Genomic DNA, 57,671 nt, shown 5'->3' on the forward strand with positions numbered 1-57,671 from the left:
ATTTTTTCAGGACGTTACATTATTCAAAAAATGCTCTCTTTCTCATAAATAAAATTTATTATCTGACGATTATTCATTAGATTTGAGCAATACAATACTAAAAACTAAAACACCTGAATAATGGTAATTATTAATAATTTCGATGAATACAAAGCTTTCGAAGGTAAAGAAATCGGTAAATCTGACTGGCATATAATAAATCAAGAACAAATCAATCGCTTTGCTGATGCAACTTTAGATCATCAATGGATTCATACAGATCCTGAAAAAGCAGCTAACGAAGGACCTTTCAAAAAAACAATAGCGCATGGTTATTTAACGCTATCTTTAATTCCACATTTGTGGGATCAAATTGCGGAAGTGCGCAACATCAAAATGTTAATCAATTATGGAATTGAAAATTTGAGATTTGGACAAGCTGTTTTGGTTGATAGTGAGGTAAGATTAACTGCAAAATTGAAATCTATTACTAATTTGAGAGGAATTGCAAAAGTTGTCATCGAAGCAAATTTAGAAATTAAAGATAATCCGAAACCTGCTTATACGGCGGATGTGGTTTTCCTTTACCACTTTAATGATTAATTAAAGATCAATATAATTTACAAAGCTTCTATTTTTTATAGAAGCTTTTTCTTTTCATAAAATATCGAAGTATCTTGCGCTCGATTTCATATAACATGCAAAAAATTCAAAATAATAAAACCTTAATTTCTATTGTTGGACCAACTGCAATTGGTAAAACCAATTTGGCAATAGAAGTTGCAAAACATTTTCAATCCGAAATTATTTCTTGTGATAGTCGTCAATTTTTCAAAGAAATGAAGATAGGAACTGCTGTTCCTTCTGAGGAAGAATTGACTGAAGTGAAGCATCATTTTATTCAAAATATTTCTATTCACGAAAAATATTCGGTTGGTGATTTTGAGCGTGATGGCTTAGCTTTTTTGAATAATTATTTCAAAACAAATGACATTTGCGTCATGGTTGGTGGATCTGGTTTATATGAAAAAGCGATCACAGTTGGCTTTGACGAATTTCCTGATGTTAATCCTAAAATTAGAGAAGATTTGAATAATGAGCTTGCTGAATTTGGAATTGAAAAATTGCAAAAAGAATTGCAAGAAGTCGATCCAAAGTATTTTGAAGAAGTTGATATTTTCAATAAACAGCGTGTAACACGTGCTTTAGAAATTTTTAGATCTTCGGGTTTACCTTTCTCTAACTTCAGAAATCAAGATTTGAACAAACATCCATTTAACATAATTAAAATCGGTTTAGAACTTCCTCGCGAAGAAATGTACGACCGAATCAATCGTCGAGTTGATATTATGATGAACGAAGGTTTATTAAATGAAGCAAAAAATTTATTTCCTTTAAAAGATTTGAATGCTTTGCAAACTGTTGGTTATCGAGAATTGTTCGACTTTTTTGAAGAGAAAATTACATTGGATTTTGCGATAGAAGAAATCAAAAAGAATACAAGACGTTTTGCAAAACGTCAAATGACATGGTTCAAAAAAGATGAAACTGTCAATTGGTTTTCTCCTTTCGAACAAGAAAATATCATTAATTTTATATCGAACAAAATATAAATTATGGAAAATTTTGTTGCCATCGATTTCGAAACTGCAAACAATTATCGTAATTCTGCTTGCGCGGTTGGAATTGTAACTGTGACAGATAATGTGATTACAGACGAGTATTACACGTTAATTCAACCACCACAAAATCAATATAATTATCATAATATTTTGGTTCATGGAATTCGTCCCGAAGACACAATTGATGCACCAAGTTTTGAAGACGTCTATTTTGAAATCAAACATCGTTTACAAAATCAGCTTGTTGTTGCACATAACGAATCGTTTGATCGTTCTGTTTTGAAGAATACAATGGAGTTTTATAGCCTCAATTACTCTCAACTTAACCTTGCCGAAAAGTGGGAATGTACATACAGAATTTTCAAACAGAAAGGAATTGTTCCTACAAAATTATCCGATTGTGCTCGCCGATTTAATCTTCAACTCAACCATCATGAAGCTTTATCTGATGCAAAAGTTTGTGCTCAATTATACTTATTAAAATAGTTTTACTAAAAATTTATCTGATTAAACATTTAAAAAACAATTCTACATTAATTATAATAAATTTATATTCAGCAATATATCCATTTACAAATATTTGTAAGTATTTACAAGTATTTAAAATTGATTAATAATAACTTTAATAACTCACTATTTCTAAGAAAATTTAATAAAGCAAAAATTCTATTCTAAATAAGTTGATTTTATGAAATGAATTGAGAATGCAAAATTTTGAAAATTAACTTTCAAAATTTTATAAAATGAAGTATAAACTAAAATTTAGTTCCGATAAATCTTTGCAAGTTGAAAAAAATAATAATTTAAAAAATTGATTTCAATTGTTTTTATCGAAGAAGTAAAATAATCACATTATGTATTTAACATAATAAAGAGGGTTACTCTGGGAACATTAATTTCATAATTGAAAAATTGATACCTCCCTACTCTTTTTAAAAAGATAAAAAAAGGTTGCATTTGCAACCTTTTTTATAACATTATAACGCCTTCTATCTTCGAAACTTCTTTGTAATAATTGATTACTGTATCCGCATCAATCACATAAAGTTTAATCGAAATAGATGTATATTTTCTATTTTTTGAAGCTTTGTAATCAAATTCAGCATTCGTTCCTGCAAAAATATCTTTGATTTTTTCCATCGTTTCTTCACTTGAAGGATAAATGAATTTGAACAAATAATCAGCTGGAAATTTTTGTACATCATCTAATCTTTCTTTGAATTTTGCATAAAAATCTTGCTCATTGTGAGAGCTATCTGGTATTTCTTCGAATGTATAATCTCTATTTGTGTCCATATCTATTATTTTTTTGTTACAATGTCAAAAACAATACCACTTCACATTATTGATAAAATATAGAATTAATAAGACATTTTGACATATTATAAATCTTATAATTTTAATCTCATTAAATAATCTATTTGTTCATCATCACCAAGTCTGAAAATATGTTGATCGAATTTTTCGAAACCATTCTTTAAATAGAAATTAATCGCAGAAATATTCTTTTCCCAAACTCCTAACCAAATTGTATGCAAGTTGAGGTTTTTAGTTATTTCTACAGCTTTATTAAAAAGAATTTGTCCAATTTTCTTTCCTTGAAACAATTCTAACACATAAATTCTTTCAATTTCCAAAGAATTCATATCATAAACTTCTGTTTGAGCATCACCAATATTTAATTTCAGATAACCGACAATTTTTTGGTTAATCATTGCAAAAAAGAACAACGAATTTTGATTCTTCAATTCTTTTAATAATTGATCTTCTGAAAAACTTTCGTTCAAATATTTTTGCATATCCTCTTCTGTGTTAGAAGAAGAAAATGTATCTGCAAATGTCTTTTTAGAGATTTCTTGAAGTTCTGTAATGTGTTTTTCTTCAACTCTTTTTATTGTAATTTCTTCGTTCATTAATGCGAAACAAATTTTAATCCTACAATTGAACTAATTAATGTAAAAATAAAGAATATTCTCCAAAAATTAGCTGGTTCTTTGAATACAAAAATTCCGATTAAAACTGTTCCAACAGCGCCAATTCCAGTCCAAACAGCATAAGCAGTTCCCAAAGGTAAAGTTTGTGTTGCTTTGATTAATAACGTCATACTTGCAACCAAACATATTGCAAAAGCGCCATACCAAATGTACATTTCTGAGCCTGTTGTTTCTTTGGCTTTCCCTAAAGATGATGTAAATCCAATCTCGAATAATCCTCCTAAAATCAATAAAATCCAATTCATTTTGTTAATATTTTGATGCAAAGATGAATTAGAAAAAAATAGATTTTTTTTACATTTGTAAAAAAATTATTCGCTTAAATTTCTGTGCGAATCCTACTTAATGTCACTTGAGAAATTCCTAAATAAGACGCGATATAACCTAATTGCACACGATTAATCAAACTTGGATTTTCTTCTAACAATTTTTTATAACGATCAATCGCCGTTCCTAGTTGCCTAGAAATAAAACGCTCTTCAGTTTTTATCAATTCAATTTCAGCAAGTTTTCTTCCCCAATTTGCAATTTCTAAATTTGTCGCATAAAACAATTGTATGTCTGAAGATTTAATTTCATATAACTCACAATCTTCCATTAATTCGATTGTTTCGTAACTAATTTTATTTTCGACATAACTTCGCATCGATAAAATCAAATCGCCTTCTTTCCCAAACCAAAACGTAATTTCTTTTCCATCGTCTATCGTATACGCGCGAACAATTCCTTTTTTGATGAAATATAACTTTTTCTCAACTTTATCAGCATCAATAAGCGTGGTGTTTTTTGGTAATCGAATCAATTGAATTTTATCTGCTATCAATTGAATAGACTGTGATGAAAGTGGCGAAATTTGATTTAAGATTTGTTCTATTTCCATTATTGAAACTTATCTAGTAAAAGTAAACAAAAAACTCAACCTAAAATAGGCTGAGTCATTCAAATTAAATTAACACCTGAAGTCTACTTTGCATGTAGACCGCATTCTTTTTTACTATTGTCTTCCCACCACCATCTTCCGGCACGAAAATCTTCACCTTCGTTTATAGCACGTGTGCAAGGAGCACAACCAATACTTATAAAACCCTTGTCGTGTAACGGGTTGTAAGGAACTCTATTTTCTTTCAAATATTCGAAACAATCCCCTGTTGTAAAATCAATCAATGGATTGAATTTGAATAATTGTTTTTCTTCGTCAAACTCTATTTCGTGCATATCATGTCGATTATTCGATTGCTCCGCACGCAAACCTGTAATCCAAACTGATGCTTCTTTTAATGCACGATTCAAAGGAATTACTTTTCTGATATAGCAACATTGTTTTCTTAAATCAACCGAATCGTAAAAAGGATTAATTCCATTTTCTTCAACAAAATTTTCTAACTCCTCTGTTGGTGGATAAAATGGTTTAATCTTCGCTTGATATTTAAATTCTGTTTTGTTCCACGTATTGTACGTTTCCTGAAAAACACGACCTGTATCTAAAGTAAAAATCTTAATATTGTCTAATTTTTGACTTAAAATAACATGAGAAATAACTTGATCTTCGAAACCAAAACTTGTCGAAAAAACTATTTTTTCTTTAACGTTGTTATTCAAAAAAAATAATTTTTCTTCTAAACTTACTTGTCCTGTAACTTTTTCTAATATCTCTTTTAGTTGATTCATTTTCTTATATAATATCTATAGTTTTTATAGAGTATTTATTTTAACAAATGTATTAATTCCAATTTTCTAAAACAACACTAATCTCGACTAATTTTATAGATATAATATAATATAATATAGAATCAATAAATTATACAAGCAAATTTTGTTTATACTTAAATCATCTTCGAGAGTGAATTTTCATATTCGTAAAATAGAAGAAAATCAGTCCAAATTGGCATTAAATAAAGGTTTTCATAGAGTATGGATTGCTAATTAATTCGAAAATCAATATAATTATTAAGATAAAAACATTTAAAATGTCTTAAGAATAAATTCTATCTAATCATCTTCGAGAACGAATTATGAATATCACAAAACTAAAAAGTCAAACTTTACAATGTTTGACTTTTTAATTTATATTTTTTGTAATGATAAATTAGGACAAAAATGGATGAAAATAACCAAATCCAATAACCAAAATGTGGTAAATCATATTCATGTATTTGTAAAATATCTAATCTTGTTAAATGATTAATTTCGTATAATGACATTTGAATAACAGCGATAATACCTAATATTCATCCTATTTTTATCTTATAAAAAATCCAAGAAAATAATAATGTAAAGTTCCCTAACCAACAGATAAAATCAATTGGCAACTCTGATATCGTTATATATCCTAATATTAGATATGTAATTCAAATATTCTGTTCTAGAATCTCCAGAATAATATTCAATAAAATCAATACTTAATAAGTGAACAGGCAAAATTAAACTCACCAAATAAGTTAAAATACTTACAAATAAAAACAGATTATTTTTCCAATTTAGCTTCAAACTCTTCTATTTGCTTTTCCAATTTTTTATTCTCTTTTTCCAATTTGTTTTGAGGACTAAACATTGCATAAACCAGCAAGCCTACTCCTACTCCAACAACAGCTCCAATTTTTTCGTTCTTATTAATTGCTTTCGAAATTGCAATTCCTGCTGCTGCTCCAGTTGTTACGATAGAAACTGTATTTTCAAAACCTTTTGATTTTGTGTCCAAAACTTCTAATAAATTATTCATAGTTGATTATTTTTCAATAAACGTTGCAATAAATATTCCTAAATATAAATCATTCCAAATTATTTTAAAAATTGTTCGTATTAATTCAAGTGTTTATCTTTGTTCGGTAACATTTTTAGAATGGAAATACAAGACAAAATTTTAGCGCTTCGAGAAGAGCTTACTCAGCATAATTATAATTATTACGTTTTAGATAATCCGACAATTTCTGATTTCGAATTTGATTTGAAATTGAAAGAATTAAAACGATTAGAAGACGAAAATCCTATCTTTTTTGATGTTAATTCCCCTACACAACGCGTTGGTGGAATGGTTACAAAAAATTTTCCGACGATTACACACGAATTTAGAATGTATTCGTTAGACAATTCATATTCAATTGAAGATTTACAAGATTGGGAAAAACGAATTGAGAAAACGTTAGGTGAAAAAGTAGAATTTGTTTGCGAATTGAAATATGATGGCGCTTCGATTTCTATTTTGTATGAAAATGGAGAATTGACGCAGGCTGTAACGCGTGGAGATGGAACACAAGGTGATGAAATCACGAATAATATACGTACTATACAATCTGTTCCATTGAAATTGAAAGGAAATTATCCTGAACGTTTTTATATGCGTGGCGAAATTACAATTCCGCTCAATAAATTCGCTTCAATTAATGAAGAACGCGCTAATAATGGTTTAGAATTGTATGCAAATCCTCGAAATACCGCTTCTGGATCATTAAAATTACAAGATAATACAGAAGTTGCGAAACGCGGTTTACAATGTTTCCCATATTATTTTATCGGAAATAATTTACCTTATTCTACACAATGGGAAATGCTACAAGCCGCTGATGAATTAGGTTTTAAGATTCCGCATACATCAAAATTATGTACTTCTTTGGAAGAAGTTTTAGCTTTTGTAGATCATTGGGATATCGAACGTAAAAATTTACCTTACGAAACGGACGGAATTGTGATCAAAGTAAATTCTTTTTCGCAACAAGATGAATTAGGTTATACTGCGAAATCTCCACGTTGGGCAATGGCGTATAAATTTAAAGCTGAAGCTGCCGAAACCGAATTATTGAGCATCGATTATCAAGTTGGTCGTACTGGAGCGATTACGCCTGTTGCAAATCTTGCACCTATTTCTTTGGCTGGAACAATCGTAAAACGTGCTTCTGTCCACAACGAAGATATTATTAAAAAGTTGGATATCCGCATTGGTGATATGGTTTATGTGGAAAAAGGCGGCGAAATTATTCCGAAAATTGTTGGTGTTAATACTGATGTTCGCAAACCTGGAACGGAAGAAATCGAATTTATTAAAAATTGTCCTTCTTGCGGAACAGAATTAATTCGTAACGATGGCGAAGCACAGCATTATTGTCCAAATGAAAATGGTTGCGAACCTCAAATAATTGGAAAATTAGAGCATTTTGTTTCTCGAAAAGCAATGGATATTGAGAGTATTGGTGGTGAAACAGCTGTTTTGCTACACAAAGCAAATTTGCTTAATAACATTGCTGATTTTTATACTTTACAAAAAGAAGATATTTTGCCTCTGGAAAGAATGGCTGAAAAATCTGCTCAAAATATTATTAATTCTGTCGAAAAATCTAAAGAGCAACCTTTCGAAAAGGTGTTGTACGCAATTGGAATTCGTCATGTAGGTGAAACGGTTGCAAAAAAATTGGTTAAACATTTTCAAACTATTGATCGTTTGATGAATGCAACAATGGAAGAATTAGTTTCTGTAACGGATGTTGGAGAAAAAATTGCAATTTCGATTAAGGAATATTTTAAAGAAGAACAGCATCAAATTTTGATTCAACGTTTACGTGATTACGGGTTGAATTTCGAGATTGGTGAAGAAGCAAAACCTTTGTCAGATTCTTTGGAAGGCAAAACGTTTTTGTTTACAGGAACTTTGACTAAATTCAATCGAACTGATGCACAAAAAATGGTGGAAGATCATGGTGGAAAAAATATTTCTGCAGTTTCTAAAAACTTAAATTTTTTGGTTGCTGGCGATAAAGCTGGAAGTAAATTGAAAAAAGCAGAAGAAATTGGAACAGTTGTCGTGTTGACCGAGGACGAATTTTTAAATATGATTAACGGCTAATGGAATCAGGATTAATTGCTGTCATTATATTCGGAATTGTATTATTGATTTTGATTCCATTTATATATTATGGATTGAGAATGGCAGGCTACAACAAAGCTGCAATGATAGTTTCGCTTGCGATATTTTTTATTGTGATGATTCCGATGGTGAAATATGGTTACAGAAGTCAAATGTATTCTAATGATGATTTGAAAACCGATTTACACCAAGCTGGAATTGGGTTTAAAGGAAATTTAAAAATTGTTTCGACAGTTATTTCTGGAATTAAAAACATGAAACAAGAAACAGTTTTGATTATGGATTCTGCCGATGTCAATACCATTATTAATCGAATAGAAACTGATCCTCGATTCAAAATTTCTCCAGTAATATTGAGTTTGAAAGAAGAATTAGGTTCAAATGCAAAACATAAAACCAATAGAAATTATCGTTTTAAGGATAATTTTATTTTAGAAACTTACGGAATGTCTGATGATTACACGATTCGATATTCAGAACTGAAATTTAGAAAAGGAAACGACACGGTTTTCTTCAAAAAAGAAGAAGTGTATTAAAAAAATCCGTCAATTGACGGATTTTTTATTAATCTAAAACTTCAAGATTTGCAATATTGATTGGATTTCCTTCAATATAATTCACAACATTTTCAAAAGCTTTTGAGAAATATAATTCGTAACTATTTTCTTCAACGTAACCCAAATGCGGCGTACAAATTACATTCGGATTCGTTAGAAATTCATTATTTTTATCATAAATTGGTTCAGAGTTATATACATCTAAAGCAGCATAAGTTGGTGTATTTTGACTTAAAGCTTTACTTAAATCATTTTTCTTAATTAGTTCAGCTCTAGAAGTATTTACAATAATTGCATCATGTTTCATTAATTTCAAATCTTCAAATTTCACAATACCTTTTGTTTGCTCATTTAATCGAATATGAAGTGTAACAACATCGCTTGTAGAGAAAAAATCTTCTTTAGAATTACTTGCTTGAAAACCATCCTCCAATGCTTTTTGACGAGAATTTTCACTTCCCCAAACTTGCACTTTCGTTCCAAAAGCTTTTGCATATTGTGCAATCATCTGTCCTATTTTTCCATATCCCCAAATTCCAATTGTTTTACCATTTATTGTAGAACCAATATTAGTCTGCCACTCGCCTTTTTTCATCGCTTCGATAGCTTGAGGTATTTTTCGAGTTGCATTCATTATCAACATCCAAGTTAATTCGGCTGGAGCAATAGGAGAACCAATTCCTTCTGACACAGCAACTCCACTACTTGTACAAGCGGCTAAATCTAAATGATTTGAAATTTTGCCTGTTTGACTAATTAATTTCAAATTTGGTAAAAGGGATAATAATTCTTCATTTATTTTCGTACGTTCTCTTATCAAAACTAAAATTTGAACATCCTCAATTTCTTTTGCTAAATCCTTTGTATTTGTATATGAACGATTTAAAACCTTAACATCATAATCTTTTATTAAATCAAAACATTTCAAATACGGTACAGCATTTTGATAATCATCTAATATGGCAATTTTCATTGTTTAATTTTTAATAAATGTAGTTATTTTGATTTATCTAATTACTTTTCTCTTTCTTAATTATCTCATCAAATTCGTCCAAAGTATCTTTACTTTCAGTTTTGTAATTTTTAGATTTTCCTATAAAATGAATCAATTTTCTATCTTCAAAATAATAACGAAATTCTTCAATTTTCGATTTTTTATCATCAAATCCTTTCCAATATAAAGGAAAATTATAAGTTGTACCTTGTTCAAAAACAAAAGACAATTTATCATTTAACAAATAATATTCGGCTAAATATTGACCTGATTTTCCAAATTTTCGAACCACAATTTTTTCTAATTTATCGTTCAAAAAATAATAATTAATAAAACCACCTTCGGTAGAATCATCAGTTTCAATTTCTTTTATTTTTGTCCAAATTTTAATCGAATTAATTCGATTAAAATTTGATTTAATTGGATCTAATTTATTTTTAAAATCTTTTGAAATAATAACTTCAGAACTTTTAGAATCTTTTTGTTTTTGAGCAAATACATTAAATAAACTAAAAATAATAAACGAAATTAATAAAAGAGTTTTCTTCATTGTACTAAAATTATTTCCATAAAATTCAATAAAATAAACTAATTTTCAATCAATAATAATAGTGAATTTTATGCAATTTTGAGTCGCTCGTCATACCAATCAAATCAACTAAATAAAAAAATTCTATACTAAAGTTTTAAATTTTGAAATTCTTGGAGAGTTTCAAAATCATAATGGATATGATGGTATTTTTATTGGAAAACCAGATTTAAACTGGCATCTAAAATTTACAACAACTCACGAAAATATAAATCATCACTTTGATGAAGACAATTGTTTGGTATTTTATCCAACAACACAACAAGAATATGAAAAAATTATTGAGCGTTTATAATTTCATCATATCAAACCAATAAAATCTAAAAATCCATATTGGAATGATAACGGAATTTCTTTCTTAGATCCTGATGGATTTGCTGTCATTGTTTCACCTTTGAGAATTAAATAATTTGAAAAAATTCAAATTCTTAATAATCCGATGAATAAAAAATTAAATCCTTGGTATAAATTACAACAAGGTAAAATTAAAACTCCAAAATGGTTGTTTACAAGTGATGATTGGAAAACGTGGGATTAAACGTCTTTTTAATACAATATTTAGTCTTAATTTTACACCAAATTAATCGCCGTGAATCGAGAAGAAATAGGAAATCAACTGCTAAATGAAGTTTTACAAATTCAACTTGCCAATAAACCAATCAATTTTAAATATTTAGATTTAAAACGTTTGGTTGAAAATATTGCATTTGAGTTGACAAAAAACGAAGCTTTACAGTTTTCTAACTTTTTCTCGAAGCTATCTTTTATCTGTAATCAATACCAAGTTTCCACTAAAATTCATTCCTTTCGTAAAACGGCTCAACGAATTCTGAGCGAGAAATACGAACCGACAGAACACGAATATTTTACACATTATAAATATGTTGCAGATTTTATTTCTTCGATTTATGAAGTAATGATTCCAGCAGAAATTATCTACTATTTTCCTGAAAAAGAATTTTATACAAACAAAATTCTTACTCGAAATCGGGTTAAAAAATTGCGTGTTCAAGTGATTGAAATCAAACGAGATTGTTTGATTTGCGATCATGAAGATAATGAAACAGAAGAAAATATTACAGTTCAAATTGATGAGGATGGCGTAAATGAAAACTTTACTTCTGTTGAGGATTTTTGGGTTGGTGCACAATTAAATTTAGTCAATTCGACGATTGATGAAGAAGGAATTTATCATCCACGTTTTATCATTCTCGAACCAGATTATTTGGTTGATATTTCGGCAATTGCTGAATGTTTTCAGGATTATGGAACTTCTGAATTGCATTATATTCAGAAAAAATTTGAAGAATCGCCAAATAGTAAACACATTCGTTTAGGAAATTTTGCCAATTCAGTAGTCGATCATTTTTCAACAGAAAACATTGAAAACACAGATTTTAATGAGATTTTCAAGAATGATTTCAAAAATTATCCATTAGAATATACGGCTTGCAACGATTTGACGAATCCACAAGACTTGAAAGATTATTATCTGGAAGCAAAAGGTCATTTTGACCGTATTCAAAAAGTGTTGACCGAGGATTTTCCTCAATATGATATTTCGTTGGATCGTGCATTAATAGAGCCTTCATTTTTGTGCGAACAATATGGTATTCAGGGTCGTTTAGATTTATTAGACATTAATCCCGAAGGAAAAAATAAAATTATCGAGCTGAAATCTGGTGGTGCACCTTTTCCTGATGATGGAAAAAGTGTCAAGCCAAATCATGCGACGCAGCTCTTTTTATATTACCAAATTATTGGTGTTTTATATGATTTAGAGTTTAAAGATGTCACAAAAAACACCGAAGGTTATATCTTCTATTCGAAAGTATATCAAGGAAATTTACGTTTTGATGTGCCAACTTTAGCGCGAGTTCAACGTATTTTTGATTTACGAAATCGAATAATTATCAATGAAAATCGGTTAGCAAATCATGCATTAACCGATATTGAATCAACTATTTATTCGATTAAACCTGCCAATTTTATCAAACGAAAAATTAATCCTCGTTTCAAAGAAATTTTAGAAGAACAGTTGGATAAATTTATCTATCCGATCAAAAATAGTTCACCGTTAGAAAAAGCTTATTTTTATTCGTTTACGAATTTCATTGCGAAAGAGCAATATATGGCGAAACTTGGTTTGGGACAATCAACTTCTAACAACGGTTTGGCGAGTTTGTGGCTGAATACTTTCGAAGAAAAAAATAATAATTTCGAGATTATTTATGATTTAGAAATTGTAGAAAATCATATTTCTGATCCAAAACGTGAAATCAAGTTAAAAAGAACTAATCCTGCGAATGATTTTATTTCGATTCGCGAAGGTGATATTTGCATTCTTTATCCAAGAAATAATTTCAAAGATTCGGTTTTAACAAATCAGGTTTTTAAATGTACCATCAAAAGTATTTCGAGAGAATTTATTGTGTTGCGTTTTCGTTATCAGCAGCCCAACACACGCTTTTTTGATTCGTTTGATTCATCAGGAAAATGGGCTTTGGAACGCGATTTTATGGATTCTTCTTTTGTTTCGATGTACCGAAATCTGTATGGATTAATTCATTCTTCTAAAGCAAAAAAAGATTTGATTTTAACGCAATCTATTCCAAGAAATCAAATGGATTATGCGTATTTTAACTCAAATCTTTCGGATGAACAAAATCGAATCTTGAAAAAAGCGCTTTCTTCTAAAGATTATTTCTTGTTGAATGGACCTCCAGGAACAGGAAAAACATCGATTATCATCAAAGAATTGGTGAAAGAAATCTACGAGAAACAAGATTGTAATATTTTGCTTTTGGCGTATACAAATCGTGCGGTTGATGAATTATGTGAATCGATAAATTCGGCTATTTCTGATCAAATTGAACAAAAGTTCATCAGAATTGGGAATGAATTATCTACTTCTCCTGAATTTCATCCTAATTTATTGAATAAAATTATCGAGCAAAAAGATGTTGATTTAGAGCAAAAAGGAGAAAAATTTTCGAGAAAAACAATTCAAGATATTATTCGTAAACAACGCATTTTTGTTTCGACGGTTGCTTCAATTTCGAGTAAAAATGATATTCTGAAATTAAAGAAATTTGATACAATTATTATTGATGAAGCTTCACAAATTTTAGAACCACAAATTGTTGGAATTCTACCAAAAGCAGAACGTTTTATCATGATTGGTGATCACAAACAGTTGCCTGCAATTGTTTTGCAAAATCCTGAATTAGCAAAAACGAACAACGAATTATTAGAAAATATTGGTTTAATCAATCGTAAAAACTCAATTTTCGAACGTTTGTATGAATTTTGTGAGCGTAATAATAACGAAAATTCATTTGACCAATTGACTTATCAAGGAAGAATGCATGCTGAAATTGCAGATTTTCCGAACAATTATTTTTATGATGGAAAATTAAATGTTGCCTATGATATTCCAAATTTGAATGAAGAGATTAAGCAAAGTTTACATCGCCAACGTGCAGATTTACATTTTGAAAATCATAATCAATCAAATGATTTACAAAACTTTATTACGAATCATCGTTTTGCGTTTATCAATGTGGACGAAAATCCTTATTTGCCTTCAACGAATGAGCAAGAAGCCGATTTGATTGTGAAATTTGTACAAGAAATTATTCATTTATACGAAATCAATAAAAAAGAATTTGATGCAAAGAAAACAATTGGAATTATTGCGCCTTTCCGTAATCAAATTGCCTTGATTAAACAAAAATTAGAATTAGCAAATATTCCTAATTACGAGCAAATAACGGTTGATACAGTTGAGCGTTATCAAGGAAGTCAGCGCGATATTATTTTGTATAGTTTTGCGGTAACATATTATTCACAATTGAATGCGTTGGTGAATATGAATGACCAAGGAAATGTTGACCGAAAACTAAATGTGGCGTTAACACGTGCAAAAGAGCAATTATTTTTGATTGGAAATCAAACGATTTTGAAAGAAAATCAATTGATTAAAACATTAATTGAGTATTTAGAAAATAAATCTTCACATAAACTTATAATCTAATCAAAATCACTTCATAATTCATTTAAGATTCAGTAAATTTGTGCAACTATTTTTGTAAAATTATGTTGTATCAAAGAAGTAGCGCATTATTCAAAGACGCGCAAGAATATATTCCAGGAGGTGTAAATTCTCCTGTTCGTGCATTTAAATCTGTTGGAGGAACGCCAATTTTTATCAAAAAAGCCGAAGGTGCTTATATTTATGATGAAGATGGACGTGCTTACGTAGATTACATCAATTCTTGGGGACCAATGATTATTGGACACACAGATCCGCGTGTTTTGAATGCGACTGTTGAGCAGATGAAAAATGGTTTTTCTTTTGGTACACCAACTGAATTGGAAACTGAAATTGCAAAATTAATTACTTCTGTAGTTCCAAACATCGATATGGTTCGTATGGTGAACTCAGGTACAGAAGCTTGTATGTCGTCAATTCGTTTGGCAAGAGGTTATACAAATCGTGATAAAATTGTAAAGTTTGAAGGTTGTTACCATGGACATTCAGATTCATTTTTGATTAAAGCTGGTTCTGGTGCTGCAACTTTCGGAAATCCAAATTCTCCGGGTGTAACACAAGGAACTGCAAAAGATACGTTGTTGGCAGAATACAATAATTTGGAAGATGTAAAAGCTTTATTCGAACAAAATAAAGACGAAATTGCAGCTATTATTGTTGAGCCAATTGCAGGAAACATGGGATGTATTGTTCCAGAAAAAGGTTTCTTAGAAGGATTAAGACAAATTTGTGATGAAAATGGAGCTTTATTAATTTTTGATGAAGTAATGACAGGTTTCCGTCAAGCGATGGGAGGTTCTCAAGAACGTTTAAACATCAATGCAGATATTGTAACATTTGGTAAAGTAATTGGCGGAGGTTTCCCTGTTGGTGCTTTTGCTGCTCGTCGCGAAATCATGAATCACCTTGCTCCTCTTGGCCCTGTTTATCAAGCGGGAACATTATCAGGAAATCCAATTGCTATGCGTGCTGGTATCACAACATTGAATATTATCAATAATGATAGAGCATTATTCAATAGAATTGATAACGCTACAGAAACTTTAGATGTTGAAATTTCTAAAATCTTTGCAGAAAAAGGAATTCCAAATCATATCAATCGTTTAGGGTCGATGATGTCTGTTTTCTTTACAGAGCAAACGGAAATTAAAAACTTTACAGATGTGACCAAATGTAACCACGAAAGATTCAACAAATTTTTCCATCATTTATTAACGAACGAAGTTTACATTGCTCCTTCTGGATACGAAACTTGGTTTATTTCTGATGCAATTAAAGATGCTGAAATTAATAAAACATTAGACGCTGTAAGAAGCTTCGAAGGTTAAACATAAACAAAAAATGCAGTAGAAAAACTACTGCATTTTTTTATTCTATTTTGGAACTACATTTTTGCGTCCATCAATTTTTCTGTTTTATCAGGTGATTTGCCCATTTTAATAACAAACGCTTTGTTTGAATTATAATTTTTCGGAAGTAAAATATCGTAATAGGTATTTTTATCTAAATCGAAACCAATTCTGAAATAATTCAACTAAAGTCAAAAAAACATAAATCAAAAATTGATAACTATACAAATCAATGAAATTATTATATTTACTAAAATTCATAATGATATGATTACAAATTACTTTAAACTACTACTTGCATCTAGTATAATTCTTATTAATTTTGGATGTAAAGATGATGATGGTTTTTCGGAAGAAGATGTAGTTGAGACTTATAATATTGTGTCCTATAAAGCTAATATCCCAGTTGATTTAAACAATGATAAAAAAACATCAACTAATTTGTTGGATGAAATTGAAATTCTTAATAAACAAGAGAACTTTTTAGAAGTTAGACCTAAAGTAAAATTAATCTCCTTTAATTTTCCTCTAACATTAATAAATTATGATTATCCAAGTATACCAAGCGGTTATGCAGATTTTGTAAAATATGGATTTGTAACATCTACAACATTATCGGATAAAGTAATGGTTATAAAAGATAGTAGTTATACAGAAAGCAACTATACTGGTAACAAGGAAAATAAAAAAAATGTTTCTATTGAAAATTTAAAAATTATAGACTACAATCGTCTATCTACAAATATTACAAAGTCATATTATGATTTTAGCACCAAACAATGGATTGAATTGAATATTGAAGTTATTTTTCAAAAAAGAATATAAAAAAAGCTCGAGAATTTTCTCGAGCTTTTGTTTAATTATAATCCCCTATATGTTCCATTTCACTTTCGAAACTTAGTACTTTAGTCGCGTATTTTTGCAAACTTTTTTGTTTAATTTCTGATAAAAAATTATTCTTGAATTTATCTAAAGTCAATTCATCATTCACAAATAATTGCAAAGAATAAGAAACCGCCCCAGGTTCTATATGAGAAGTTATTTTTCCTAAACGAGCACCGATAAAACAATTTGATTTCAAATAATCATTAATATGCTCTTTCTGAATCCACGCAAACCAATCATCATGCACTTCTTGTTCAACAATAAAAGTTGTATTATATAATATCATTCTCTAATTTTTTGCAAAGATACAAAGGTTTTCGCATTATATTTTTCTTGAAAAAGAAAGTCTAATCAAGATTTTATTTTTAAATTTACCTATTATTCATAACAAACAAAAATGAACAATACGCAACAATTTATACAAGAGAATAAACAACGTTTTCTTGATGAATTAATCGAATTACTTAAAATTCCTTCAGTTAGTGCTGATCCAGCCTACACACAAGACGTAAATGATGCTGCCGAGATGGTTGCAAAATATTTAAAAGAAGCAGGTGCTGATAATGTTGAAGTATGCGAAACAGAAGGTTTTCCTGTTGTTTACGGAGAAAAAATAGTTGACGCTTCAAAACCTACTGTTTTAGTTTACGGACATTACGATGTACAACCAGCTGATCCTTTAGAATTATGGGAATCTGGACCATACGAGCCAGTAATCAAAAAGACAGAAATTCATCCTGACGGAGCAATTTTTGCTCGTGGTTCTGCTGATGATAAAGGTCAAATGTTTATGCACGTTAAAGCTTTTGAGGCTTTAAACAAATCAAACGAATTACCTTGTAACGTTAAATTTATGATCGAAGGTGAAGAAGAAGTTGGTTCTCCTTCATTAGTAAATTTCGTTAAAAACAATAAAGAGAAATTAAAAAATGATGTGATTTTGATTTCTGATACTTCTATGATTTCAAACGAACAACCTTCTATTTCTGTTGGTTTACGTGGTTTATCTTATGTAGAAGTTGAGGTAAAAGGAGCTAATCGCGATATGCACTCTGGTGTTTATGGTGGAGCTGTTCCTAATCCGATTAATGTTTTAGCAACAATGATTGGAAAATTAATCAATGAAAAAGGTCACATTACAATTCCAGGTTTCTATGAACCAATTCTTGAATTAACAGAAGACGAAAGAGCTGATTTAGCTAAAATTCCATTTGATGTAGAAGAATACAAGAAATCTATTGGTATTGCTGATATCCAAGGAGAAGAAGGTTTTTCTACAATCGAAAGAGCTTCTATTCGTCCTACTTTAGATGTAAACGGAATTTGGGGAGGATATATTGGCGAAGGTGCTAAAACAGTTATTCCTTCTCATGCGTATGCTAAAATTTCAATGCGTTTGGTTCCTGGACAAGATCCAGAAGTTGTAACAAAACAATTTGCAGATTATTTCCCAACTTTAGCGCCTTCTTCTGTAGAAGTTAAAGTAAAACCACATCATGGAGGTAAACCTTATATTTTACCAACAAATCATCCTGGTTTTATCGCTGCTAAAAAAGCGTTAGCTGAAACTTTTGTGAAAGAAGCGTTAGCCGAAAGAGCTGGTGGATCTATTCCAATTGTTGCTTTATTCGAAGAAGAATTAGGAACAAAATCTGTTTTAATGGGATTCGGATTAAACTCTGACGTTATACACTCTCCAAACGAACATTATGGTTTATTCAATTTCTACAAAGGAATCGAAACTATTCCATATTTCTACAAATATTTTAACGAACAATAATTTCCGACAAAATAACTTCTGAAAAGCGAATCAAATTGATTCGCTTTTCTTTTTGGTTTATAGTAGAATGATTAATTTTGAACTTTATTTTTATCAATGAGTAAAAAATTCTTAATTGCGGGTGCAGGAATTGCGGGTTTAACTTTAGCAAAAGCTTTGCAAGACTTAAATTATGATTACGAAATCTTCGAGGCTTCGACAGAAGTTCGTGGAATTGGGGCTGGTTTTGGTTTGGCTTCTAATGCAATGAAAGCGTTTGAAATTCTTGGTTTAGCAGAAGAGGTTGCGCCTTTGGGGCATATGTTAGAAGATTTTGAAATTCAAGATTGGAAAGAAAAAACAATTCTGAAAGCGGACACAGAACGATTAAGAAAAAATTACAACAACGAAAATTTTGCCATTCATCGTGCAGATTTACATCATTATTTAGTCTCGAAAATTGATTCGAATAAAATTAAAACGTCAAAAAAAATAAAATTCTTTGAACAAAGTTTTGAGAAAGTTGTCCTTCATTTTGAAGATGGAACTTCTACAGAAGGTGATTATTTAATTGGTGCTGATGGGATAAATTCTACAATTCGTCAACAATTGTTAAAACATTCAACACCTCGTTATGCAGGCTATATTTGTTGGCGTGCTATTGTAGAGGATAAATCTTACAATTCAAAAAAGAGCATCGAAACATGGGGACCAAATGGTCGATTTGGTTTGACGCCATTAATCAATCATCAAATTTATTGGTATGCTTGTGTCAATACAAAACTAAATTCTGAAGTTTACAACTACGCTTTAAGTGATATTAAAAATCAGTTCAAAGATTATTCGGGACAAATCAGAAATACTTTACAAAAAACGAATCCAGAAAGCATCATTGCTACGCCAATTATGGATATAAAACCGATTAATAATTATGCATTTAATCGTGTATTGTTAATTGGAGATGCAGCACATGCAACCACACCAAACATGGGGCAAGGCGCATGCATGGCTGTTGAAGATGTTTGTGTTTTGTATGATGAACTAATCAAAAAAGATACTGATATTTTGTTAGCTTTTGAACATTATAATTTACGTCGTTTGAAACGAACACATTATATTATCGATACTTCTCGTTTGGCTGGAAAAGTTGCTCAAGTCGACAATAAATTTTTGATGAATATACGAAATTTTGCTTTCCGAAATTTACCACAATCTTTGATGCAAAGTCCTTTAGAAGACTTGTTGGAAGAAGATTTTATGAGAGTTTAGGATTATGCAAAACGAATTTTGTAGTGTTTCTTAACGTATATTTCTTGTTGACATAAGAAGTTAACAAATCTCCAAAACTCATATCACGAGTTTCTCTTTGATTAGTTGAAAATAATTTCACAATCTTAATCAAATATTTATTTAAGTCAATCAAATCAAAAGTAAATTCTTTTATCAACCAAAATAGAAAATATAACGGAATAAAAACTATATTTAAGACAACTTGGAATCCATTCGCTAATTCTCCTTCTGACAAAAAATGTTTTGAATAATCAAATTTAGAAAAATCAATATCATATTTTTCTATAAACGCTATCAAAAGTGATTCATTATCTAATCCTGATAAAAATAAATCTTTCTCAATCAGAACATCAACATTTTCAACTTTTTCTTTTGTTGTTTTTTCTAGAAAATTTTTGACTTCTATATACGATTGTCTCAAAGTTGCGAAATCAACATGTAAAATCTGTTTTTCTTCCATAATCACCTACTTCAACAGCACATTATCTTCTAATTCTTGCTTCGAAATCTGAAAATGTTTATCAAATTCTTGTTCAAAAGATTCTAAATCCATTGTAATTTCCCAATCACCAAATTCATTTTCAAACAAATCAGTCATATGTTCTTTTAAATCATCTAATTTTTGTTGAATAAATTCATTTTGCTGAATATCTTCTGCATCTTTCTTATCTAATACAACTTGTTGATTAATTTTTCTAAGAATCAAAGCATTAATAAATTCTTCATGTGTATTCATAAAATCCTCAATCGTACCTGTAAATTGTGTCATTTTTAATATTTTTTCCTATCACTTTTCGAGAATAAATATAGAACTATTTTATTAACAAACAATTAAATTTAAGATTTCTATAAATGAGTTTTAACATAAGAATTAACGTCTACTAATTATTGAAATTGGTTGTTTTGAGATAAATTTGAATATAAAAATATTGAAAAAATGGAAAACTTTAAACTATCAAACGGGATCGAAATTCCTGCAATTGGATTTGGAACATGGTTATTGGAAGGTGAAAAAGTTATAGAACCTCTAAAAATTGCATTAACAAAAGGATATACACATATTGACACGGCAGCAATCTACAAAAATGAAAAAGAAATTGGAACAGTTTTGAAAGCTGAAAATGTAGATCGTAGTAAATTATTCATTACATCTAAATGTTGGAATTCTGAGCGTGGATACGAAAAAGCAATGGCTGCATTTGAGCAAACTTTAGCTGATTTACAGACAGATTATTTGGATTTATATTTGATTCATTGGCCAGCAAATGAAACGCAATTTCCTGATACTTGGGCAGAATTGAATGCTGGAACTTGGCAAGCTTTTGAGGAAATTTACAAATCTGGAAAAGCAAAAGCGATTGGTGTGAGTAATTTCAATATCAATCATTTGGAAGCTTTATTTGAAACGGCTGAAATCAAACCAATGGTTAATCAAATTGAGATTCATCCAGGACATTCGCAACCAGAATTAGTCGATTTTTGTAGACAAAACGATTTGTTAGTTGAAGCATGGAGTCCGCTAGGTTCTGGAAGAATTTTGGAGAACGAATTAATTGTTTCTTTGGCTGATAAATACAATGTTTCAGTTGGTCAGATTTGTATTAATTATTGTTTGGCGAAAGAAATTTTACCACTTCCTCGCTCCTCTTCAGAAAAAAATATTGAAGCGAATTTAACTTCAAATAATTTTAAATTAAGTGTAGAAGATGTAAAAGCGATAGATGAAATGCCAGCTGATGGTTTTTCTGGATTGAATCCTTCAATGGTTGAATTTTAACAAGTTAAACAAATTCACTAAAATAAATTTTAAAAACCTCTGTTTTGCAGAGGTTTTTTCGTTTTAAATCTTCAAAAAATCAATACTTTTACTTTTTAAATGATAAAAAAAATTATTCGATATGAGCCAAAATCCTGAAAATCCATTCAAAACTTATTTTGATCAAACCCTTGAAAGATGTGGTTTTGATGAAGATTTGAAAGCTGGTATTTTATTTTTTTTAGGTGAAAGTATTATTGCTGCGAACACCAATCAATTGATGAATATGTTTGCGGAAGAAGAAAAGATTCAACAAGAATTTCGTCGTTTGTTTACGTTGTATGCTACGCCAAATGCTGACATCAATCCGTTTGAAGCTTTGGATACAGAACCAATAAAGCAAATTATTTATACATACAACGAAATTTATGTCAATGTAATTAGAAATAAATCATTTGATTTTGATAAAGTTATCAATGATAATTTAAAGTCAGAGTTTAAGTTAGATTTTATTAAAGAATTTGAAAATAAACAATATAAATTAGTTACAAATCATAACTTAAATACATCATTTTTCAAACAAATTGGAGCGTATCTTAATCAGTTTGAATTGAGTTATGAGGATATTTATTTGGCTGGAATTAATTATTATCAAACGAATCAGAAAGTAGATTTTGAAGGAATAAATGTATTGAATCTAAACATTATTGATAGTTTTTCACCGTTGTACACAACATTGTTTCATTATCCATTATTGTACACGTATTATCCAGCGAATCTGAACGCAAATCATTTGTTTAGTTCGATTTTGCAGTTTCTTTATTTACATACCAACACGGATATTGCGAAACATATTCACGCTTTTCACAACCATATTTTCTATGAAAATAATCCAAGAAGAGTTCGTAAAGGTTGGGAATTCGAAGAATTGGAACGTGGCGTTTTGATTTCGCAAACTTTTCATAATGCGTTAAATATTCGTAAGTCTCCTATTTTCGGAACTCGTCCTGATTTTTTAGCTTCGAATAATTATTTATTAAATGAATTGAAAGATCAAAATATTCCGTTAGAGAATTTTAAGGCCTTGATGACCAAAACAATTGAAGAATATTACGAAGCAGATATTGAAGAAGTAGTTGCTGGAAAGCTAAATCATGCTGAATTTTTACAATTATTAGCGATTATTTTCTACGAAACTTCTGCTAATGCAATGATTATTAGATCATGGAAAAACTAACAATTAATCAAGAAAATCGAATCAAATTAGAAGAACATTTTGGCGAAATTTTGCCAAGATTGCCTTTTGAAATGGTTTCATTTTATGAATCGAGTAATTCGTGGGAAGGACAAATTGAATATAATTTGAATTTGAACACGGGAGAATTGACGTACAATACCATCGAAAATGTAAAACATCAAATCGAAATTTTGCCTGAAATGATGCAACGTATCGAAAGTGAAATTATCTTGATGTTAGAGAATTTATAAACTAATATTTTAAAATCTTTTTCTCGATACAAAATTCTAAAAGAATTTCACTAGAAATGACGATTTTAATAAAAAAGTAACATTATAAGTTAATTAAAATCTCACAAATGTGAGATTTTTTTTACCTATTCATCCAATCCATCCAAGCATTAATCTGTGTTTTACTAATAAAAATAGCTTGTTCAGCTTCGGATTTTGGTTGAAGATGGATTTCAATTTTTTGACTTGAATATCTTATTATTTCAGTAATTGCATCAATGTGAACAATAAATTTTCGATTGATTTTGAAGAAAATAGTTTCATCCAATTTATTTATAATATCCTTTATTGTATCATCATAAATATAGGTTTGTTCATCTTTCGTTTTTTTATAGTCAAAGGTTGATCAATTGTAGCAATATTATGTTTTATTGCATTTTCTACAACAATCTTTAATGCCAAATATGGAATGTTTTTTTCTAAGCTTTTCGAATCTTCGATTTGTAAATCAAAAATCAATTCTTCCGAAAATCTACTTTTATGCAAATCCATGTATTGTGCAATAAAATCTAATTCCTTTTTTACAAGCACTATATTTTCCTTTGGCGGAACAATAAGATATCGGTAAATTTTAGAAAGATTCATCGTGAATTTCTGCGCATTCTCTTTGTTCAAACCAATTAACATATAAAGTGAATTCAACGAATTGAATAAAAAATGTGGATTAATCTGATTCTTTAATTGTTGTAATTGCGTTAGAGTATTCGCATTTTTAATCTTTTCATTTTCAATTGATAACCTATTTTTTTCTTCGATTACAAACGCTTTTTCCTTGTATGTTTTAGATGTTATTTTATTGAATAACAAAAAGATAATGATAATTAAAAAAACAGTTCCCAAGAAAATAAAACCTACATAAAATTTAGTTCGTTCTACATTTTCATCAATGATATAACTCAAATGATTCACGACAATATATCCATCAAAATTCTTGGTGTGTAAAGGTTTTATAAAACGTTTGATATCCGTATCTTTTATAAACTCGGACGAAGCATCATTCAACGTATATAAATCTTGCGAAAAATTAGAATTAATTGTGCTCGTTATCGTATCGCTTGGCTGAATATCTGTAAAATCGAAAACATTTTTCCCAATAAATTTTTCATTAGGATGCGTAATACAAATTCCATCTTTATTGAAAACATACATATAATTGGACGAAGTTGCATCTACTGTCGTAAAAAAATTATACAAATCAAACAGATTAATCGTCGAACCGTAATACATATTTTGTCCATTAGACAACTTGATAGAATCGTAATTTACCCAATACAATGTATCCTTATAATCCAACAAAAAATTATCAATCTGTTGATTTTTTGTAGTATATATCGATTGAAATTCTTTAATATTTGGTTGATTGATAGCTTTTGAAAGGGTTGATTCATCAGGAAAATGATTTGTTTCTAAAGAATGAATAGAAAACCAATCATGGCGAATTAACTTTCGATTTGAATTTAATTCATTCAAAACCAAAAAATGATCTGCTACATTTTTTTCACTTGTCTTTTTAACAACTTTTTTTAAAACTTCTTGATATTCTTCGATGTTTTTAAACTCAAATTCAACTGCTTCATATTTCCTCAAAAAACTTTTTTTGACAAACTCATCATTATTTTTTTGACTTTCTTTATTAATTAAAAAACTCAATATAACAAGAGCAAAAACAGCAATAACACTTACAATAAGCGCTATAACATAAATGGATTTATTAGATAAATGGACTCGAAATCGAAAAGACAAACTATTTTTTTTGCAAAACTAAGGGAAGCTTTTTAATCAAAAAAATAAGAGAACATTTATCATAAAATGATAATTTTCAAATATTTGACAATATTATATAAACTAAAATCTCCCAAAAGGGAGATTTTTTTATCTTTTTAATCTTATAAGCGTCATTTAGAACTTAACATTAAAACAATTCGATTAAAGCTTGACGAATCGTATCATAAATATAATTTAGATCATCAGTCGAAATACAATAAGGAGGAACTAAATAAATAATATTCCCTAAAGGACGCAATAATATACCTTTCTCTAAAAAGTAAGGATATAGCTTTTCGTGTATATCACTAAAATAAGATGTTTCTTCATTTGTATTCCATTCCAACGCCAAAATAGTGCCGCATTGTCTTATCACTTTTACTTTAGGATGATCTTGAATAGACACAACAAAATGTTGATGTTGATGTACAATATTTGCTATTTGCTGTTGTATAGAAGTCTGTAATAACAAATCAAGACTTGCTAACGCAGCGGTACACGCTAATGGACTTGCCGTAAAAGAATGCCCGTGAAATAACGTCTTATTCAAATCATCAGCATAAAAGGCTTGGTAAATTCTATCTGTACAAGTTGTAACGCCCAAAGGCAAAGTACCACCTGTTAAACCTTTCGAAAAACACATAATATCTGGAACTTCTGTCAAATGATTTGCTGCAAATAATTTACCTGTACGACCAAATCCTACAAAAATCTCATCTTGAATCATTAAAATATGATATGCTCTACAGCAACTCATCAATTGATCTAAATATTCAGCCTCATGCATCAACATCCCCGAAGCTCCTTGAACCAAAGGTTCGTAAATAAAACACGCTACTTTAGTTGCAACTTCTTTTATTTGCGATTTAATCGCTTCTATATTTTCTGCATTCGGCGTATCAATAAATATAACATCAAAAAGCTTTTCACTAAAAGGTTCTGTCCAAATTCCTCTTCCACTTACAGACATCGCGCCAAAAGTATCACCATGATAGGCATTTTTGAACGCTAAAATCACAGGTCTATCTTCTTTTTTATTGAAATGATATTGTAAACACATTTTTAATGCTACCTCAATCGCTGTTGATCCATTGTCGCTATAAAATGCTTTCTTTTGATTTTGAGGTAAAAGAGCCAACAAACGTTCAGACAATTCAATTGCAGGTCGATGCGTAAATCCTGCAAAAATAACATGTTCCAAAGTTGTTAGCTGTTCGTGCATTTTTTGTGCAATATACGGATGCGCATGTCCATGCAGCGTTACCCACCACGATGAAACAGCGTCAATATATTGTTTGTTATTTTCATCGTAAATATAACTTCCTTCTCCTCTTACAATTGGAATAATATTATTGGCTTTTTTCATCTGCGTATAAGGATGCCAATTCACCAACTGATCGCGTTCTTTTAATGTGTACATGTCTGAGTTGTTTCTTGTTTAACCATTGGTATTAAACCTAAATTTTCAAACATTTTCATATCCTCTGTTACCCCAGGATTAGGCGTTACCAGTAAGGATTCACGCTCTCCTGTAAAAATCGAATTCGCTCCAGCCATAAAACACCAAGCTTGCTCAACTTCTGTCATTTCTATTCGACCAGCACTTAAACGCACAATCGAAGAAGGCATCACAATACGAGCTGTAGCAATCATACGAACCATATCCCAAATATCTACTTTCGGATTATTTTCTAAAGGTGTTCCTTTTACTCTTGCTAAAGCATTTACAGGTACAGATTCTGGATGTTTTGACATTGTTGCCAAAGTTAATAGCATAGAAATTCGATCTTGATGCGTTTCTCCTAAGCCAATAATTCCACCCGAACAAACTGTAATCCCAGCCTTTCGCACATTTTGTATCGTATTGATTCGATTATCAAATTTACGAGTAGAAATAATCTCATCGTAATAAGCTTCGGAAGTATCTAAATTATGATTATAAGCATGTAAACCTGCTTCTTGCAAACGAATTGCCTGCTCTTCTGTCAACATTCCTAATGTACAACATACTTCTAATCCCAATTCATTTACACCTTTAACCATCTCGATTATTTCGTACTTCTCGCCAAGCAGCTGCCATGCAAAAACGTGATGAGCCCGCTTCTTTTGCTTTCTTTGCATGTGCTAATACTGTTGCAGTTGGTAACAAAGCTTCTACTTTAATATCGGTATGATAACGCGCTGCTTGTCCGCAATATGAGCAATCTTCGGGACAACCACCTGTTTTTACAGATAACAAGGTGCATACTTGTACTTCTCTTGCATTGTGCCATTCTCGATGTTTTTTGGATGCGTGATATACTAAATCTAATAATGGTTGATGATAGATTTTTTCGATTTCTTCTTTCGTCCAATCATGGCGTGTTTCGTTTGATACTTTCATTGTATTTTAAATATTAAATTGATACTTAATTGTTTCTGCTATATTTCTCACTTCGCTTGAGTTTATTGAATTGAGTTTTGGTATAATGATGATAGAAATATCCGGAGACAAATGATTTTTTATAACACGAGAAGTGTCTTCATCAAACTCTCCATTAAACACAAAATATTCGATAGCGATATTTCTTAATTTCAGTATTTCAATCGTTAATAATGTATGATTAATACAACCCAAGTAATTCGTTGTAACCATAACTACTGGAAGATTAAACTGCTGAATAAGATCAATCATAAAATCTTCTTCATTAATAGGAACAAATAATCCTCCTGCTCCTTCAACAATAAGAGAATTGGTTGTTTTGGGAAATTCAAAATCATTTAAATTAATCTCAATATCTTCTTCTTTTGCAGATTGATGAGGCGAAGCGGCTTTTTGCAAGCGATAACGTTCTTGATGAATTTTCAGTTCTGGAGAAGTTAACGATTTTACCAACAAACTATCTGATGAATCTAAATCTCCCGATTGTATTGGTTTCCAATAATCAGCTTGTAAAACTTCAGTTAATATTGCTGAAACCATCGTTTTCCCAACTTCTGTTCCTATCCCTGTAACAAATAATTGTTTAGACATTTTCTTTTATCTTTTCTATTAATTGATTAATTTCTTCTTGTGTGTTAAAAGCATGCAAACAGATTCTTAAGCGCTCTTCTGCTACTGTAGGCGGAAATACTGCAAAAGTGTTTATTCCTGCCTCTTCTAATTGATTTTGGATTTTGGTTAATTGACTCCTAGACTCAAACTTTAGAATTTGAATTGGACTATTTTTATTTGAAGAACTCGTTAAGCCACTATTTCTAAAATGTGAGATATTATATTGTAAACTTTCTTGAAGCGATTTATTTTCTTTGATAAACTGATAACCTTTTCGTAAACCTGTCACATGAAAATCAGCAATAGCTGTGGTGTAAATAAAAGGTGAAGCATAAATAATGAGATAATCAATCACTAACTGATTAGCTAAAATCGTGGCACCGCTCATTCCCATCGCTTTTCCATAAGTTACAACCGTTGCAAACACTTTGCATTGTAAACCGAATTGATGAACCAATCCGTAACCAAAAACACCAAAAGCATGAGCTTCATCTACCACTAATGCTGCATTGTATTTATTGGCTAATTCAACCAGTTCAATTAATGGAGCACAATCACCATCCATCGAATACAAACTTTCTACCGCGATAAAACAACGCTCTTTTACTCTTTGCAATAGTTTCTCTAAATGATCTAAATCGTTATGTTTAAACTTTATTTTTTTTGCGTTGGATAATTTAATCCCGTCATGTACTGATCGATGTATATTTTCATCAACTAAAACAACATCATGTCGAGTTAAAAGTGCAGAAAAAAGTGCTAAATTGGCATTATATCCAGATGAAAAAAGTAATGCAGCTTCCACTTTATGTTCATTTGCTATCATCTCTTCCGTTTCACTTAGATAATCAGAATTCCCACTAATCAAACGTGCTCCAGTAGAACCATAAAGTAAAGATGGTTGCGCTATAAACTCATTTAAAATCTGCTGATGTAAGATTTCATTTTTAGCTAATCCTAAATAATCATTACTATAAAAATCAATTCCAGAAGAACGAACTTTTAATGTTCTTTTAATTCCTTTTTGTTCTCTTTCAAATAGAGATAGTCGCAATGAATTAAAAAATTTCGACATTATTCAGTTCATTTTCAATTGCAGAAATCCAATTCATAAATAACACTTCTTCTAGTTGTATCACTTGATTTGCATAGATTTTCCATTCTCTATGAAATTCTTTTAATTGTGAAATCATTTCTTCAAGATGACCTTCTTCTTCAACAATAATAGATTTTACCATCACTTTTTGTTGATGCGCCGTCAAAATATCTTGATATATTGGATACAATTCATCTGCCCTCACTTCTATAGCGTAAGTCACAAACAAATAAGCTGCGTATTTTAAATCTTCCCCATCAAGATTAAATTCTTTCTTCAACAAACGACAAACCTGAATATCTAATTGATGTAAATAATACATTGTTGCTTTTGGTGCTAAAAGATAAATAGGCTCATAATTGACACAAGCATCTGGAATTAATTTTATAATTTGCTTTTTCAAATAATAAGCATGGCGATGTTCCTCAGCTGCATGTTTCAATTGGATAAGATTCACAAAAGTTTTGTGCTCACATGCCGAAATCTTTCGTGCTCCTGCATTTTCCATAAACGAAAGTGTATTAAGCCACTTTACATGTAATTTTGGTTCTAAAACAATATGATTTAATAATTTTTTCAATTGATTTTATTTTTGACCAAAATTATAAGTCCAACGGATTGTATATACATTCCACTTTTATAATAAATGATAGTCCGGATATATTAAACCCATTCTAAAATCTCTGAAAAAGGTTGTAGAATCATCACTATAAAGAAGTTGAATAATGAAAACTATTATTACAGAAAAATTCATTATTCATGTATTAATTCTATCTTTTACGATTAGATTTTTCTAAATAGCTACTTTAATCTTATTTTTGCAAAAATTTTTAAATTGAGTACTCGAGAAAATTGGATAAGTTGCAAGAATTGTAATGGACTTGGAAAAAAAAGTCAAGGAGTTTCGAAAAGGAAACTATCGCGTTATGAATCAGCTGTTGCTCAATCTAAAAAGAATGAAAATTTTATTACTCCAAATAAACCAAAAAGTTCGATGCAGATCTGTACTGTCTGCTCAGGAACCGGTTTGACAACTACAAATGAACATCCATCACCCAACGAAAAAAAATATCCTCATGTTGCAATTGTCGGAGCTGGAATTGGTGGAATTGCATTAGCATTAGCGTGTTTACATCGTCAAATTCCTTTTACACTTTTTGAACGTGATCGAGCTTTCAACGATCGTTCCCAAGGTTATGGACTAACGTTACAGCAAGCTAGTAAAGAATTAAAAAAATTTGGAATCCAAACTTTAGAGGAAGGAATCGTTTCTACATTGCATTTAGCACATACTATAGAAGGAAATGTGATTGGCGAATGGGGAATAAGAAAATTGCAAGATAAAGAAGCGATTGAAGCTAAAAACAAAAATAAACATACCAATATTCACATTGCGAGACAATCTTTACGCTTAGCTTTTTTAAATCAATTAGGTGGCAATAATCAAGTTTTATGGAATCATCAATTAGTCGATTTTAATGTTGATGATAAAATAGAATTAACGTTTGATGTTGATGGAATTCAAAAACACTTTAAAGCTGATTTACTTGTTGGTGCTGATGGCATACGAAGTATAGTTCGTCGATTGATTATAAATGAGGAAAATACTCCATTACGTTATTTGGGGTGTATTGTTATTTTAGGTATTTGTAAACTGGATGCTTTAACTAATTTAGAAAATCATTTGTTGGATGGAGCAACGGTATTTCAAACAGCAAATGGAACTGAACGAATGTATATGATGCCTTATGACAAAGATTCGGTTATGTGGCAATTTAGTTTTCCAATGTTAGAAAATGAAGCGATAGCTTTGAGTAAAAAAGGTTCAGAGGCTTTAAAAATAGAAGTTGCTAAAAGAACGCATTGGCACTCTCCTATTCCTGAAATTATTGCAGCTACAGAACCCAAACAAATCACTGGATACCCCGTTTATGATCGAGATTTATTAATGTCAAATTTACTAGAAAATGCTGGCTCTGTCACTTTAATTGGCGATGCAGCTCATCCTATGAGTCCTTTTAAAGGACAAGGTGCAAATCAAGCTTTATTAGATGCTTTATTGTTAGCACAAAAAATAACATCAGCTTATAATAATATTCAAAATAAACAGATTAATTTACGTGAAGAAGTTTTACAACAATATGAAAAAGAGATGATGGAACGAAGTAGCGTTAAAGTGAAAAAGTCAGCAGATGCCGCAAAATTTTTACATTCAGATATTGTACTTCAAGAAGGTAACGTAACGTTTGGTTCTAAGTGGTCTTCTACTTTATAATTAATTATTCTAGATTTACTCATTCATAATCAATAAAAAAGGAGTTTTTACCTTTTGATAAAAACTCCTTTATATAAAACAACTACACAAATTATTTCAGGAATTTCTGTTGATATTCTTTTCTATATGCATAATAAAATACAACTGGAAGAATTGTAAAGGATAAGATTAAACAAATAATTAATCCTCCTACAATCATAATTGCCAAAGGCTTTTGAATTTCTGATCCCATTCCGGTAGAAAGTGCTGCTGGTAATAATCCCATCGATCCCATAAGCGCAATCATCACAACAGGGCGTATTCTACTTTTAACACCATTGACTATTGCTTCTTTTAATTGCATTTTATGCTTTAAATTATCTCGAATAACACCAATTAGAACAATTCCATCAATCGTTGCTACTCCAAAAAGAATAATAAAACCTATTCCCGCAGATATACCAAAAATGGTTCCTGTTACCCAAAGCGAAATAAATCCTCCAATAAAAGCAAAAGGCAGTGTTAATGCAGCTATCGCTGTGTCTTTTACATTTCCGAAATTGGTATACAATAATAATAAAATCAAAACTAACGAAATCGGAACGACCATTGCTAATTGTTTTGCTGCACGCTCTTTACTTTCGAATTCACCAGCCCATTCCATGTAATTTTCTTTCGGTAATTTAACTTCTTTCGCCACTACTTTCTTCGCTTCATCGATTGTACTTCCTAAATCACGACCTTCTATACTGAATCCTACACCGATATATCGACTATTTCCTTCTCGATAAATAAAAGCAGGTCCTGTTTGATAACCAATTGTAGCTATTTCCTGCAAAGGAACATTGTTCCCATTACTTGTTGGAATCAAAATATTTCCAATTTTCTCAGGAGTATCTCTATAAGCTTCCTGAAAACGAAGAATAACATCAAACTGTCGATCATTTTCATAAAACTTAGTAGCTGCTTGTCCACCAATTGTCATTTCAATTACTGCCTGAACATCCGCTGTACTAATACCATATTTCGCCATTTTTGAATCACTCAATTCTATTCTAAGTTCAGGTAAACCAATATTTTTATAAACATTGATATCCGTTATTCCATTTACTTTTTCGATAGAAGTAGCGACCTTGTTTGCATATTTTTCTAAATCATACAAATCATCACCAAAAATCTTAATAACTAATGAACTTTTTACACCAGCTACATATTCTTCGACATTATCTTGAATGGGTTGCGAAAATCCAAATACAATTCCTGGATAATGATTTAGTTTATCTCGCATCTCTTGAATAATCTCTTCTTTTGAAATCTTGCGCTTCCAATCTTTTTCATCTTTTAATTGAACATTAAACTCAATATTAAAGAATCCTGTTGGATCTGTTCCATCATTTGGACGACCTGTTTGTGTTAAAATAAAATCAATTTCATCACAATCTTTCTGCATCAACTCTTTCATCTCTTTTGTTAATCGAGTTGATTCTTGTAAATTGACACTATTTGGTAAAGTTGCACGAATGTAAATTGCTCCTTCATTCAGTTTTGGAAGAAATTCTGATCCATAATGCGAGAACTTAAACAAACAAAGAGCTAAAATTCCTAAAAAGATTCCTATTGTTGCCTTTTTATAACGAAATGCAGTTTCATATAATCCAAAAATAGTTTTCTGAAAAAATCGAGTAATAAAGTTCTCTTTCTCCTCCATATTTTTCTTAAAAAGCAACTTACACATTGCAGGAACATAAGTTAGACTTAATATTAAAGATCCTAATAATGCGTATCCTAATGTAAATGCTAAAGGAGAGAACATTTTACCTTCCACTTTTTGGAATGAAAATATCGGTAATAAAGCAACAATAAGAATAAGTAAGGCAAAGAAAATATAAGAAGCTACACTTCCTGCACTTTTCTTTATAACACCCATTTTACTCATTTTTGCGAAACGTTCTGCTCCTACTTTATGTTGCATTGTAGCTAAAGCAACAAAAACTGTTTCTACAATTACCAAAGTTCCTTCTAACAACAATCCAAAATCCAGTGACCCCATTGAAATTAAATTCGCTGGTAATCCTTGTATTTTCAACATGATAATTGCGAACAAAAATGAAAGCGGAATAACCGAAGCTACAATAAATGTTGATTTCCAATTATATAAAAAAACAAAAACAATTAATGATACCAATAAAATACCTTCAATAATATTTTTAGAAACCGTATGTACTGTATTATCCACCAATTTGGTACGATCTACAACTGTTTCAATTTTCACATTATCTGGTAAAGTTCTTGTATTCAATTCTTCAATCTTCGCTTTCAGATTTTCAATGACTTCGGATGGATTTTCACCACGCAACATCACAACAATTCCTTCTACCATATCATCATGCTTATTGTAACCAACTTGCCCCAAACGTGGTTTATTCGAAATGACAACATCTGCCACATTTTTGATCAAAATTGGTGTAGAACCATTTAGAGCGACAGTAATATTTCCGATATCCTCTATCTTATCTAGTAAACCAACACCACGAACTACATAAGCTTGATCTCCTTGCTGAATCACATCTCCACCAACATTTATATTTGATTTAGAAACTGCTTCATAAACATCTAAAGGCGATAAATTATAATTCTTTAATTCTGTTGGATTAATTTTAATTTCATACGTTTTTTCTTCTCCACCAAAACTTACAACATCTGCAACTCCTGATACAGAAAGCAATTCACGTTCTATTACCCAATCTTGTATCGCGGTAACTTCCTTGATCGGTAAATCACTTTTGATCACATAACGAAAAATCTCTCCTGTAGCACCAGAAGGCGGTTCAATATCTGCATCAGCTCCTTCTGGTAAATCAACTCCACTCAATTTATTCGATACATATTGTTGTGCATAAAAATCATCTACTCCATCTTCAAACTGAACCGTTACAACAGATAATCCGAAAAGAGAAATTGAACGAATATTAGATTTATGCGGAATACTATTCATTACTTTTGAAACTGGTAGAGTCACCAATTTTTCCATTTCCTCAGCACTTCTTCCTGGCCATTGTGTTATAATACGAGCTCTAGTATTTGTTACATCCGGAAATGCCTCTATTGGTGTATGTTTTAAAGAAAATATACCTGCAAAGAGTAATGCAAATACAGCAAATAAAACAAAGGTTGTATTTCGTAACGAAAAAGTTACGACTGATTGTACTAACTTTTTCATTTATTATTTATTTAATTCCTCAAATATCATTAGAGCGTTTCGAGAAATAACTTTCTCATTTGGAGCAAACTTTTCGCTAACAAATGTGAATTCTTCATTCTGACCAATCGTCGTAATTTTTCGAATATCCATTGTACAATCATTTTTATATACCACCACATATTCCTTGTTGTTCTCAAAAACTTTGGCTTTGTTTGGTATCGCAAATGCATTTCCTACAATATTTTGTTTATCGATAATAATATCTGCACTCAAACCTGGCATCAAGTTCAAATCTTGATTTTCTAACACAACACGCGCTTTCAAAACGTGTTCATTTTCATCAAACACATTGTATATTTTATCAATTTTTCCAACATAAATTCGATCAGGATACGCCATAGATTTCACTTTTACAGCATCTCCTTTTTTTACATATTGCAGATTATTGGCGTAAATATTTACCATTACCCAAACTTGTTTCAAATTAGAAATAGAAAATAAATTATCTTCTGAATCTGAAATAATAGATTGACCAACGCTCATGTTTTTCTGAACGATATAACCATTTTTAGGTGATAAAATCTGGAATTGACCATTGCCAACCGCACGATACATTCTCAAGGTTGCATTGATTTTATCAATTTCAATTTGCGTTGATTGTAATTCGTGTTCTGCCTCTGTAACTTCGGGTTGAGAAGCCATTCCATCATTCAACAATTCTTTTTTCGACTTGATTTGTTTTCGAATCAAATCCATTTGATTTTGATGATAACGCTTTTGCTGTACCAAATCCAACACTTCGTTCGATTTTACAACTGCCAAAACTTGACCTTGACGCACATAATCACCTAATTCAAAATTCACTTTATCTACCACTCCTTGCAGCAAACTTTTAAAACCAACCAAGTCATTTTCGTTGTATTCAATTTTTCCTGACAAGGTTAATTGTTCGTGAATCGGCTGCTCTAAAACAGCTACAATTTCAGTTGACTTTTTCAATTGTTCGTTCAAACAAAATTTGTCTTCTTTTACCGCTTCTTTCGGGGCTTCTTGCTTGTTACAACTACTTAAAACCAAAGTAAAAGCAGCTAAAAAATAAAAACTTTTTTTCATCATTTTATAAATCTTGTCCAACGATATAATTTAGTTCTTCGAATGTGTTTTGATAATTTTCCAATAAATCCAAATAAGCTTTTTGAGATTCGCGATAAGCCTGCGTAAAATCAATAAATTCTAATAAAGTGATTTGTTTATTTTGGAGATGTTTTTTGTAATTGTCAATCATGGTTAGTTGCTCTTGATTGTTCAATTTTTTCCACTGAATAAGAGCTTTATCCAATTGACTAATTTGATTTTGAAGTCGATCGATCGAAATATCTAACTCAGAATGTAGCGCATTTTTCGTAATTTGTTGTTGATTCAGTACAATTTCTGAAGCTTTGATGTTTCCTTTATTCGTATTGAAAATCGGTAAATCAATGCTTACACCTACACCTACAAAATCGCGCATAATATTTCCACCACGATCATAATTTACCTGAAAAGCCAAATCTGGTGTACGTTGCGCTTTTTCTAAAATCAATTGTTTTTCAGCTAAATTGATTTCATTTTCTTGTTTTTTTAACGCTATATTTTGCTCTTTTGCTAATTGTTTAGCATTGAATGGGATTGATTTGGAATGAGAATTGAATCTTGAAAAATCGATTTCATTTACATTTAAATCTGAGTTTTGCGTTAACAATCGAAGTTTATTAATGTATTCAATTTCTTGATTTTCTAGCTCAATTTGATCTTTTTGTAAACCGATTAATTCTGTTTGAAGTCTGTAAAAATCTGCTTTCGGAACATTTTTTAAATCTGCTTGTCGCTGATATTGCGTCATCATCTGTTCAAATAAATCAATACTATTTTGCAATTCTTTCTTTTCAGATTGAATACGCGCCAACGAAAAATATGTTTGTCTCAATTCTTTTTTCAGCTCACGCAACAATTCCTCATACTCAAAAAGTGCCGAATTCTTTTCTAATTCTTTAATCGCAACACGCTTTTTTCGTTTACCTGCCGTTTCAATTAATTGCTCTAATTCGACAGAAATTTGTTGATTTTTCCCGTATTTACCGAATAAATAAGGCTGTTCTTCTACATTATAAGTTTTCCAAAGATTAACCTCAGAAATACTCAACGTTGGATTTTGCCATAATTTCTCCTGAATAATTTCAGCATCAATTCTGTCAACATTGAATTTATTCGCAATGAGTGCATAATTTTTTTGTAAAAACGCGGCTTCTAGATTGTCCAACGTTACGTTTTGCGCCTGTGTTTGCATCGCAAAAATAATTGGAATTGCAGTATAATAGATCTTCTTCACTTCTACTCTTTTTGAAAATTCAAAAGTAAAAGTGTAAGATTAAGGCGAGTTTTAAGTTAGATTAAAAGTAGATTAGAAAATGAGTTTAACAATCGTTCCTTTAGGTTTATTTGGAACAATTTCGATATCAATTTGATGAAGTGTAAAAATAATATTCGCCATCGAAAGTCCAATACCTTTTCCTTGAAAATCTTGCGTGTTTTTTCCTCGAAAAAAGTTTTGTTTAATTTGTTTGATATCGGTTTCTAAAATACCAATTCCCAAATCGGAAATATGAATTTGTAAACGATGATTGATTTCCAAAAACTGTACTAAAATCGGTTGATTGTTCGAATATTTTATCGCGTTACTTACTAAATTATTCAAAGCTACTTCTAATAATTTTTCGTTTCCTTGAATGGTTAACAATTGATTATTTTCGACTTGTAAATCCACATTTATACGTGCTTGATGATACAAAATAGCATTTTCAATCACTTGCCAAACTACCTCATCAATTCGAATTTGACTAAATTCAAAACTCGTTTTTGCACCCGAAAGCAACATCATTTGATCTAACGTTTCTTGCAAATCATTCGTATATTGTTTCAATTGCACAATCACGTTTTCATATTCTTCGAGCGTTCTTTTTTTATGATTAGTTACCTCTAAAGTCCCTAATAATGCTGTAATTGGAGTTCGTAATTCGTGCGAAACATAATCGATAAAATTCTTTTGTACATTAAAAGTTTGCGCTATTCGATCAATAAAATGATTGTAGGTTTTGATTAAATCTTCAATCTCCGCATACGATTTATTGAGCTTTAAAGGTTCAGTAAAATTCTTTGCATCACGCTCTTTTATTTGCTCAATAATTTTTGTAATCGGTTCATAAGCAATTACTCCTAAAAAATTAGAAAATAGATAAATAAAAATCAACCCAACCAATGAAACCGAAATCAAAATTTGAAGTAACGATTGCATTTGTTCGTTAAATTCTTGTTTAGATTCACGCGTGATTACAACAAAATCACCTTCATTATCACGATAAAAAATTCCGTTATAAAAGAAATCTTTACTTGTAAAAAAATCTGATTTATTGGCACGAATATTTACTATAAAATTGGTTGAAATATCTTTATTAGACGACATATTTCCATTGTATTTTTTGTTGTTATGATCAACAATTAAAATATTTTTTCGGGAAATCGTCTTCTCTAATTGATTTTTGATATTATTATGTTCTAAAACAGGTAATTCGTCCTTTTCTAAATAATAAATAGAAGCCAAAAGTGTCTTATTCTGCAATGATTTGATCTCTTTTTTCTCCATTTCGGTATAAAAAGAAAAATAAATAATTGTAGAAACAATCAAAATAATGATACTAAAAATAATGACTGAATAAAGCGCTAATCGATGTTTTAACTTCATAATTTAAGCTTTAAACATATAACCAACGCCTTTTACTGTATGAATATATTTCATACCATTTTTCTCTATTTTATTACGCAAATACGAAATGTAAACATCCACAACATTGGTGTGATTATCGAATGTTATTCCCCAAACAGCATTTAAAATTTGGATACGAGTAACGGTTTTATCTATATTTTCGATTAAATAATTCAACAACTTAAATTCACGAGGAGAAAGCTCTGTTTCTTCTTGATTGACAAAAACTTTGTATTGATCCAAATCGATTTCTAAGTCATCAAAAATCAATTTATTTTCAGGAATTTCTTGTGAACGAAACTGATTACGACGCGTTAAAGCTTTGATTCGCGATAATAATTCGTCGAAATGAAATGGTTTTGTAATGTAATCATCTGCACCATAGTCCAAAGCCGAAACTTTATCTTGAACTGTATTTAATGCACTTAACATCAAAATTGGAGTGAATATTTTTTTGTAACGAAGTGTCTGTACAAGCTGAATTCCATCCATTTTTGGTAACATAATGTCACAAATAATCAAATCAAACTGAATCGTAAGAAATTCATCTAAAACAGTTTCCGCATCTTTACAAAGCGTAACCAAATGTCCATTTTCTTCTAATCCTTTGATTAAAAAATCGCTAATTCGCTTATCATCTTCGATTACTAAAATTTGCATATACTTTCCATTTTTCCAAAATTAATGAAATTGATCAAGATGAGATGAATATAGCAAATTTTCTAATTGGATTTTAATTTAAAAAGAACAAAATTCAATAAAAAACGAGCAATAAATTGCTCGTTTTTTATATTCAATAATTCGAAGTCTAATCTCCTTCTCCACTATTTTTCATCGCAGTCAAAAGATTATATGCTCCTTTCGAAACATAGACTTTTCCTGAATTTTGAGGAGATTTTATTTCAATCATTTTATTCGCAGAACCTCCTATTTCTACAAGAACTAATCGAAACTGATTTTTAGTTTGTCTTTCGAACACATAGTCTTTTCCTTCAAACTGAATTACAGCTTCTTCTGGTAAAACATTCGCGTCAAGCGAATTCACTTGCAATTCGATATTGAAATACATATTCGCTGTTAATCGCGTACCATTCGCATTCGTAATTCGTGCAAAAACATCAACCGTTCCATCTTCATTCACTTGATTTGAAATTGAGGTGATTTGCGCATCTAACTTTTGATCTGGTTTTGCATTGGTATAAGCTTTCAAAAATTGACCAATCTGAATGTTACTCAGATCCTTTTCAAATACTTTTACATTCAACAAAGAACGATCTGGATTAATAATTTCTAACATCGCATCTGCTGGCGAAATATATTGTCCTGTATTCGCAAAAACCTGACTCACCATTCCGCTAATCGGTGCATAAACATTGATGGTACGTCGGATATTACTCAACGAAACTGAGGAAGGATTGATATTCATTAATCTTAGTTTCTGTTCCAAGGAACTTTTCTTTACCATCAACGATTGACGTGTTGCTTTCGCTTGTTGCATCACTTTGTCACTTGCTGCTTGCTCTGCATTCAAATCCTTTTGACGAACATAATCTGCACTAGCCTGCTCTAACAAAGCTTTTGTTGTGAGATAATCTTCTTGCATTTGAATATACTGTGGATCTTCTAAAACCACCAAAACTTGTCCTTTATTCACATAATTTCCTGGAATTAGAGCAATTCGTTTCACATAACCACCAAAAGCATTGGTGATAGAAATAGTATTCTCTGGGGTTACAGCCGTCTTTGCATTCAACCGAATAGTTGTAGGTAAATTCTGATGACGTAAAGAGGTAGTATCAATTTCAAAATTCTTTAATTGAGCATCTGTCAACTTTAAAATTGAGGTAGAAATAGTTGCTTTTTGCTCTACTTCAGGTTTTGTTTCTTCTTTGTTACAACTCATCACAACAAGAGATGTACAAAGCATTAAGATATATTTTTTCATATTATTGTGCAGTATAAAAAGTCATTGCGGCATAAGCCTGATTACGTAGATTCTTTGCTTCTAAAAACTTTGTTTTCACTTCGATGATTTGATTATTCAGAATCACCCAATCCAAAAAATTAATCTCTCCTTCTAGTAATTGACGATTAATTGTTTTTTGTAAATCATTCGCAGCAGGAAGTTGAGATTGCTCAAAATCCCCTACCATTTCTTCGTAAGCATTTACTTTATTTTTTAATACATCAAAATCTTGTTGCAACTTCGATTGTTGTAAAGTATACGCTTGTTTTGCAAGATCAGTTTTAACTTTTGAAGCTTCTATTGACGAATTAATTCCTCTATTAAACAAAGGTAAGCCAACTCCTACTTGAAAAGAATTGTATCGATTTTGGTCTAAGTCAGAAAAGCTTTGATTTGAATATCCAACTGTTAAAACTGGAACTTTTTTCGATTTCTCAACTTCAGTTTCCAGCGTTGAAGTCTGAATATTTTCTTCCGCTAATTTTAACATTGGATGTGTACCTGAAACAGATAATCCTGCAATTTCATTCCAATTTACACCATCTTTTGTTGGATAAATTTTGAATGATGAATTGGTTAAAAATTGAATTTGTCTTGATTCATTTTCTAATTCATTCTCAACTAATCTCAATTGATTTTGAATCGATTTCAACTGAATAATAGCCGTTGAAACCTCACTTCGGTTTGATTCACCTTTCTTCAAACGTAAATTTGCTTTCTTCAAAAATTCTTGGTAAATCAATTCATTTTCTTTCAATAAATCTTGTTGATATTCTGTATTTTGCATATTGACATACAAATTGGCTAATCGTTGTTTAATCTCAACTTTCGTCAATTGTTCATTTGCTTTAGAAGTACTGATCATTTGTTCGTTCAAAGCTTTTTGACGTTTAAAAACCACAGGAAATTGAAACGATTGCGAAATAGTAAATTTGTTATCAAATTCACCCGAATTCACTTGTCCAAATTCCGCAGCTATATCTAAAGGTGAAAGCGAACGATTGGCAAACACATTTTTCTCGTGATAAACAGTAGTCAATTCTGCTTGTTTAATTTCGAGGTTATTCGCGTCAGCTAACTTGACAACTTCATCAAAACTCATACGTTCTTGCGCATTAGCAGTTGTTCCAAACAAAGCTAGAACTAATAAAATAGCTGTAGGAATTGATTTATGACGAGTTGATTTCTTTTTAAAATGAATATTTTCGAACATAACATATAAAATTGGTAAAACAAATAAAGTAAGGAAAGTCGCGCCCATTAATCCTCCAATAACAACAGTTGCTAATGGACGTTGAACTTCTGCGCCCGAACCATTACTAAGAGCCATTGGTAAGAAACCTAAAGAGGCTACGGCAGCTGTCATTAGAACGGGACGAAGACGAGTTCGTGTTCCCATAATAACAATTCGAGTTGTATTTTTAATTCCGTTATCACGTAGACGATTGTATTCTGATATTAATACAATTCCGTTTAGAACGGCAATTCCAAAAAGTGCGATAAATCCAACTCCAGCACTAATACTAAAAGGCATATCTCGCGCAGCTAAGAATAGTATTCCACCGATTGAAGAAAGCGGAATGGCTGTATAAATTAATAAACTTTCTTTGATTGATTTGAATGCAAAAAATAACAAGACAAAAATCAAAACCAAGGCGACTGGAACAGCGATACCTAAACGAGCTTTAGCATGATTCAAATTTTCGAAAGCTCCACCATAGGTTGTATAATAACCTGTAGGAAGTTTTATTTGAGCATCAACTTTTTGTTGTAATTCTTGTACAACACTTTCTATGTCGCGTCCTTTTACGTTAAATCCAACAACAATTCTACGTTTTGCATCTTCGCGCTGAATTTGATTTGGCGTATTTTTATAATCTACTTTTGCTAATTGATTCAATGGAATCTGAATTCCAGAAGCAGTAGGAATCAATAAATTTCGAATATCTTCGATATTCTCGCGTTTGTCTTCTGCTAAACGAACCACCATATCAAAACGTTTTTCACCTTCGAAAACCATTCCAGTAGATTGTCCTGCAAAAGCCATATTAATAATTCGATTTGCTTCTCCAATACTCAATCCATATTGCGCTAATAAAGCACGATCAAATTCAATCACAACTTGTGGAATTCCATTAATTGGTTCGATATACAAATCTTGCGCTCCTTTTACAGTATTGATTATTTTTCCTAATTTCTCTGCATTATTGGCTAAACTATCTAAATTTTCACCAAATATTTTCACCACCACATCTTGTCGTGCTCCTGTCATTAATTCATTAAAACGCATCTGAACAGGAAATTGAAATCCCGTTGAAAGTCCTGGAACATCTTCCAAAGCTTTACTCATTTTATCCGATAATTCTGGAAAAGTTGTGGCAGAAGTCCATTCTTTTTTAGGTTTCAAAACAATAATCATATCTCCTGCATCCATTGGCATTGGCTCGGTAGGAATCTCTCCACTCCCAATTTTCGTGACAACCATTTCAACTTCAGGGAAACGATCTTTCAGTATTTTAGCTGCCTTATTTGTGTATTCTATTGTTGTCGTAATATTACTTCCTGGTAAAATACGCGCTTCTACAGCAAAATCTCCTTCTTCTAAGGCAGGAATAAATTCTCCACCTAAACGAGACATCACAAAAACAGCAATAGTGAAAAGTGAAAGTACAACAGCTAGAATAATAGTACGAACTTTTAAGGCTTTGATTAAATATTTCTGATGGAAAATCTCAATTTTAGCCATTACACGATCCGATAAATTTGGTTTGACTTTCTTCTTTTTACTTAAGAATAAAGTAGTCATCATCGGAACATAAGTCAACGAAAGAATAAATGCACCAATCAGAGCAAAAGCAACTGTTTGCGCCATTGGTTTGAACATCTTTCCTTCTATTCCTTGTAAAGTAAAAATTGGTAAATAAACGATTAGAATAATAATTTGACCAAAAACAGCCGAATTCACCATTTTTTTAGCTGAAGAACCAACTGTTTGATCCATTTCAGTTTGCGTTAATTTATTCTTCAACCCAAATTTTTTGTTGTGTGCTAACTGATGCATCGCCGCTTCTACAATAATCACAGCACCATCGACAATCAATCCGAAATCTAATGCGCCTAAACTCATCAAGTTTCCACCTACACCAAAAATATTCATCATAATAATCGCGAATAATAAGGCCAGAGGAATGACAGAAGCTACAATAAAACCAGCACGTAAATTACCTAAGAAAAGTACCAAAATAAAGACAACGATTAAGGCTCCTTCAAGTAAATTCGTTTCAACCGTATGAATAGTATTGTCAACCATTTTTTTACGGTCTAAGAAAGGTTCAATAACAACTCCATCAGGTAACGTCTTTTTGATCTCTTCGATACGTTGTTGTACATTCTTAACCACTTCGTTACTATTCGCTCCTTTCAACATCATAACAATTGCACCAGAAACTTCACCTGTATCGTTATATGTCATTGCACCATAGCGTGTAGCAAAACCAGTTTTTACATCTGCAACATCTCTCAATAAAATAGGTGTTCCGCTTTGCGAGCGTTTGACCAAAATATTTTCGATATCTTCTATTTTACCAATTAAACCTTCAGAACGGATAAATAAAGAAGTAGGACCTTTTTCGATATAAGCTCCACCTGTATTTTGATTATTCTCGCTCAGTGCATCAAATAAATCATTAATTGTCAGATTAAAAGATTGTAAACGTTGCGGATCAATCGCTATTTCGTATTGTTTCAATTTTCCACCGAAACTACTCACATCCGCTACTCCAGGAACGCCCAAAAGTTGACGACGAACAATCCAGTCTTGAATTGTTCTTAATTCAGTTTCATCATATTGATCTTCGTAACCTTCGGCAGGACGAACAACATATTGATAGATTTCCCCTAACCCTGTCGAAATTGGACCAAGTTGTGGTTCACCAATACCTTCTGGAATCTCATTTTGAACCTGAATCAACCGTTCACTTACTTGTTGTCGCGCCCAATAAACATCTGTATTGTCATCAAAAACAATGGTTACCAATGATAATCCAAAACGAGAAAAACTACGAATTTCGGTAATCCCGCCAATATTAGAATTAGCTTGTTCGATAGGAAAAGTCACTAAACGCTCAATATCTTCTGCACTAAAAGAAGGCGCTACAGTGATAATTTGAACCTGATTAGATGTAATATCAGGTTGTGCATCAATGGGTAATTTTGTCGCATCGTAAATACCAAATATCAACAAAGCCAACGTAAACAAACCCACGATAAATTTATTCTTGATTGAAAAATCAATAATTTTATTTAACATCGTAAAATTGTATAGATTAAAAATGTGCTAAATACAAGTTGTAAATAGCTGAAATTGGATAAATTGAAAGAATCAATCTATCATAAATCTAAAAAAAATCACGCTTGTTTTGGCGGTTGCCAGATAGAATCTAAATAATAAGTATGTAAAAATCTTCATCAAATATTTTGATTGAAGTGGTAGAAATTTCTTTATCTAAGTGTAAAACATCAAAGAGTTTTATAGGAGAGAAAAAAAAGTCGATATGAACAAACTCAACTTTCATGAAAGGTAATTTTTGGTCAGTTTCCCAATCCGCATCAACCTCATGTCCTCCATAATGATGAACTAAAAAAGTTTTCATTTCATCCAAAAAATCTCCTCCTTTATCATGTTCAATAAAATGAGAAATAAACACTGGAAATTTATATAACTGACAAAATTGAGTTGAAGTCGTTATATAAAAAAAAATTAAAATTTTAGTTGCCCATAGTTTCACGATCCAAATGTACAGTCAATTTTGCTTTCTTTCAAATTTAATTAATGGAAAAATCTCGTTAAACTTACTTAGAAACCTCTTTCTTCGTAAATAAATGAGAAATTACTTCTAGTTTATCATGATCGAATAAACACAAACCTTCAACATAGAAAGGTGTAAAATGAAAACTTTGTTGGTCTACGATTCCAAATTCTTTCAATTTTGGTTCGTAAACGACAAAACCTGTACGCAAGAATGGTTTTTTAGAAACTTTATACAACACAATATCATTGGTAAATAATCGTCGATTTCGTTTATCCAATATATCTATTCCAATATCTATGGTATCAAATTGTAAAGCATTTTCGTGCCAAGAAAACTCGTTATAACCTTTAAAATAGGTTACTCCATCTATCTCCTTCGCAAAACCTTCTACTTTATTTTTATTTCGTAATCGATAATATCCAATCGTTTTCATCTGGCAAATTTGCAATAAAAAAATTTAAAATAGAAACGAGCAATATTAAAATAGATGATTAAATTTATCATCCGAAAAACAACTAACACAATGTACAAAGTATATCCACAAAAAAGATACAATGAAACCTTAGCTTTGCTGAAACAATTTGCTCAACCTATTGATAAAATTCTTGATTTAGGAATCAAAAATCCTTTTACAGATGTGATGTTGGAAAATGGTTTTGATGTAAAAAATACAAATGGCGACGATTTGGACTATTATTATAAGGATTTGCAAAATTATGATGCTAACTTTGTAACAGCTTTAGAAATTTTAGAACATTTGGTGAATCCAATGGAAGTGCTACGAAATTTGCCTGGAGATAAATTATTAGCTTCAATTCCGATGCGTTTGTGGTTTTCGCCTGCTTATCGTAATCAAAATGATGTGCGAGATGTACATTATCACGAATTTGAAGATTGGCAATTTGACATGTTAATGGAAAAAGCTGGATGGAATGTGATACATCGTCACAAATGGACGCATCCATCAAACAAACTGGGAATAAGACCCTTATTAAGAAGAATTACACCAAGATATTATGCTGTCTACGCAGAACGAAAAAAAGACTTTTCTTACTAAATACTCTATTGTTATACCTGCACATAACGAAGAAGATTTTATTGCGATTACGCTAAATTCTCTCGTTAATCAAACTGTTTTGCCGCATGAAGTGATTGTTGTAAACGATCATTCAACCGATAAAACGCAACAAATTGTAGAAGAATTTACAGCTAAATATCCGTTTATCAAATTAAGGAATATCTTATCAAAAGGTGAACATCAACCAGGAAGCAAAGTGATACAAGCTTTCTTAAAAGGATATGAAATCATTGATCCTAATTATGATATTATTGTTAAATTGGATGCTGATTTAGATATTCCGTTCAATTATTTTGAGACTATTTTAACTCATTTTAATCAAGATGATGATATTGCAATGGTTGGTGGTTTTGCTTATATTGACAAAGACGGAAAATGGATACTTGAAAATCTGACAGATAAAGACCATATTCGTGGTGCATTTAAAGCTTATCGAAAAAATTGTTACGAAAAAATTGGAGGATTGAGAGCCCATATGGGTTGGGATACAGTGGACGAATTGTTGTGCAAATATTATGGTTGGAAAGTTGTTACAGACGAATCTTTACACATCAAACATCTAAAACCAACTGGTGCGAGTTACAATAAATCGGCGCTTTACAAACAAGGTGCAGCTTATTATTCACTAGGTTATGGATTTTGGATTACATTAATTGCTGGCACAAAATTGGCTTTACGTAAAAAGAAACCAACATATATTTTGTATTATTTGAAAGGTTTTTTTGAAGCTAAAATTAATGGTACAAAAAAAATGGTAAATCGAGATCAAGAGAAATTTATCCGAAATTATCGTTGGTCGAAAATGAAACAAAAAATAAAAGGTTAAATCTTACATGCGATATTGGTTAACATACACGCTATTTATCTTTCCATTCATCAGCTTTGCGCAAAATAAGTTGATTACTGGTTCTGTGGTTGTAGACGAGGGAAACGATTATATTTCCTCAGTTTCTGGTGCTCGTATAGAAAATCTGACGTCAGAAAGTAAGACATATACAAGTCCTTCAGGCTATTATTCTATTCAAGCAAATGTTGGTGACACGATTTTGTTTGAAGCAGATTTTTTGATTCCAAGAAAAATTGTAGTCAATCAAAACATTTACAACAAAGGTTTTTTACAAGCACATTTGGATATTGAAACGATTGAATTAAGCGGTGCTACAATTGGTAAAGGTCCTTTACAACCTAAATATCACAAGGATAATAAAACAGATTTGTACGATAAAATGGGTCTTGATCAACGTTTACGAGATTTGGAACCTAAAAGAGATATTGCGAAGTTCAAACCAATGGATGTTTTAAATCCTGTTCGATTAATTGGTCATATGAATGGATTTTATCGTGAGCAACGTCGTGTACGTAATTACGAAACAAAACTTTCTCTCGTTCAAGAAGTTAAACATTATTATCCTACAGATTTTTATACAAATCAATTACAAATTCCTGAATATAAAATAGAAGAATTTTTATATTATGTTAATGCGCGTTATCCGCTTCAAGAAAAAGTTTTGAGCAGACAATTTGGTACGATAATGATTGATTTAGAATCTTATGCGAAAGATTATTTGAATGAATTAAATCAAAACAAAAATCAATAATTCTTAATAGATTTTTAAAATTTAGCCAATAAACGTTAACAAAATTGATGCTAATTTATTAAGACTTATCTTCGTACAAATAATTAAACGTATAATCACGAACAATTGAAATCACTATTTACCATTCTAATATTGCTGTTGTCGAATTTTATTTTTGCACAAGAAAAATGGGTTCAAGGAAACATTATCATTGACGATTCTGACGATACAGCAGAAGGAGTTTACGTTACAAATCTGAGGACAAATCATACAACAATTTCTAATTTTACAGGAACTTTTCTTATTCAAGCAAAAGTAAATGACACGTTAAAAATACAATCTGATTGGTACGAAAATCGACTAATTATATTAAGACCAAATTTATTCAATAAACAAACAATTGTAGTGCATTTAGCTGTGCAGACAATTCAATTGAATACCGCATATATTGGTCAAAAATTGACAGGAATTCTTGAAAAAGATGTCAAAAATGGAAAAAAAGCTGATGTTGTAACAAAACTTTATAAAAGTCTTGGTGTTAATCCTGATATCAAACCTATAAAAGATACATCTTCGTTGAAAGCTGGATTTTTAAGTGGAGATATTACGTTGACGAGATTGGACATTGGGCGTATTTATGATGTTTTTTCTGGTAAAGCAAAACAACGAAAAGCATTGCTTGATTATGAAGATAAATACGATAAAATTACAAAAATTAAGAATTATTTTGGTGAAGATTATTTTACAAATGATTTAAAAATTCCGAAATTCAAAATCAGAGATTTCATTGATAATGCATTAACGAATACAGAATCTAAAATAGAATTGAATGATGTAAATTATTTCAAATTACTCCAATTATTTAATTCTTACAGTAAAATATACCTCGACTTTTTATACGGAAAAGTACCAAATAATACGAAAATCATCAAAAAAGATACGATAGACGATTAAAAAAAGAGCTTGATTAATCAAGCTTTTTTTTGGTTTTATAAGTTGTGTAAAATTAGTTTTTATAAGAAACCCATTTAATCATTTCTTTCACAGTTGGTTTTTTACCATAAATTAAAATCCCAATTCTATAGATTTTTCCAGCAATATAAACCATAAATATTGTACTGATTAACAGCAAAAATAAGGATAAAGCTAATTGCCAAATCGGAACATCGAACGGAATTCGAGTAATCATTGAGATGGGAGAAGTCAATGGAATCATTGATAACCAAAAAGCAACTGGACCATCAGGATTTTCGAAAGTTGTCATACTTCCGTAAAGTCCAATCATCATCGGAACTAAAGGAAAATATGTAAATTGTTGCGTATCTGTATCATTGTCAACCGCAGAACCAATTGCCGCGAAAACAGAGCTGTAGAACAAATATCCTAAGATAAAATAAGAAATAAAAGCAAAAATGATTAACGGATAATTAAACGTTAACAATACTTCGCTAATTTCTGTTACTTTTTGCATCATATCTGGATTAGTCTCGGCTAATTGTGCTTGATTCATCATTTGTTGCGACATATCCATTCTTGAAGCAGCAATTGTTGGAAATAAAATCAATAACCCCATTGTCATTCCAATCCATATTGCAAATTGCGTGACTGCAACCATTGTCGTTCCTAAGATTTTACCCATCATTAATTCGAAAGGTTTTACAGAAGAAATGATAATTTCGACAACACGATTATTTTTTTCTTCAACCACAGAACGCATTACTTTTACACCATAAATCATCACAAACATGAAAATAATGTAAGTTAAAAACATCGATAATCCGATTTTCAACTCCATTCCTTTATCTTCTTTTCCGTCTGTAACGTTAAAAACATTCAGGTTAACACGTGCCTTAGAAGCTTCTAAAGCCGCTTTGTCAATACCAGATTTTGCCTGTTTTTCTTTTACTATTTTATCACTAATCGTTCTCGAAAGTTTTTCACGATCAGTAATTCCAAGATTTCCATTTGTGATTAATTCAGTATTTTTCTCAATATTATCATAATTTCCATCTGTATTTTTCGGAATATGAAGAATCGCATTCAAATATTCGCTTCCTTTCAGTGTATCTTTGATTGATTGCAATTCTTGAGGCGTGTAAATACTGAACATCATTTGTTTAGTCGATTTAAACGAGGTTACAAACTCTGTACTTTCATCTACAATTGCAATGTTTTTCACTTCGGAATTATTTGCAGAACTCAAAAAGAAAATCACCGCTCCTGCTCCAACAATCAACAAAGGCGAAAGAAAAGTCATAACAATAAACGCTTTGTTTTTTACTTGAGAAAAGAACTCGCGTTGTGCAACTAAAAATATATTTTTCATTTGAAAATTAGCTTAAAGATTAGGAATTGAACTTTGTTTGACGGCTTCCAAAAACACATCATTCATCGAAGGAATAATTTCTTTGAATTGATGAACTTGCCCCACTTGCATCAATTTATCTAAAATCACATTGGTTGGTGTTTCTTTATTGTACAACAAATTAAATTCAGTTCGTTGATTAACGTTTCGTACATCCGAAATCTCAAATTCATTCGCTAAATTTTGAAGAGAATCAGCGGGAATTTCATTCAATTGAATCGAAAATTTCCCTGTCTTAAATTGATTTCTAACTTCTTCAATTGTTCCATCTAATACTTTATTCGATTGATTAATCAAAGCAACATGATCACACATTTCCTCTACAGATTCCATACGATGCGTCGAAAAAATAATTGTCGTTCCTTTATCTCTTAATTCAAGAATTTCATTCGCAATAATTTGTGCATTTACAGGATCAAAACCACTAAAAGGTTCATCAAAAATCAGCAAAGAAGGATTGTGAATAACTGTAATCACAAACTGAACTTTTTGTCCCATTCCTTTCGACAACTCGCTCAATTTCTTGTTCCACCAAGACATCATATCAAGTTTCTCGAACCAATATTCGGTACGTTTTTTAGCTTCCGCAGAAGAAAGACCTTTCAGTTTTGCAAAATACAGTGCCTGTTCTCCAACCTTCATATTCTTGTACAAACCACGTTCTTCTGGCATATAACCAACTTGACCGATTGATTTTTTCGTCAAAGGTTCTCCATTCAACAAAATTGTCCCGCTATCTGGCGCTGTAATTTGATTGACAATACGAATAAAAGTCGTTTTTCCAGCACCATTTGGTCCCAAAAGTCCATAAATAGAACCTTGTGGAATATTGATACTAAAATTATTAAGCGCAACTTTATCTTTATATTTTCTTGTTAAGCCTTGAGCTTGCAATAAAAATTCCATTTTCTATATCATTTGATTTGTAAAATTAGTAAGAAGAAAGTAAATTTTGTTACAGATTTTAATGAGATTCATTCGGATCCCATACAATTTCTTTAAAATTAATCACTTTATCATTTATAATCTCCACACCTTCATTCTCTAACAATTGCTGCATCAAACTCGAAGGATTAAAATGATGTTTTCCAGTTAACAAACCATTTCTGTTTACAACACGATGCGCAGGAACATCTTCTCGATTATGTGCATGATTCATCGCATAGCCAACCACACGCGCAGAAGATTTTTCTCCTATATATTTTGCTATCAAACCATAAGTAGAAACACGTCCTTCGGGAATTTGACGAACTATTTCATAAATTTTCTCATAAGTATCAGAAATGATTTTTGTCATAATCTAAACATTTATTGTAAATTTAAAGAAAGTAATAGAATATGAGCCAAAAAGTTCCAATTAAATCTCTTTTAAGCCGACCACGTTTTAAGGTTTTTACGCATTTATCAAAACAAGAATTTATTGATTTAATCAAAAAACACCTTGAAACAAATTCTACTGAATACGGAGGTTATGCCAATCAGGAAGTTGCGATGATTCGTGTCCGCAAAGACAAGGATAAATATTGGCACCCGCAATTACAAATCAGAATTGAAGATGACGATGATCATCCTAACTATTTGGTTGTAAGAGGAATTATTGGTCCGCCTTCTAATGTTTGGACATTTTTCGCATTTTTGTATGGTTTGAGCGGAGCTATTTTTATCACCTTAGGCTCTTATGCGGTTTCCGAATATATTGTACAAGGAAATAGTGTATGGATTTGGAGTATTCCTATTGCATTATTGATTACTTTAGGAACCTATTTAGCGAGTTTATATGGTCATTATTTGGCAAAATATCAGCTAGGAAGATTGTATCATTTCGTGAATGAATTGCTTCGTGATGCAGAGTTTTATCAAAATAGCGACGAAATCAAAGAATAAAAAAAGCGACCTAAATAGGTCGCTTACAAGAAATATGTTGAGATAATATATTAATTAGATTACTTTCACATTAACGGCGTTGATGCCTTTTTTTCCTTGTTCTAAGTCAAAAGATACTTTATCGTTTTGAGCTACTTTGTCTGTTAAACCAGAAACGTGTACGAAGTACTCTTTTCCTGATTCGTCATCTTTAATAAATCCGTATCCTTTTTCTTCATTAAAGAATTTTACAGTTCCTTTATTCATAGTATTTTATTTTCGTTGATAAAGATATAAGATTTATTTACAAAACCAATATTAATTTTTAGTTTTTTTTATAACAATTTTTTTAGCCTATAATTTCATTATAATTTTGCTTCAAATCATAATATTTTGGCAGGAATTTATATTCATATCCCGTTTTGTAAACAAAAATGCAGCTATTGCGACTTTCATTTTTCGACAAATCTTCAACATAAATCAAATTTAATTCAAGCAATTAATAAAGAACTTGAGATCAGAAAAGATGAAATTTCAACACCTTTAGAAACGATTTATTTTGGAGGAGGAACACCTTCTATCCTGTCCGAAATTGAATTAGAAAGTATTTTCGAAACGATTTATAAAAATTATTCAACCAAAAATTTAAAGGAAATTACACTCGAAGCGAATCCTGATGATTTGAATAAAGAAAAACTTAATTTCTTAAAATCAACTCCGATTAATCGTTTTTCGATTGGTGTTCAATCATTTTTTGAAGAAGATTTGAAATTAATGAATCGCGCACATAATGCACAAGAAGCTGAAACTTCGATAAAATTGGCGCAAGATTTTGGTTTCGAAAATATCACTATTGATTTGATTTATGGTTCTACGACCACAACCAACGAAATGTGGAAGCAAAATTTGCAAAAAGCAATTGAGCTGAATGTTCCACATATTTCTTCTTATGCGTTAACAGTCGAAGAAAAAACAATTTTAGATCATCAAATCAAAAAAGGAATCACAAAACCGGTTGATGAAGATCGTCAAAACGAACAATTTCAACTTTTAGTTGACACTTTAACTTCGAATGATTTTATTCAATATGAAATCTCCAATTTCGGAAAAGAAGAGTATTTTTCTTTACACAATTCTAATTATTGGAAAGGAATTCATTATTTAGGAATTGGACCTTCTGCGCATTCTTATAACGGAAAAACTCGTGCTTGGAACATTGCAAATAATTCTAAATACATACAAGCTATCAACGAAAATAATCTACCTCAAGAAATTGAAGTTTTAAATGAAGTAGAAAAATTTAATGAAATGATAATGATAGGATTGAGAACAATTTATGGAATAGATTTAAATCGAATTAATTCAGAATTTTCTCAACCTTTAGTTAATTCTTTTCATCAAGAACTCAATCAATTAATCAACGAAAATTTAGTCGAAAAGAAAGAAAATAAAATTATTTTGAAACCCGAAGCAAAATTTTTCGCAGACGGAATTGCTTCTAGATTATTTTACATCAATTAATTTGTTAAATTTGCGATATGAATGATAACAGACCAATTGGTGTTTTCGACTCTGGAGTTGGTGGTTTGACGTTTGCAAAAGAAATAAAACGTCTGCTACCAAACGAAAGTTTGATCTATTTTGGCGATACTCAAAATTTGCCTTATGGAGAAAAATCGAAAGAAGCGATTACACAATTTTCGGTAGACATTACTAATTTTTTAATAGACAATAATTGTAAAGCGATTTTAGTTGCATGTAATTCTGCAACCGCTAATTCGTTGAAAGAAATTAGAGAAGCTGCAGGAAAAGATGTTCCTGTTATCGATGTTATTTCGCCTGTTGCGGAGAAAGTTTCGTTCGAATTAAGAGAAAAGATAGGTGTTATTGCAACAAAAGCAACTGTAAATTCGGGCGCGTACAAGAAAGCAATTCGTCGTCGAAATAAACATATTACGGTTATTGAAATGGCTACTCCTCTCTTAGTACCTGTTATCGAAGAGGGTTTTACAAATTCTACGATTTCTAAAGCAGTTTTAGAAACGTATTTATTGAACAAAAAATTAGAAGGAATTGATTCGATTATTTTAGGATGTACGCATTATACACATCTGGAAAAAGAAATCAATCAAGTATTTGAAGGAAAAGTTGATATCGTAAATTCACCTTTAATTGTCGTGAATCAAGTAATTTATCAATTGGCAAAAGAAGGAAAATTGGCTGCGAAAGATACTGTTGCAAACTATACATTTTATATTTCTGACAATACAGATAATATTATAAAAGTGGCAAAAAAATTCTTTGGAAAAGATATTCAATTAATTGAGAAAAATTTAGAAACGAAATAGAACCGACCATTATTTGTCGGTTTTTTTATAAAATATTACGAACAAACAAAAACAAATCATTACATGGAAAAATCAGCAGAATTAATTGCATTAGAAGAAAAATACGGAGCGCATAACTATCACCCACTTCCAGTTGTATTGGAAAAAGGTGAAGGTGTTTACGTTTGGGATGTTGATGGAAAAAAATATTTCGACTTTTTATCAGCTTATTCAGCTGTTAATCAAGGTCACTGTCATCCTAGAATTATTAAAGCGTTGAAAGATCAAGCCGAAAAATTAACGTTAACTTCTCGTGCTTTTTATAATGCGGAATTAGGAAAATACGAAAAATTTATCACAGAATTATTCGGTTTCGATAAAGTATTGCCAATGAATACGGGTGCAGAAGCTGTAGAAACAGCGCTAAAAATTGCTCGTAAATGGGGTTACGAAAAGAAAGGAATTCCAACTGGTGAAGCGATTATTGTAGTATGTAAAGACAATTTCCATGGTCGTACAACTACTATTATTTCTTTCTCGAATGATGAAGATGCACGTAAAAATTTCAATCCTTACACAAGTGGTTTCGAAGCTGTAGAATACAATGATGTTGAAGCTTTGAAACAAATTTTAGAAGAAAAAGCAGATAAAATTTGTGGATTCTTAGTAGAACCAATTCAAGGAGAAGCTGGTGTTAATGTACCTTCTGAAGGATATTTGAAAGCTTGTGAAGAATTATGTAAACAACATAATGTTTTATTTATCGCGGACGAAATTCAAACAGGAATCGCACGTACAGGAAAAATGTTAGCAATCGATCACGAAAATATTGATGCTGATGTTTTAATCTTAGGTAAAGCCGTTTCAGGTGGAGCTTATCCAGTATCTGCAGTTTTAGCAAATGATGAAATAATGAATGTCATCAAACCAGGACAACACGGTTCTACTTATGGAGGTAATCCATTAGCTGCGGCTGTTGCTACAGAAGCTTTGCAAGTTGTTTTGGACGAAAAATTAGCTGAAAATTCTGAAAAATTAGGACAAATTTTTAGAACAGAAATCACGAAAATGGCTGAAGAATTTCCATTATTCAAATCAGTTCGTGGAAAAGGTTTATTAAATGCAATTTTAATCAACGATACACCAGAATCTGAAACAGCATGGAATTTCTGTGTTGCAATGAAAGACAACGGATTATTAGCCAAACCTACACACGGAAACATCATTCGTTTCGCTCCTCCTTTAGTGATGAACGAAGAACAATTACACGAATGTTTAGCGATTATTCGTAAAACTGCACAAGAGTTTAATAAATAATCAACAATAAAATGATATAGAAAAAACCTGATGAAATTTCATCAGGTTTTTTTATATTCGAAACTTTAATTAACACTATGAATTCTTTTAAAATAAACGTTTCCGAAACGTACAAAAAGGCGCAAAAAAAATCGGCAGTATGGATTGCTCTTTTCTTGATTACTCTCTTCTTTTCTACAATTTTGAGCATCATCATTTTCATAATTTGTGTTTGTGGAGGAATCGCTATCGTCATTGCTAAACCAATGTGGATTACCATTTTTTTAGGTTTGGGACTGTTGGCTTTAGGAGGTTTAATCGTTTACTATAATATTAAATTTATTCTAAATATTTTCAAAAAAACAGCTACAAATGGAATTGAAATTTTTGAAACGGATCAACCAGAATTATTCAAATTAATAAAAGCAACCGCAGATAAAGTTGGCACAAAACATCCCAAAAAAGTATTTATTATTGATGATGTAAATGCATATGTTTCCTATTCGAACAATTTGCAAAGTTTAGTTTTTCCAACAAGAAAAAACTTATCCATTGGCGTTGGTTTGCTTCATGGTATTTCTCAAAATGAGTTAAAAGGAATTATTGCGCACGAATTTGGGCATTTTTCTCAAAAATCAATGACAATTGGTAGCCATGTTGGAAATGCGACCAAAATTATGGAAGATATTTTATACAGTAATCAAACCTTAAAATTTGATGTTGATAATTTAGGCCAAATTAATGGAATTGTTGGTTTTATTTCAATGGGCGCTGTTGCTTACAATAAAATGATTGAATCTATTTTGAAAATAATTCACAAAAAATTAGAATTCAATTATCTAAAATTAAGTCGAGAAATGGAATTTCATGCTGATCAAATTGCAACAAATGTTGTGGGAATTGAGACGATGAGCAAACCATTATTGAGAATAGAATTGTATCAATTTGTTTACCAAGAATTAGCTAATTTTTATACAAATTTACAAGATGATAAAAAGTTTTCGACTAATATTTATCAAAACATGAATCAATTAGTTGACTTTTATATCGATGATTACGAACTTTTTTTAGAAAATAATTTAGCTATTGTTGGAATTAATGAATTTAATCAAAATCATTCTTTACTACAATTTGAAGATTTATGGTCGACACATCCAGAAATGGACAAACGTTTGGCAAATATAGCGTCTACAAATCATCATTCTGAAATAGATAAATCTCCAAAAGCAATTACATTACTTCAAAAAAATAATGAATTTGAAGAAGAATTTACATTCAATTTTTTCTTTCAATTAAATTTATACCGTGTTAATGAAATAAATAATTCAGAATTTATTGAAACGTTTAAAACCATTTATAATAAATACAATTACCCTAAAGTTTACAATCATTTTTTTACAAATTATGATTTACCTTTTGATCGAATTAAAGAAGTTGATTTAACGAATAAACAACAAAATATTCCTACGAATGAATTGTTTTCGGATGAAAATATTTTAGTTGCAAAACAATATTTAGCTTTACAAATTGATTTACTTCAATTAGATTTTTTTACTGGTCAAAAAAAGCCGCAACCATTCAAATACAACAATGTTGTTTACAATAAAAAACAAGATGTACTGAAAGTTAAAGAAGAATTAGAGCAAATAAATAAGGAAAAAGAAGCTGAGTTCTCAGAATATTTAGACAATATCAAAATATTTTTCAAATCTAATTTAGATGAACAAAAAACTATTTTGTTAGAAGATTGCATCAAAGTTGAAGCAGATTTATCAGCAAATATTCAATTGGTAAATGAAATTAGAACTCATATTAATTTTGCAACAAAACCCATTCATGAAAAGCTAAGAATCGAAGCTTTAACAGTTTTGAATAATTAAATAGAGCAACTTAAAAATGTAACAAAAGATATTCTACAAAGTGAAATCGCAAAGGAAAAAATAACTATTCGAGAAATTGAAAATGCACAATATTTTATAGATGAAGATTGGATTTTCTTTTTTGACTCTACAGGTTATAACAACAATGC

Annotated in this window: 55 protein-coding genes and 1 pseudogene; 25 read left to right on the top strand and 31 right to left on the bottom strand. The window is 30.8% G+C overall.

What is annotated here, in order from left to right:
• Positions 1–120 precede the first annotated feature (120 nt).
• The 3 genes from B4E59_RS04365 to B4E59_RS04375 all read left to right on the top strand — a co-directional run bounded on the left by B4E59_RS04365 (position 121) and on the right by B4E59_RS04375 (position 2,087).
• On the top strand, positions 121–582 hold the full coding sequence (locus B4E59_RS04365) for a MaoC family dehydratase (protein WP_038334338.1): 462 nt from the start codon (positions 121–123) through the stop codon (positions 580–582).
• Between the two features lie 95 nt (positions 583–677).
• Positions 678–1,592: a tRNA (adenosine(37)-N6)-dimethylallyltransferase MiaA gene (gene miaA / locus B4E59_RS04370; protein WP_286494844.1), complete on the top strand. Its 915-nt coding sequence runs from the start codon at positions 678–680 to the stop codon at positions 1,590–1,592.
• A gap of 3 nt (positions 1,593–1,595) precedes the next feature.
• Positions 1,596–2,087 (top strand): 3'-5' exonuclease, encoded by a 492-nt coding sequence (locus tag B4E59_RS04375; protein ID WP_038334348.1) that lies wholly within the window; start codon positions 1,596–1,598, stop codon positions 2,085–2,087.
• A 483-nt stretch (positions 2,088–2,570) separates the two neighbouring features.
• On the opposite strand, the gene B4E59_RS04380 is transcribed toward B4E59_RS04375, so the two are convergent.
• From B4E59_RS04380 to B4E59_RS04405, 6 genes are all read right to left on the bottom strand, one after another.
• Positions 2,571–2,897, bottom strand: a complete 327-nt coding sequence (locus B4E59_RS04380) for a DUF493 family protein (protein ID WP_219034621.1) — start codon at positions 2,895–2,897, stop codon at positions 2,571–2,573.
• Positions 2,898–2,992: 95 nt separating this feature from the next.
• Positions 2,993–3,514: a GNAT family N-acetyltransferase gene (locus B4E59_RS04385; protein ID WP_221854488.1), complete on the bottom strand. Its 522-nt coding sequence runs from the start codon at positions 3,512–3,514 to the stop codon at positions 2,993–2,995.
• The gene (locus tag B4E59_RS04390; RefSeq protein WP_219034623.1) at positions 3,514–3,840 is read right to left on the bottom strand and encodes a DMT family transporter; all 327 of its coding nucleotides are present in this window, start codon (positions 3,838–3,840) and stop codon (positions 3,514–3,516) included. Before B4E59_RS04390 ends, B4E59_RS04385 begins: the two co-directional genes overlap by 1 nt.
• Before the next feature lie 74 nt (positions 3,841–3,914).
• Entirely contained in the window at positions 3,915–4,475 is a 561-nt protein-coding gene (locus B4E59_RS04395; protein ID WP_219034624.1) for a Crp/Fnr family transcriptional regulator, read from the bottom strand.
• Between the two features lie 83 nt (positions 4,476–4,558).
• Positions 4,559–5,263: a phosphoadenylyl-sulfate reductase gene (locus B4E59_RS04400; protein WP_115000595.1), complete on the bottom strand. Its 705-nt coding sequence runs from the start codon at positions 5,261–5,263 to the stop codon at positions 4,559–4,561.
• 796 nt (positions 5,264–6,059) lie between these two features.
• Positions 6,060–6,314 carry a hypothetical protein gene (locus tag B4E59_RS04405; protein ID WP_038334370.1) on the bottom strand — a complete coding sequence of 85 codons (255 nt, stop codon included), beginning with the start codon at positions 6,312–6,314 and terminating at the stop codon, positions 6,060–6,062.
• A gap of 120 nt (positions 6,315–6,434) precedes the next feature.
• Here B4E59_RS04405 and ligA point away from each other — a divergent pair, with 120 nt between their 5' ends.
• Both ligA and B4E59_RS04415 read left to right on the top strand, forming a co-directional pair.
• On the top strand, positions 6,435–8,429 hold the full coding sequence (gene ligA, locus B4E59_RS04410; RefSeq protein WP_291048327.1) for an NAD-dependent DNA ligase LigA: 1,995 nt from the start codon (positions 6,435–6,437) through the stop codon (positions 8,427–8,429).
• Positions 8,429–8,986 carry a hypothetical protein gene (locus tag B4E59_RS04415; protein WP_291048330.1) on the top strand — a complete coding sequence of 186 codons (558 nt, stop codon included), beginning with the start codon at positions 8,429–8,431 and terminating at the stop codon, positions 8,984–8,986. Before ligA ends, B4E59_RS04415 begins: the two co-directional genes overlap by 1 nt.
• Positions 8,987–9,014: 28 nt before the next feature.
• On the opposite strand, the gene B4E59_RS04420 is transcribed toward B4E59_RS04415, so the two are convergent.
• Positions 9,015–9,980, bottom strand: a complete 966-nt coding sequence (locus tag B4E59_RS04420) for a D-2-hydroxyacid dehydrogenase family protein (RefSeq protein WP_221854490.1) — start codon at positions 9,978–9,980, stop codon at positions 9,015–9,017.
• Between the two features lie 37 nt (positions 9,981–10,017).
• Positions 10,018–10,551: a hypothetical protein gene (locus tag B4E59_RS04425; RefSeq protein WP_291048334.1), complete on the bottom strand. Its 534-nt coding sequence runs from the start codon at positions 10,549–10,551 to the stop codon at positions 10,018–10,020.
• A 112-nt stretch (positions 10,552–10,663) separates the two neighbouring features.
• Here B4E59_RS04425 and B4E59_RS14645 point away from each other — a divergent pair, with 112 nt between their 5' ends.
• From B4E59_RS14645 to B4E59_RS04440, 5 genes are all read left to right on the top strand, one after another.
• Positions 10,664–10,885 (top strand): hypothetical protein, encoded by a 222-nt coding sequence (locus B4E59_RS14645; protein WP_371875736.1) that lies wholly within the window; start codon positions 10,664–10,666, stop codon positions 10,883–10,885.
• An 18-nt stretch (positions 10,886–10,903) separates the two neighbouring features.
• Complete coding sequence (locus B4E59_RS14650) at positions 10,904–10,999, top strand: hypothetical protein (protein WP_371875737.1); 96 nt, start codon at positions 10,904–10,906, stop codon at positions 10,997–10,999.
• Between the two features lie 180 nt (positions 11,000–11,179).
• On the top strand, positions 11,180–14,626 hold the full coding sequence (locus B4E59_RS04430) for an ATP-dependent helicase (RefSeq protein ID WP_219034629.1): 3,447 nt from the start codon (positions 11,180–11,182) through the stop codon (positions 14,624–14,626).
• 62 nt (positions 14,627–14,688) lie between these two features.
• Positions 14,689–15,972 carry a glutamate-1-semialdehyde 2,1-aminomutase gene (gene hemL / locus B4E59_RS04435; RefSeq protein ID WP_125349521.1) on the top strand — a complete coding sequence of 428 codons (1,284 nt, stop codon included), beginning with the start codon at positions 14,689–14,691 and terminating at the stop codon, positions 15,970–15,972.
• Between the two features lie 288 nt (positions 15,973–16,260).
• Positions 16,261–16,818, top strand: a complete 558-nt coding sequence (locus B4E59_RS04440) for a hypothetical protein (RefSeq protein ID WP_291048342.1) — start codon at positions 16,261–16,263, stop codon at positions 16,816–16,818.
• Between the two features lie 31 nt (positions 16,819–16,849).
• On the opposite strand, the gene B4E59_RS04445 is transcribed toward B4E59_RS04440, so the two are convergent.
• Positions 16,850–17,164: a DUF4286 family protein gene (locus B4E59_RS04445; protein ID WP_284583689.1), complete on the bottom strand. Its 315-nt coding sequence runs from the start codon at positions 17,162–17,164 to the stop codon at positions 16,850–16,852.
• Positions 17,165–17,275: 111 nt separating this feature from the next.
• Between B4E59_RS04445 and B4E59_RS04450 the strand changes: the two genes are divergently transcribed.
• Together B4E59_RS04450 and B4E59_RS04455 are read left to right on the top strand one after the other, a co-directional pair.
• The gene (locus tag B4E59_RS04450; protein ID WP_291051674.1) at positions 17,276–18,658 is read left to right on the top strand and encodes a dipeptidase; all 1,383 of its coding nucleotides are present in this window, start codon (positions 17,276–17,278) and stop codon (positions 18,656–18,658) included.
• A gap of 96 nt (positions 18,659–18,754) precedes the next feature.
• Positions 18,755–19,906 carry an FAD-dependent monooxygenase gene (locus B4E59_RS04455; RefSeq protein WP_291051677.1) on the top strand — a complete coding sequence of 384 codons (1,152 nt, stop codon included), beginning with the start codon at positions 18,755–18,757 and terminating at the stop codon, positions 19,904–19,906.
• On the opposite strand, the gene B4E59_RS04460 is transcribed toward B4E59_RS04455, so the two are convergent.
• Both B4E59_RS04460 and B4E59_RS04465 read right to left on the bottom strand, forming a co-directional pair.
• Positions 19,893–20,387 (bottom strand): hypothetical protein, encoded by a 495-nt coding sequence (locus tag B4E59_RS04460; protein ID WP_291051680.1) that lies wholly within the window; start codon positions 20,385–20,387, stop codon positions 19,893–19,895. The two genes, B4E59_RS04455 and B4E59_RS04460, sit on opposite strands and share 14 nt — an antisense overlap.
• Positions 20,388–20,393: 6 nt before the next feature.
• Positions 20,394–20,696, bottom strand: coding sequence for a hypothetical protein (locus B4E59_RS04465; RefSeq protein ID WP_221856190.1), 303 nt, complete (start codon positions 20,694–20,696; stop codon positions 20,394–20,396).
• Between the two features lie 168 nt (positions 20,697–20,864).
• Between B4E59_RS04465 and B4E59_RS04470 the strand changes: the two genes are divergently transcribed.
• The 3 genes from B4E59_RS04470 to B4E59_RS04480 all read left to right on the top strand — a co-directional run bounded on the left by B4E59_RS04470 (position 20,865) and on the right by B4E59_RS04480 (position 23,171).
• On the top strand, positions 20,865–21,704 hold the full coding sequence (locus B4E59_RS04470) for an aldo/keto reductase (RefSeq protein WP_286494862.1): 840 nt from the start codon (positions 20,865–20,867) through the stop codon (positions 21,702–21,704).
• A gap of 121 nt (positions 21,705–21,825) precedes the next feature.
• On the top strand, positions 21,826–22,920 hold the full coding sequence (locus B4E59_RS04475) for a hypothetical protein (protein WP_221856186.1): 1,095 nt from the start codon (positions 21,826–21,828) through the stop codon (positions 22,918–22,920).
• Positions 22,908–23,171 (top strand): hypothetical protein, encoded by a 264-nt coding sequence (locus B4E59_RS04480; protein ID WP_125349508.1) that lies wholly within the window; start codon positions 22,908–22,910, stop codon positions 23,169–23,171. Before B4E59_RS04475 ends, B4E59_RS04480 begins: the two co-directional genes overlap by 13 nt.
• A 121-nt stretch (positions 23,172–23,292) precedes the next feature.
• Here the strand turns inward: B4E59_RS04480 and B4E59_RS04485 are convergent, their stop codons facing one another.
• The 7 genes and pseudogenes from B4E59_RS04485 to B4E59_RS04515 form a co-directional block, all read right to left on the bottom strand.
• On the bottom strand, positions 23,293–23,478 hold the full coding sequence (locus B4E59_RS04485; protein ID WP_291051683.1) for a LytTR family transcriptional regulator DNA-binding domain-containing protein: 186 nt from the start codon (positions 23,476–23,478) through the stop codon (positions 23,293–23,295).
• Between the two features lie 17 nt (positions 23,479–23,495).
• Complete coding sequence (locus B4E59_RS04490; protein ID WP_291051686.1) at positions 23,496–24,797, bottom strand: histidine kinase; 1,302 nt, start codon at positions 24,795–24,797, stop codon at positions 23,496–23,498.
• Between the two features lie 325 nt (positions 24,798–25,122).
• The gene (gene bioA, locus B4E59_RS04495; protein WP_291048364.1) at positions 25,123–26,394 is read right to left on the bottom strand and encodes an adenosylmethionine--8-amino-7-oxononanoate transaminase; all 1,272 of its coding nucleotides are present in this window, start codon (positions 26,392–26,394) and stop codon (positions 25,123–25,125) included.
• Positions 26,382–27,357, bottom strand: a pseudogene (gene bioB / locus B4E59_RS04500) (biotin synthase BioB). Before bioB ends, bioA begins: the two are co-directional and overlap by 13 nt.
• 6 nt (positions 27,358–27,363) lie before the next feature.
• Positions 27,364–27,987, bottom strand: coding sequence for a dethiobiotin synthase (bioD, locus tag B4E59_RS04505; RefSeq protein WP_286494869.1), 624 nt, complete (start codon positions 27,985–27,987; stop codon positions 27,364–27,366).
• Positions 27,980–29,083 (bottom strand): aminotransferase class I/II-fold pyridoxal phosphate-dependent enzyme, encoded by a 1,104-nt coding sequence (locus B4E59_RS04510; protein WP_291051690.1) that lies wholly within the window; start codon positions 29,081–29,083, stop codon positions 27,980–27,982. Before B4E59_RS04510 ends, bioD begins: the two co-directional genes overlap by 8 nt.
• Complete coding sequence (locus B4E59_RS04515; protein WP_286494872.1) at positions 29,067–29,684, bottom strand: pimeloyl biosynthesis diiron oxygenase BioE; 618 nt, start codon at positions 29,682–29,684, stop codon at positions 29,067–29,069. Before B4E59_RS04515 ends, B4E59_RS04510 begins: the two co-directional genes overlap by 17 nt.
• Before the next feature lie 246 nt (positions 29,685–29,930).
• Between B4E59_RS04515 and B4E59_RS04520 the strand changes: the two genes are divergently transcribed.
• Positions 29,931–31,379, top strand: coding sequence for an FAD-dependent oxidoreductase (locus B4E59_RS04520; RefSeq protein WP_409410628.1), 1,449 nt, complete (start codon positions 29,931–29,933; stop codon positions 31,377–31,379).
• A gap of 91 nt (positions 31,380–31,470) precedes the next feature.
• Here the strand turns inward: B4E59_RS04520 and B4E59_RS04525 are convergent, their stop codons facing one another.
• From B4E59_RS04525 to B4E59_RS04565, 9 genes are all read right to left on the bottom strand, one after another.
• Complete coding sequence (locus tag B4E59_RS04525; protein ID WP_291051693.1) at positions 31,471–34,578, bottom strand: efflux RND transporter permease subunit; 3,108 nt, start codon at positions 34,576–34,578, stop codon at positions 31,471–31,473.
• Between the two features lie 3 nt (positions 34,579–34,581).
• The gene (locus B4E59_RS04530) at positions 34,582–35,673 is read right to left on the bottom strand and encodes an efflux RND transporter periplasmic adaptor subunit (RefSeq protein ID WP_291048383.1); all 1,092 of its coding nucleotides are present in this window, start codon (positions 35,671–35,673) and stop codon (positions 34,582–34,584) included.
• Between the two features lie 4 nt (positions 35,674–35,677).
• Positions 35,678–36,928, bottom strand: coding sequence for a TolC family protein (locus B4E59_RS04535; RefSeq protein WP_291048386.1), 1,251 nt, complete (start codon positions 36,926–36,928; stop codon positions 35,678–35,680).
• Positions 36,929–37,000: 72 nt separating this feature from the next.
• Positions 37,001–38,338 (bottom strand): sensor histidine kinase, encoded by a 1,338-nt coding sequence (locus tag B4E59_RS04540; RefSeq protein WP_291051696.1) that lies wholly within the window; start codon positions 38,336–38,338, stop codon positions 37,001–37,003.
• Between the two features lie 3 nt (positions 38,339–38,341).
• Positions 38,342–39,019 (bottom strand): response regulator transcription factor, encoded by a 678-nt coding sequence (locus B4E59_RS04545; RefSeq protein ID WP_125349494.1) that lies wholly within the window; start codon positions 39,017–39,019, stop codon positions 38,342–38,344.
• A 148-nt stretch (positions 39,020–39,167) separates the two neighbouring features.
• The gene (locus B4E59_RS04550) at positions 39,168–40,304 is read right to left on the bottom strand and encodes an efflux RND transporter periplasmic adaptor subunit (RefSeq protein ID WP_219033929.1); all 1,137 of its coding nucleotides are present in this window, start codon (positions 40,302–40,304) and stop codon (positions 39,168–39,170) included.
• Between the two features lies 1 nt (position 40,305).
• The gene (locus B4E59_RS04555) at positions 40,306–44,634 is read right to left on the bottom strand and encodes a CusA/CzcA family heavy metal efflux RND transporter (RefSeq protein WP_291051700.1); all 4,329 of its coding nucleotides are present in this window, start codon (positions 44,632–44,634) and stop codon (positions 40,306–40,308) included.
• Positions 44,635–44,764: 130 nt separating this feature from the next.
• Positions 44,765–45,031: a hypothetical protein gene (locus B4E59_RS04560; RefSeq protein WP_291051703.1), complete on the bottom strand. Its 267-nt coding sequence runs from the start codon at positions 45,029–45,031 to the stop codon at positions 44,765–44,767.
• A gap of 145 nt (positions 45,032–45,176) precedes the next feature.
• Positions 45,177–45,569 carry a hypothetical protein gene (locus tag B4E59_RS04565; protein WP_125349490.1) on the bottom strand — a complete coding sequence of 131 codons (393 nt, stop codon included), beginning with the start codon at positions 45,567–45,569 and terminating at the stop codon, positions 45,177–45,179.
• 90 nt (positions 45,570–45,659) lie between these two features.
• Here B4E59_RS04565 and B4E59_RS04570 point away from each other — a divergent pair, with 90 nt between their 5' ends.
• From B4E59_RS04570 to B4E59_RS04585, 4 genes are all read left to right on the top strand, one after another.
• Positions 45,660–46,193 carry a class I SAM-dependent methyltransferase gene (locus B4E59_RS04570; RefSeq protein WP_291051813.1) on the top strand — a complete coding sequence of 178 codons (534 nt, stop codon included), beginning with the start codon at positions 45,660–45,662 and terminating at the stop codon, positions 46,191–46,193.
• Positions 46,153–47,040, top strand: coding sequence for a glycosyltransferase family 2 protein (locus B4E59_RS04575; protein WP_291051707.1), 888 nt, complete (start codon positions 46,153–46,155; stop codon positions 47,038–47,040). Before B4E59_RS04570 ends, B4E59_RS04575 begins: the two co-directional genes overlap by 41 nt.
• 7 nt (positions 47,041–47,047) lie before the next feature.
• Positions 47,048–47,812 (top strand): hypothetical protein, encoded by a 765-nt coding sequence (locus B4E59_RS04580; protein WP_286494881.1) that lies wholly within the window; start codon positions 47,048–47,050, stop codon positions 47,810–47,812.
• 138 nt (positions 47,813–47,950) lie between these two features.
• Positions 47,951–48,745 (top strand): hypothetical protein, encoded by a 795-nt coding sequence (locus B4E59_RS04585; protein WP_291051711.1) that lies wholly within the window; start codon positions 47,951–47,953, stop codon positions 48,743–48,745.
• A gap of 52 nt (positions 48,746–48,797) precedes the next feature.
• On the opposite strand, the gene B4E59_RS04590 is transcribed toward B4E59_RS04585, so the two are convergent.
• From B4E59_RS04590 to B4E59_RS04600, 3 genes are read right to left on the bottom strand one after another with little or no spacing between them, the layout of a single operon-like run.
• Positions 48,798–50,117 (bottom strand): ABC transporter permease, encoded by a 1,320-nt coding sequence (locus tag B4E59_RS04590; protein WP_291051714.1) that lies wholly within the window; start codon positions 50,115–50,117, stop codon positions 48,798–48,800.
• Between the two features lie 12 nt (positions 50,118–50,129).
• Positions 50,130–51,062, bottom strand: coding sequence for an ABC transporter ATP-binding protein (locus tag B4E59_RS04595; protein ID WP_280035614.1), 933 nt, complete (start codon positions 51,060–51,062; stop codon positions 50,130–50,132).
• 58 nt (positions 51,063–51,120) lie between these two features.
• Complete coding sequence (locus tag B4E59_RS04600) at positions 51,121–51,453, bottom strand: MGMT family protein (protein WP_291051717.1); 333 nt, start codon at positions 51,451–51,453, stop codon at positions 51,121–51,123.
• A gap of 41 nt (positions 51,454–51,494) precedes the next feature.
• Between B4E59_RS04600 and B4E59_RS04605 the strand changes: the two genes are divergently transcribed.
• Positions 51,495–52,040 carry a hypothetical protein gene (locus B4E59_RS04605; RefSeq protein WP_115000395.1) on the top strand — a complete coding sequence of 182 codons (546 nt, stop codon included), beginning with the start codon at positions 51,495–51,497 and terminating at the stop codon, positions 52,038–52,040.
• A 54-nt stretch (positions 52,041–52,094) separates the two neighbouring features.
• Here the strand turns inward: B4E59_RS04605 and B4E59_RS04610 are convergent, their stop codons facing one another.
• Positions 52,095–52,286 (bottom strand): cold-shock protein, encoded by a 192-nt coding sequence (locus B4E59_RS04610; protein WP_038330556.1) that lies wholly within the window; start codon positions 52,284–52,286, stop codon positions 52,095–52,097.
• 126 nt (positions 52,287–52,412) lie between these two features.
• Between B4E59_RS04610 and hemW the strand changes: the two genes are divergently transcribed.
• The 4 genes from hemW to B4E59_RS04630 all read left to right on the top strand — a co-directional run bounded on the left by hemW (position 52,413) and on the right by B4E59_RS04630 (position 57,522).
• Positions 52,413–53,540 carry a radical SAM family heme chaperone HemW gene (hemW, locus tag B4E59_RS04615; RefSeq protein WP_115000397.1) on the top strand — a complete coding sequence of 376 codons (1,128 nt, stop codon included), beginning with the start codon at positions 52,413–52,415 and terminating at the stop codon, positions 53,538–53,540.
• A 17-nt stretch (positions 53,541–53,557) separates the two neighbouring features.
• Positions 53,558–54,367: a glutamate racemase gene (gene murI / locus B4E59_RS04620; protein ID WP_125349482.1), complete on the top strand. Its 810-nt coding sequence runs from the start codon at positions 53,558–53,560 to the stop codon at positions 54,365–54,367.
• A gap of 63 nt (positions 54,368–54,430) precedes the next feature.
• On the top strand, positions 54,431–55,663 hold the full coding sequence (gene rocD / locus B4E59_RS04625) for an ornithine--oxo-acid transaminase (RefSeq protein WP_115000400.1): 1,233 nt from the start codon (positions 54,431–54,433) through the stop codon (positions 55,661–55,663).
• A gap of 77 nt (positions 55,664–55,740) precedes the next feature.
• Positions 55,741–57,522 carry a M48 family metalloprotease gene (locus B4E59_RS04630; protein WP_291051720.1) on the top strand — a complete coding sequence of 594 codons (1,782 nt, stop codon included), beginning with the start codon at positions 55,741–55,743 and terminating at the stop codon, positions 57,520–57,522.
• The last annotated feature ends 149 nt before the right edge of the window (positions 57,523–57,671 follow it).

This window comes from Empedobacter sp. UBA2044, from assembly GCF_002333005.1.
In the GTDB taxonomy this organism is placed as follows: Bacteria; Bacteroidota; Bacteroidia; order Flavobacteriales; family Weeksellaceae; genus Empedobacter; species Empedobacter falsenii_B.

Excerpts from the sequence above, each read along its gene's own strand:
- B4E59_RS04365 (WP_038334338.1), top strand. The coding sequence starts at position 121 with ATGGTAATTATTAATAATTTCGATGAATACAAAGCTTTCGAAGGTAAA.
- miaA (WP_286494844.1), top strand. The coding sequence starts at position 678 with ATGCAAAAAATTCAAAATAATAAAACCTTAATTTCTATTGTTGGACCA.
- B4E59_RS04375 (WP_038334348.1), top strand. The coding sequence starts at position 1,596 with ATGGAAAATTTTGTTGCCATCGATTTCGAAACTGCAAACAATTATCGT.
- B4E59_RS04380 (WP_219034621.1), bottom strand. The coding sequence starts at position 2,897 with ATGGACACAAATAGAGATTATACATTCGAAGAAATACCAGATAGCTCT.
- B4E59_RS04385 (WP_221854488.1), bottom strand. The coding sequence starts at position 3,514 with ATGAACGAAGAAATTACAATAAAAAGAGTTGAAGAAAAACACATTACA.
- B4E59_RS04390 (WP_219034623.1), bottom strand. The coding sequence starts at position 3,840 with ATGAATTGGATTTTATTGATTTTAGGAGGATTATTCGAGATTGGATTT.
- B4E59_RS04395 (WP_219034624.1), bottom strand. The coding sequence starts at position 4,475 with ATGGAAATAGAACAAATCTTAAATCAAATTTCGCCACTTTCATCACAG.
- B4E59_RS04400 (WP_115000595.1), bottom strand. The coding sequence starts at position 5,263 with ATGAATCAACTAAAAGAGATATTAGAAAAAGTTACAGGACAAGTAAGT.
- B4E59_RS04405 (WP_038334370.1), bottom strand. The coding sequence starts at position 6,314 with ATGAATAATTTATTAGAAGTTTTGGACACAAAATCAAAAGGTTTTGAA.
- ligA (WP_291048327.1), top strand. The coding sequence starts at position 6,435 with ATGGAAATACAAGACAAAATTTTAGCGCTTCGAGAAGAGCTTACTCAG.
- B4E59_RS04415 (WP_291048330.1), top strand. The coding sequence starts at position 8,429 with ATGGAATCAGGATTAATTGCTGTCATTATATTCGGAATTGTATTATTG.
- B4E59_RS04420 (WP_221854490.1), bottom strand. The coding sequence starts at position 9,980 with ATGAAAATTGCCATATTAGATGATTATCAAAATGCTGTACCGTATTTG.
- B4E59_RS04425 (WP_291048334.1), bottom strand. The coding sequence starts at position 10,551 with ATGAAGAAAACTCTTTTATTAATTTCGTTTATTATTTTTAGTTTATTT.
- hemL (WP_125349521.1), top strand. The coding sequence starts at position 14,689 with ATGTTGTATCAAAGAAGTAGCGCATTATTCAAAGACGCGCAAGAATAT.
- B4E59_RS04440 (WP_291048342.1), top strand. The coding sequence starts at position 16,261 with ATGATTACAAATTACTTTAAACTACTACTTGCATCTAGTATAATTCTT.
- B4E59_RS04445 (WP_284583689.1), bottom strand. The coding sequence starts at position 17,164 with ATGATATTATATAATACAACTTTTATTGTTGAACAAGAAGTGCATGAT.
- B4E59_RS04450 (WP_291051674.1), top strand. The coding sequence starts at position 17,276 with ATGAACAATACGCAACAATTTATACAAGAGAATAAACAACGTTTTCTT.
- B4E59_RS04455 (WP_291051677.1), top strand. The coding sequence starts at position 18,755 with ATGAGTAAAAAATTCTTAATTGCGGGTGCAGGAATTGCGGGTTTAACT.
- B4E59_RS04460 (WP_291051680.1), bottom strand. The coding sequence starts at position 20,387 with ATGGAAGAAAAACAGATTTTACATGTTGATTTCGCAACTTTGAGACAA.
- B4E59_RS04465 (WP_221856190.1), bottom strand. The coding sequence starts at position 20,696 with ATGACACAATTTACAGGTACGATTGAGGATTTTATGAATACACATGAA.
- B4E59_RS04470 (WP_286494862.1), top strand. The coding sequence starts at position 20,865 with ATGGAAAACTTTAAACTATCAAACGGGATCGAAATTCCTGCAATTGGA.
- B4E59_RS04475 (WP_221856186.1), top strand. The coding sequence starts at position 21,826 with ATGAGCCAAAATCCTGAAAATCCATTCAAAACTTATTTTGATCAAACC.
- B4E59_RS04480 (WP_125349508.1), top strand. The coding sequence starts at position 22,908 with ATGGAAAAACTAACAATTAATCAAGAAAATCGAATCAAATTAGAAGAA.
- bioA (WP_291048364.1), bottom strand. The coding sequence starts at position 26,394 with ATGTACACATTAAAAGAACGCGATCAGTTGGTGAATTGGCATCCTTAT.
- bioD (WP_286494869.1), bottom strand. The coding sequence starts at position 27,987 with ATGTCTAAACAATTATTTGTTACAGGGATAGGAACAGAAGTTGGGAAA.
- B4E59_RS04510 (WP_291051690.1), bottom strand. The coding sequence starts at position 29,083 with ATGTCGAAATTTTTTAATTCATTGCGACTATCTCTATTTGAAAGAGAA.
- B4E59_RS04525 (WP_291051693.1), bottom strand. The coding sequence starts at position 34,578 with ATGAAAAAGTTAGTACAATCAGTCGTAACTTTTTCGTTACGAAATACA.
- B4E59_RS04530 (WP_291048383.1), bottom strand. The coding sequence starts at position 35,673 with ATGAAAAAAAGTTTTTATTTTTTAGCTGCTTTTACTTTGGTTTTAAGT.
- B4E59_RS04540 (WP_291051696.1), bottom strand. The coding sequence starts at position 38,338 with ATGAAGTTAAAACATCGATTAGCGCTTTATTCAGTCATTATTTTTAGT.
- B4E59_RS04545 (WP_125349494.1), bottom strand. The coding sequence starts at position 39,019 with ATGCAAATTTTAGTAATCGAAGATGATAAGCGAATTAGCGATTTTTTA.
- B4E59_RS04550 (WP_219033929.1), bottom strand. The coding sequence starts at position 40,304 with ATGAAAAAATATATCTTAATGCTTTGTACATCTCTTGTTGTGATGAGT.
- B4E59_RS04555 (WP_291051700.1), bottom strand. The coding sequence starts at position 44,634 with ATGTTAAATAAAATTATTGATTTTTCAATCAAGAATAAATTTATCGTG.
- B4E59_RS04565 (WP_125349490.1), bottom strand. The coding sequence starts at position 45,569 with ATGAAAACGATTGGATATTATCGATTACGAAATAAAAATAAAGTAGAA.
- B4E59_RS04570 (WP_291051813.1), top strand. The coding sequence starts at position 45,660 with ATGTACAAAGTATATCCACAAAAAAGATACAATGAAACCTTAGCTTTG.
- B4E59_RS04575 (WP_291051707.1), top strand. The coding sequence starts at position 46,153 with ATGCTGTCTACGCAGAACGAAAAAAAGACTTTTCTTACTAAATACTCT.
- B4E59_RS04580 (WP_286494881.1), top strand. The coding sequence starts at position 47,048 with ATGCGATATTGGTTAACATACACGCTATTTATCTTTCCATTCATCAGC.
- B4E59_RS04590 (WP_291051714.1), bottom strand. The coding sequence starts at position 50,117 with ATGAAAAATATATTTTTAGTTGCACAACGCGAGTTCTTTTCTCAAGTA.
- B4E59_RS04595 (WP_280035614.1), bottom strand. The coding sequence starts at position 51,062 with ATGGAATTTTTATTGCAAGCTCAAGGCTTAACAAGAAAATATAAAGAT.
- B4E59_RS04600 (WP_291051717.1), bottom strand. The coding sequence starts at position 51,453 with ATGACAAAAATCATTTCTGATACTTATGAGAAAATTTATGAAATAGTT.
- B4E59_RS04605 (WP_115000395.1), top strand. The coding sequence starts at position 51,495 with ATGAGCCAAAAAGTTCCAATTAAATCTCTTTTAAGCCGACCACGTTTT.
- B4E59_RS04610 (WP_038330556.1), bottom strand. The coding sequence starts at position 52,286 with ATGAATAAAGGAACTGTAAAATTCTTTAATGAAGAAAAAGGATACGGA.
- murI (WP_125349482.1), top strand. The coding sequence starts at position 53,558 with ATGAATGATAACAGACCAATTGGTGTTTTCGACTCTGGAGTTGGTGGT.
- rocD (WP_115000400.1), top strand. The coding sequence starts at position 54,431 with ATGGAAAAATCAGCAGAATTAATTGCATTAGAAGAAAAATACGGAGCG.
- B4E59_RS04630 (WP_291051720.1), top strand. The coding sequence starts at position 55,741 with ATGAATTCTTTTAAAATAAACGTTTCCGAAACGTACAAAAAGGCGCAA.